Here is a 57671-nt window from a genome sequence, read left to right as displayed (position 1 = left end):
TGATACTGTTGGCTATTTCCAGTCGTTCTTTCCCGATTTAGCTTTCGCAATTGTTGCATTTTCAGTTGAAACAGCAAAAGTTCTTCATAGATCATCCTTCTTTTTGCTTGTTTTACCATTTCAAATTCACTCGGAAAATGTATTTCCTTTATTGCATCACGACGATTCAATAACTTATATTCTGTTAAAAATTCATCTGGAAGTATTTCTACAATGTCAGCATAGTATTGTTCAAGTGCTTGATGAACTGCTTTTTTAAAAGTCGTCGATTTTATTACTTGTTTTAAAGAATATACCGGTTGAATTGGTTCTTCTACATTCGCTTGTCCTTTTTTATAATGAGTGACGGTTATCTGCAACCGATGTTGATCCCATTTTCCAGTTAATGTGACCATTTCTCCAGGTTGCAAATGTTTTTTTGCAAACGCTCGATTAAACATAATTGCTTTTATCACTACCTGTTCAACTTGTACATGAACCGTTAATCGAGATTTTTTTGGACCATAATAAGTTACGATCGGCTCGCCAATAACTTCCCCTTCTATCGTTGCTTTTTCATCATGAATAAGTTCATTAAGTGGCTTAACTTGATAATTATCATACCGAGAAGGAAAGAAAAATAAAAGATCCTCTACAGTAAATATATTTAATGTTTCTAACTGCTCCTGCAGAGCAGGTCCTACACCTTTAATGTTATCAACCGATCGTTCTATCACTTTTCTTACACATCCTCTTCTGAATTACGATAATACTTAGCTGCTATTGCTTTTCCAGTTGGAGTTGCAGCTAATCCTCCTTCCGCTGTTTCCCGCAATGAACTTGGCATTTGTTTTCCAATACGATACATTGCCCCAATTACTTCATCACATGGTATTTTACTTACTACGCCTGCCAATGCCATATCAGCAGACACAATGGCATTTGAAGTACCAATAGCATTTCGTTTTACACAAGGAACTTCTACTAAGCCTGCGACAGGATCACAAACTAACCCTAGCATGTTTTTTAACGTAATCGCAAATGCATCTGCACTTTGTTGTGGAGTGCCTCCTGCCATTTCAACTACTGCTGCAGCAGCCATTGCCGCTGCGGAACCAACCTCCGCTTGACATCCACCTGCCGCTCCAGAAATAAAAGCATTATTCGCAACGACAAATCCAAATGCACCGGCAGTAAACAGAAAATTAATCATCTGCTCTCTCGTTGGGTTTAGCCGCTCTTTCACTGAAAATAAGGCACCTGGGACACAACCAGCACTTCCAGCAGTGGGTGTAGCACAAATAATCCCCATTGCTGCATTTACCTCATTTGTTGCAATAGCTTTACTTACAGCATCTAATAATAATGTACCTGATAATGGTTCATTTGTCTCGAGATATTTTTGCAAAAGTAGTGCATCACCACCAGTTAAACCAGAATGTGATTGCACTCCTTTTAATCCCCGCTCAATTGCTTGCTCCATTACGGATAGATTTTTATCCATACGATTGATGATTTCTTCTTTTGATTGATCATGCAGGTCCATTTCTTGAAAAATCATCACTTCTGCAATCGATTGGTTATCTTTCTTTGTCTTTTCCAATAATTCTGCGACAGTACGAAACATACGCTTCCCTCCACATATATCATTTTCTTTTAAGCATAAAGTGAATTAATCAACAATTTTAGCAATTTTAAGAATATGTTTGGCTTTTCTTAATTCTTTCTCTACTTCTATATCTATTTTTTGATCCATTTCGATAGTCATCAATGCTTCTTTACCTATATCTTTGCGAGCAACTTCCATACGACCAATATTTATTTCATGTTTTGCTAATATCTTTGTCACAGAAGCAATGGCACCAAAACGATCGTTATGCATAATCAATACAGCAGGGTGGTTTCCTGAAAGGTGTAAATTAAAACCATTTAATTCTGTTATCTCTACTTTACCACCACCAACTGAAATACCGACTAGTTCTAAACTTTCCTTTCCGTCACTCACTTTTATTCTAACAGTATTCGGATGATTAACAGCAGTATTCTCTTCAATAAAATGGAACTTCAACCCTTGTTCTTCAGCTAACTGAAAGGCATTAGGAATCCTTTGATCATCTGTGTCAAGATCTAGTAAACCCGCAACAATTGCAACATCAGTTCCATGTCCACGGTAAGTCTTAGCAAAGGATCCATAAAAATGAATGTCTGCAAAAACTGGATTTCCACCAAACAAGTGACGTGCTGCCCTACCGATCTTAACCGCTCCTGCGGTATGTGAACTTGATGGTCCAATCATAACTGGTCCGATAATATCAAATACAGAATTATATTTAACCAAAAAATCACCTCATTATTTTTTTACTTTGGGATCGTTCCCTTTAATATTGTTAGCCAAGGCTACTCTTTCTATCGTTTCATTTTTGTTAATGATAATCAAGCGTTTGAGAAGTTAATATTACAATCTTTTTTAGATAATATTTGAGTTATTTATTCGAACTTTATAAACCTTTTTTTATAAACACTTTCAAGAAAAATTCAGCTTTTCAAAAATTACAGTTGACACAAACAGCGCAGTAAGTGCTCCTATCTCGCTACGTAAACCAAGGCTTTCCCTTTCCACGGGTACGGCTTCAGCTAACTTCTCCAAGAAAAACCACTTGGAGAAGTGGATCTTCAGCTCGTACTGTTCCCGTAGGAGTGTCAAGCCTTTGTTTACTTCGCTAGTTAGTGATAGTGTATAGGCAGACAATCAAATGATGTTGTCTTTGTTTTAATCTACATGCAATTTGTATAGAGAAATTCTTGAGACACTTTTTTATCTATAATCCACCAATCATGCGGTAATTTGATTAAAAACCTTCATCAAGCGTATCAAATAAAATTGGCGACACTCCAGCAGGAAAAGCGAGAGCTTCAGCTAACTCGGAAGTGTATTTCTTCCGAGTTAGCTGAAGCCGCGCCCTGCGGAAAGGGAGTCAATTTCATTTGAGGAGCGGAATAAAAGCTGTCCATTAATGCACAATTTACAGAAACTATTCTTTAACGAGAGTTTTTAAAGAGAGTTTCATTTGATTTGTCATGAAAAATAGCGTCCGTGAGATTTACTCACCGACGCTATTTATTATACAACCTCAATTCTTATTCTAATGAAAATATATAAGAATAAATAGGTTGATTTCCTTTGTGTACTTCTACTTCTATATCTTCGTACTCATTTTCTATATACTCCACTATCCCTGAAGTTTCTTCATCAGATGCATCTTCGCCTTGCAATATTGTGATAATTTCCTCATCGTCCGTAATCAATTCAGCAATTAACTGCTTAGCTACTTGCATTTTATCCGGATCAGTGGCCTTTATTTTACCATCAGCCAGCCCCATGAAATTGCCATTTTCAATCGTTAATCCATCAATCTGAGTATCTCTAACCGCATAGGTGATTTGACCAGTCTTAACAAGACTAGACGCTTCTATCATATTTTCTTTGTTTGTCTGTAACGTCTCTTCAGGACGAAAAGCAAGTAGTGCACTCATCCCTTGAGGAATTGTTTTTGAAGGTACCACAACAACTTCACCTTCACTTAATTCTGCTGCTTGTTCAGCAGCCATTATGATGTTTTTATTATTTGGTAAAATAATCGTCTTTTTAGCATTTGCTTTTTCAATGGCTTTTGTAATGTCTTGAGTGCTTGGATTCATGGTTTGACCACCTTGTAAAACAACAGTGGCACCAAGACTTTTCAGCAATTCTTCAATACCATCTCCCATTGCTACAGAAACAATGGCAAAATCTTGTTTTTCTGCTGGCTTTTTTGGTGACTCATTTTTGTTACCAACGATAGAAGTGTGTTGTTCACGCATGTTTTCTACCTTCAAACTGATAAAACTACCAAAACGTTGACCTAAATTAAGCGCTTGACCAGGATATTCCACGTGTACGTGCACTTTAACCACTTCATCATCAGAAACAACCAACAAAGAATCTCCTAATTCACTCAACTCTTGTCGAAATACCTCTTCATCATATGGATGTTCTTCCAATTTATCTGATTCAAATTTCACCATGAATTCTGTACAATAACCAAATTCAATATCCTCCGTTGACATAAAGTCTTGAGCGGATTTATGATGTTCTGCATTTACCATATCATCCATTTGAACCGTTTCGTTTGATTCCGGTAATGCTTCACCTTTCAAGGATGCTAAGAAACCTTCATATATGATCACTAATCCTTGTCCACCACTATCCACTACTCCAACTTCTTTAAGTACTGGCAATAGTTCAGGTGTGTGTGCTAATGATTTTTTCGATTCAATCACTACTTTTTCCATAAAGTCAACCATATCGTTTGCAGAATTCGCAATTTTTTCTGCTTGATTTGCCGTATCTTTTGCAACAGTTAAAATTGTTCCCTCTACAGGTTTAATAACAGCCTTATAAGCTGTACTAACCCCACCTTGTAGTGCAGCCGCAAATTCAACAGGTCCTATTTCCTTAGCTCCATTCAGACCTTTAGAAAAACCCCGAAACAACTGAGACAAAATAACCCCAGAATTCCCTCTCGCCCCCATAAGTAAACCTTTAGCGAATGCTTCTGCTACTTCACTAACAGTACCTTTTGAAAGATTTTTCACTTCATTTGCTCCTGATGTCATCGACAAATTCATATTTGTACCCGTATCACCATCTGGAACTGGAAATACATTTAATGCATCAATCATGTTTGCATTATTCGTCAGATGATTAGCACCAAGTAAAATCATCTCTGCAAACTTAGTACCTTCTATCTTTGATACTACCACAACAACTTCCTCCCTTATTTCCTCAGCAAAAATCCAAGCAATTTTAGTGGATTAACGTCAATTATTCTGACTGGACACGAACACCTTGGATAAAGATATTTACTGCGTTAATTGGTAACCCCAACGTTTTATCTAGTGTATATTTAACTTGTGATTGGACATTGTGTGCGATCTCCGAAATTTTCGTTCCATAACTAACAATAATATACATATCGATGGTAATCTCGTCACCTTCTTGCTTTACAACAACACCCTTAGCAAAATTTTCTTTACGCAATATTTCTGCTATGCCATCTTTCAGCTGGTTTTTTGAAGCCATACCAACTATTCCATAACATTCAATTGCTGCACCACCAGCAACTGTCGCAATAACTTCATTGGTGATTGTTACTCGTCCATCTTTTGTAGTTAATTCAATTGACATAAATTAACCTCCTTAATTATATCTTCACTTTCATTAATACGTAATTTTCACCGACATAAACATAGTCTTTTCTTTTATGGACGCTATTAAAAAAAGCATGCCCCATTTGCCACTAAATATTTTACAACAATTATTTCATAGAGAAAAGGATATTTATCAATTTATTTGCTTAAAATTGATGGTAAGTTAAATAAGTCCCCTTATACAATGGACGAAAATTTAGTTTCTGTCAAGTGATTGCGCTTTATTATAAGCAATCACTTGTTATCATTCTTCAGGTACACCTTAAGTTTTTCGGTATTTTAAAGTAGTAATTGCAATATCTAATCAACTATGATAAATTAGATAAGTATGAAATGAGATAGATGTATGTGGGAGGGATTAATATGAGTCGTAAATGTGTGATCACTGGACGTAAAACTAGCGCTGGAAACAATCGTTCACATGCTATGAATGCAAATAAACGTCAATGGAAAGCAAATGTTCAAAAAGTACGCATTATGGTAGACGGTAAACCGAAACGTGTTTATGTGTCTGCTCGTGCATTGAAATCTGGTAAAGTTGAACGTGTTTAATTTTCGTTAATTATATACGTTTCAACAAAAAAGCACCTATATTGAATAGGTGCTTTTTTGTTACTTTTTTAAGCAACCCCATCAATCATTTGATTTTGATTGCTTATTAAACGTACCCATCACTACACGTACAAAGCTACCAAGAAACTTTGGGAGTTTAATCGTATAAAACTTCAATAGAACCCCTCCTCTTTAAGCCTATCAAAAATAAACATCTCAGCTTATTCTATGTTGCACTTACAAATTAAGTACATCACGACTCTTTACCACTATTAATATGCCTGTTCGAAAAGAAAAAGTACCTATTTTTGAAATCAAATGATTAGAAAGACAACGCGTAGAGCCCAAGCTTATTCCCTCATCCTGTAGTGGATAATAAAAACCTGTGAGCGTAAGTCCTTCCACTTCTCCACCAAATGGAAGAAAAGATATGGACATATCTTGTTCTTCTCTTTCTATTTGATAAGTGCCAGGCCTATAAAGTGCTAACTGATTTTGTTTATCAATAATCGTAGCCTTAACATTCATTTCTTGAATCTTGTATAGTAATTGTATGTTCCCTAATTCATGATCGATTCTACCACCTGTTGCACCAAACAAATAGATAATAGCTGGCTTTAGCTGAATAGCGTGATCAATTGCTAACTCTAAGTCCGTTTCGTCTTTCTCAAGAGGGAAAATTTCTATTCTATCCGCATAATCTTGCAATTTTTCAATCGATTTATGTGTAGCGGAATCAAAGTCTCCAATAGCTAAATGGATCGGTAACTGATGATCAATCAAACATTCAATCCCCTTATCCGCCGCTATCCATATATCCACTTTGTGTTGGTACTCTTTTAAATTTGGGATGAACTCTCCCGGTCCTCCTGCAACGATGGCAATATTTTTCATCTATTATCCAAACCTCTCTACTTCTTGGATACCGATTGCTTAATTTCATCGATTGCTTTTTTACGATCTTGTTGATTAAAAATGGCACTTCCTGCTACTAGCACATCAACACCTGCATCGACACATAACTTCGCGGTTATCGGATTGATCCCACCATCAACTTCAAATAAAATATCAAGAGCTAGGTCTTTTCTCCATTGATTTACTTTGCGAATTTTGTCTAAGACACGATGAATAAAAGTCTGACCTCCAAAACCAGGATTTACTGTCATGAATAAAATTAGATCAACATCAGGTAAAATGGGATAAAGGGCTTCTGCTGGTGTGGCAGGATTAACTACAACACCAGCTTTCACTCCACGCTCTTTTATCGCAGCTACTGTCCGATGCAAGTGCGGACAAGCCTCTACATGAACAGAAATAATATCTGCTCCAGCATCAGCAAATGCGTCAATATACTGATCTGGATTGGTGATCATTAAATGGACATCTAAAGGAAGGGATGTGACTGGTCGAATTGCTTCTACTACTAATGGACCTATTGTAATGTTCGGAACAAAATGTCCATCCATTACATCTACATGGATATAATCTGCCCCTGCTTGTTCTACTTCAGCAATATCTGCTCCTAATTTTGCAAAATCAGCAGATAAAATCGATGGTGCGATTTTTGTCATTATCTAATACCTCGGCTTTCTACTCTGGATTTCTTGGTAAAATTGCAGGTAGTGCTGATACCGGAAATCAGCTATTTGATCTTCATTTACAGCGTTTTTCACCGCACATTTCGGTTCATTTATATGCATACAACCTCTAAATTTACAATTGGCTTTTCGGCTGAAAAATTCTGGAAAACAGTCTGGAAGCTCTTCTAAGGAGATTTGATCAAATTCAAGAGAACTGAATCCAGGTGTATCAGCAACCAACCCTCCTGCCACTTCAAGTAATTCCACATGACGAGTGGTATGCTTTCCTCGTCCTAAACTATTTGAAATCTCATCTGTTTTAATCTGTAGATCTGAATCTAGTGCATTAAGAAAGGAAGATTTTCCAACCCCTGATTGTCCTGCAATAACAGATATTTTATCCACAAGTATGGGGTGGATCGCTTCATAGTCTAAAGTTTGCTTTGTTGTTAACTTCATTACACGATAACCATTCGAACGATACGTCTTCACCAAGTCATCAATCTCTTCTTCTTCACCAGGATTCAGCAAGTCTATTTTCGTCACAAAAATAACAGGTTCAAGTCCATTGGATGCTACCAATACCAAAAAGCGATCCAATAAAATAGTACTGAAGTTTGGCTCTTTAGCTGAGACAGCGATAATAGCTTGATCAATATTTGCAATTGGAGGCCTTACTAACTCCGTTTTTCGTGGTAAAATTTCGGTAATATAACCCTCTGTTTGATTATCTGCTGTAAAAATAACTTGATCACCTACTAGTGGTGTAAGCTTTTTTTTACGGAATAGCCCTCTTCCTCGACATTGAAATGTGCCTTCTTGATTCTTGACATAATAAAAACCACTTAATGCCTTCATAATTCTGCCTTGAGGCATAATTTATTCACCCTCTATATCTTGATAAGCAATCGTTTCTTGGAGAATTACTTGATCGTCACGTTCGACTTTGTATGTTGCTGTACTTCCTGGAGCAATGACTAATCGAATTCTAAATGTTGTATCTGATTGAATAGATTCTGCTTCATAAAGATCTGTTAACTCATTATTCATATCTTCAATATAGATTCGAACTTCTTGATATGGATTAGGCGCATCTATATCTTCTTCGTCGTCTTCATCGTCATTCCCATTTGATATAGCACCAGTATAAGGTACAGAGAATGACACCGTATGGGTAATCGGCGGTTGCTCTTCTTGTCCCAGTGAAATAACAAGATCAACTACAGCGCCTACCTCGACTTCAGCATTACTACTAGGAGAGTGACGAATTACATACCCTTCCTCAACATCACTGGAATGTTCTTCTGTCACATTAGCCACAAGGTTATTATCTGTTAGATACTCTCTGGCACTGATCTCATCCATACCTGTTAAATCATCCAATGTAACTGATTCAGTCCCTATACTTACCTCAAAGATTACAATAGTATCTGCTGGTACTACCTCTGTACCAGGCTCGGGCTCATTTTGGGCAATAATTTGACCCTCGGGTTGATCTGAGTATTTCCCAACATACTCAACATCCTGGTATCCTCTTTGAAGCAAAAGACGTTCTACTTGTGAATAATTCTGACCAACATAGTCTGGAAACTCCTCCGTTTCTGGACCGCTACTTACATAAACAATTACCGTCGAACCTTCTCTTACTACTGTATTTGCCGTTGGATTTGTTCGAACTACATTTCCTGCGTCTATTTCATCTGAGAATGTATCCTCTCGCACCACATCCAACTCTAGCTCGTTTAATATTTGTTCAGCATCTTCGTATAGCTCATCTGTTAGATCTGGGACAGATACATCATTAGGCTGGAACATATTTGGTAATACAAAAATAGCAAACAAACTAGCACCGATTAAAATAAATAAGACAACAGAAGTCCAGATTAAAATTTTTGCTTTTAAAGATTTTTTCTTCTTTTGTTTCTTTTTGACTTGTGGGTTTTGATTGTTTATTTTATGTGCTTCGTTGCCTTGTTTCGAATGGACAATTGTATCGTCTCCCACTTTTTCTTGTTCGAGACTTTCTTTTGTTAAAACAGGAATCGCTTTTGTTTGCTCCCCTTGATCCTCCGGAGGAATGTATGCCGCTTCGTTTATACGGTTTGAATCCAATGCTGTAACTAAATCATTTTCGAATGATTCTACGGACTCATAACGATGAAACGGATCTTTTGTCGTAGCTTTCAATACCACATTCTCCAAACTCTGTGGTATTTCAGGTATCCATTTTCGTAAAGAAGGGGTATTTGATTGTAAATGCTTTAAAGCAATAGACACAGCTGATTGGCCTGAAAAGGGAATTCTTCCTGTTAACAACTCAAATAACACAATACCTAAGGAATAGATATCTGATTTTTTATTTGCCACACCACCTCGCGCTTGTTCTGGTGACAAATAGTGTACAGAACCTAATACCGAATTCGTTTGTGTTAACGCAGTGGCACTAAGAGCTAGAGCGATTCCAAAATCCGTAACTTTCACTTGTCCATGTGGATCAATTAATATATTTTGCGGTTTAATGTCACGATGAACAATATTATTCGCATGGGCATGAGCAATAGCTGAAGTTATTTGTTCCATTATCGCAACAGAATCTTCTACTTGGATAGGACCATAGAGTTGGATGTATTTTTTTAACGTCATTCCTTCCACGTATTCCATAACCATGTAATAAATTCCGTCTTCATCTCCAACATCAAAGATATTAACGATATTGGGGTGGGACAAGCTTGTGGCAGATTGTGCTTCTCGATGAAATCTAGTAATAAACTCTTCATCGTTCGAATATTCTAAACGTAAGACTTTAATCGCTACTTCACGATCTAAAATAATATCATGACCTAAATAAACATTGGCCATGCCACCTCCACCAATGATTTTTTTAACTTCATATCGATCATTTAATAGGCGTCCCTCTATCATTGTGTTTCACCCGCCTTTTTCTGATCATATTCAGACAATACAAGTGTAATATTGTCTTCCCCACCACGTTCATTAGCAAGACTAACTAGCTCTTGTCCAATAATGTCAAGACAGTCCTCTTTTTCTAGGTACAAGGCAAGTTCCTTATCACTAATTTTGTTTGTTAAGCCGTCTGAACATATTAACAAACGGTCCTTTTCTTCCCATTCTGCTATTAAGATATCTGGCTCTACTGATAAGTCAGTACCTAACGCTTTAATTAACACATTTTTTCGAGGATGGAAGGCTGCGTCTTCTCTTGATATTTGGCCAGTCCGAACAAGTTCATTCACTAGAGAATGATCATCGGTAATTTGTAGTAATTCATGATTATGGAATCGATAACACCTGCTGTCCCCAATATGCGCGATTGCAACAAAATCACTTGCGAACATAACGGCAATAACCGTTGTTCCCATCCCTGAGCACTCAGGGTTGTTCTCTGCATATTGGAATACCTTTTCATTCGCTTCAATAACTACTTCTTTTAACCAAGTTTGTGCATCATCACGTGATAAAATTTGCTTGGTCTTCTCCCATTTTTGAGATAAGTAATCTTTAACCATTTTACTAGCTACATCTCCGGCACGATGGCCGCCCATTCCATCAGCAACGACACTAAGTTCTTGCTGGTCAAGATTTCTAAATACACCTCCAGCATCTTCATTGTGTTGCCTTACCTTACCTTGATCTGTTAAAAAATATTGGTTCATCCTTCTCACCTCATACCTTCCATTCTACATCACTTTTAGGTATTTTATGCAATTACTACCTTTACTTGGTGATTGTTGGCTTACAAAAACTTCAGCAAAATTTTTACCTTATCTTTTTTTGCGCAATCTCGTCAAAAAGAAGCCATCTGTTTGAAAATCATCCGGGAATATTTGTAATCCTAAATCAGTTAGACCTGGTGATTCTTTTAACAAAGTTGGTAATTCATCAATAAAATTAGGATCAATTTCGAAATCTGGGTGACTCGTCAAAAATGTCGAAATGACTCCTTCATTCTCTGCTCGATCAACCGTACAAGTACTATATAAAAGTGTACCATTTTTTTTAAGCAATGGGGAAATATTATCTAATAATTCTAGTTGGATTTTTGCTAAGGTATGAATATCGGATTCTTTCTTAGAATATTTGATATCCGGTTTTCCTCGAATTACACCTAGACCTGAACAAGGGGCATCGATCAAAATACGATCAAAAAAATCCTCAGGGTGTTCTGCTGATAACTTACGGGCATCCATACCTTTTGCAACAACATTTGTCAAACCAAGTGCTTTTGCTTTCTGTGTTACAAGGTTCGCCTTTTTTTCATGTAAATCATAAGCAATGACTTGACCAGAATTTCTTAGTTTCTCAGCTATATGTGTTGCTTTCCCCCCCGGTGCGCTACAAGCATCAAGAACAATTAAATCCTCTGTTAAATTCATCATCTCAGCAACAAGCATCGAACTTTGATCTTGAATCGTAACTAAATTTTCTGCGAACAATTTGCTTTTCAGTATATTTCCTTTTTGGACAATAATACCCTGTTCAGAAAATAAGGAAGGTGTACTTTCATACCCCTCTTCTAAAAGTTGATCAATCGCTTCTTCTCGGGTAATTCGCAATAGATTAATTCGTATACTGATCGGTTTTGTCGTTACATTCGCTTCACAAATTTCCACTGTTTTTTCAAAACCATACGTGTTTATCCAACGTTTGACTAGCCATAGAGGATGGCTTGTAGCAATACTAATTCGTTCTGCTTCATCTTCTATTTCCTCGATGTTTGGAAAACCGTTTCGTTGTGCATTTCGTAACACACCATTTACAAGCTTTGCTATTCCGAGATGACCTCTCTTTTTAGCAATCGAAACTGCTTCATGAATGATGGCGTGATCAGGAACCTTATCTAAATACTGCATCTGATAGAAAGACATATATAAAAGCCATTTCACCCAATCTTCTAACTTATTTGGCTTTGCAACAAATCGCTTTGTAAAATAAGCCAATGTTAACTTTCGTTGTAACGTCCCATAAACAATTTCAGTGAATAAAGCTTGATCTTTCATGGACAATTGATTTTTTTTAATTGTCTGATCGATTATCAGGTGACTGAATGCGCCATTATCACCAATACGGATTAAAACATCTAAAGCACTATTACGTAAAATATGTTTCGTCATATTACTCTCCTAACCGCTCTCCGACTTTTAGTGCTTGGCCACTACCTCTTACATAATCAGAGACAGACATTCTTTTTTTCCCTGCTGGCTGTATTTCCGTTATTTTCACAGCTTTTTCATTTCCACAACAAACAATGATTCCATTCTCATCGATATCAATAATCTCACCTGGTTGCCCTTCACAATTTTTCTCTAGCGCAATTGCCCACCAGATTTTTATATTTTTCCCTTTCAATGTTGAACTAGCAACAGGCCATGGGTGTAACCCACGAATATGATTGTATATCTCATAATTTGAAGATTGCCAATCAATTTTTTCTTGTTCACGTTTTATATTTGGTGCATATGTCGCTAGCTTTTCATCTTGTTCTTCAACTTTTACTGTACCGTCAAGGATAGTTGGAATCGTTTCATGTAATAATTGGGCACCAGTTGTTGCTAACTTATCATGTAATGTTCCTACATGATCATCTTCCTCTATCGTAACTTTCGCTTGTGACAAAATAGCCCCCGCATCCAAAGCTTCTACCATGTACATGATTGTGATACCTGTTTCTTTTTTCCCTTGTAGGATGGAGTAATGGATGGGTGCTCCTCCTCGAAGTTCGGGTAACAGCGAAGCATGAACATTGATACAGCCGTACTCTGGTGCATCTAGTAGTTCTTTAGGAAGAATTTGACCAAAAGCTGCCGTTACAATTAAGTCTGGTTTATATTCCAAAATCTCTTTGTACGTATTTTTTATCTTTTCCGGTTGATATACTGGTAAACCGTGTTTTATTGCTTCTTCCTTTACTGGAGGTGGTGTTAAGACACGTTTTCTACCTTTTGGCCGGTCTGGTTGTGTAACAACTAACACAACCTTATATTCATCGATTAATAATTGTTGTAGTATTGGCACAGCAAAATCTGGAGTACCCATAAATACGACTCGTTTCATCAAATACCTTCTTTCTACATTAGTTGATATGGTTGTAGATCAATCTGGATCAGCAAATCTTCCTTTCGCATCGCACTTTCATAATAGGACAAAATTCGCTCTAATACTTTTTGTTGATTGGGTTCATTTTTGTATTTTATCATGCATTGAAAACGATATCTATCTTTCACTCGGACTAGTGGCGAAGGGGTTGGGCCTAAGATCCTAGCATGGTTTGATAAGTGTTTATATAATAGCTTCCCAATTGTGCGCGTTATTTCCAGTGCTTTCAATTGATTCGGATGGGACACCGTGATTAACGTTAAAAAATAATAAGGTGGATATTGATACGTTTTTCGTAACTCCATCTCTTTTTGAAAAAAACCGAGATAATTATAATTAGCAGCCAACTCGACACTATAATGTTCTGGCATGTATGTTTGAATAATTACTTCTCCTTCTAAGTGGTGACGACCAGCTCTTCCACTCACCTGTGTCAATAATTGAAATGTTTTCTCGGCTGAACGAAAATCAGGTAGGTTTAATAGACTATCAGCAGCCAAGACACCCACTAGTGTTACATTAGCAAAGTCAAGTCCTTTTGCAATCATTTGCGTACCAAGTAATATGTCTGCCTGTTTATTTGCAAACTGGTCTAATAATCTCTCATGCGCGCCTTTTCGTCTTGTTGTGTCTACATCCATTCTTATAACACTTGCCCCAGGTATTAACTCTTGTAGTGTCTCTTCCACCTTTTGAGTTCCCGTACCAAAATAACGAATCGTTTCACTTTGACATTCTGGACAACATGCGGGCATTTTTTCTTCATAACTACAATAATGACATTTTAGGCTTTCTTTATTACGATGATACGTTAAGGAGATATCACAATGTGGACATTCAATAACATGTCCACAATCACGGCACATCACAAAAGTGGAATATCCACGTCGATTAAGAAACAAGACAATTTGTTCCTTCTTTTCCAAACGCTCCTCGATTGCTTCTTTTAGCTGGCGTGAAAACATGGTACGATTTCCTGCATGTAGCTCTTTTCGCATATCTGCAATATGAATCTTAGGCATTTCTCCTTCATTCATACGGTGTGGCATCGATAATAATCGATAAACTCCTTTTTGGGCACGCGCAAATGATTCTAACGTAGGTGTTGCGCTTCCTAAAATAACGGGACAATGATGATTACGAGCTCGTTCAATGGCTACATCTCGAACATGGTAACGCGGATGGTCTTCTTGTTTATAGGTTGTTTCATGTTCTTCATCAATAATGATAAGCCCAATATTTTCGAAGGGCGCAAATATTGCCGAACGTGCTCCTACAACGACCTTTACTTCTTTTCGTTGAACCTTCCGCCATTCATCGAATCGTTCTCCATTGGAAAGCGCACTATGCATTACTGCAACAGCACTACCAAACCTTCCCTTAAATCGTTTTACCATTTGTGGAGTTAAAGAAATTTCTGGTACTAAGACAATCGATTCTTTTCCTTCTATTAAAGTATGGGCAATTGCTTGGAGATATATTTCCGTTTTTCCACTTCCTGTAACCCCATGCAGTAAAAAAACATGATGTTTTTTTTGATCTAGGGCTTCAAGAATGGGTTCTATTGCTTCTTTCTGTTGCTTCATGAGCGGTAACGGTTCGGTACGCACTATTTGATCATCACGATACGGATTTCGATACACTTCCTTCGCCTCAGAAGAAAGAATACCTCCTTCGATAAGTGGTTTTATTGTTTGATCCGTTGTACGAAGCTTTTTCAAAAGTTCTCGCTTCTCAATTGCTGAAGGGTTAGCAATAAAGTATTCTAAGATTTCCTTCTTCTTTTTTGCTTGTGTTGGCAAGTCAGCAATTTGTTCCTCTAATTCGAGTGAAGATAGTTTTGGTAAGATATAGGTCGTCTTTTTAACCGTTTCTTTGCTATTGACCTGGTAAACAAACTCAATATCTCCATCTTCTATTCCTTTTTTTAATTGCTGATGCGAACCGTTTCTCTTGACAAATTCTTGATAGGTAATATAATCTCTATCTGCAAAAATTAATTCTAACTCTTTAGTTAAGCTCGAATCTGTTAAACGATGAATTTCTTTTTGATAGTTCGCTTTTAAAGCTTGTGGTAACATGGCTTGAAATGCAGAAATATAAAAGCTCATCGTATGGTTTGCTAACCATTTTCCAAGGGATAGTAATTCTTCCGTTAGTATCGGTGTGACATCCATCAATTCCTTTATCTCTCTTAACTTCTCCAGATCCGAGTGATTGGTGATCGCTAAGACATAGCCCATAATTGTTCTTGGCCCAAATGGTACAATAACACGCATTCCTTGATCGATCGTACCTATAAATGCATCAGGAATCAAATAATCATAAATTCGATTTGTCTGTGCAACAGGCACATCAACTACTACTTTAGCAATATTCACTTTCCCTGTTCTCCTAAATCTATTGCAACTTCATTTAAAATCTGTTGTGCAATCTGTTTTTTGGAAGCAACGGGAAAAGTGAATTTCTTCTCTGTACGTGTAAGAAGGGTTACTTCATTTGTATCCACTCCAAAACCTGCCCCCGGCTTCGTTAGGTCGTTTATCACAATAGCATCTAAATTTTTCTTCTTTAATTTTTCTGTACCAAACTCAAGAACATCGTGTGTTTCAGCCGCGAAACCAACCAAATATTGATTTGTCTTATGATCACCTAAGCTTTGAAGGATATCGTTTGTTCGTTCCAATGTAATGGACAGCTCTCCATCTTTCTTTTTCATTTTCTGATCAACGGTTTGCTTTGGTCGATAGTCTGCAACAGCCGCAGCCTTTATGATAATCTCACTGTCTTCAAAGTGACTATTAATGACTTGATACATCTCTGCTGCTGTTGTTACATCGATTCGATTCACATTGGGTGGTGTTTCTAACGATACAGGACCACTAACTAAGGTAACTTGAGCACCTAGTTGTGCAGCCACTTCTGCGATTGCATAGCCCATTTTGCCTGAAGAGTGATTCGTAAAATATCGAACTGGATCTATTTTTTCCTGTGTTGGACCTGCAGAGATTAATATTCTTTTTCCTTTTAGCATTTGTTTTTTTGAAAGAGATGATTCTAGTGTAGAAATGATGGTCTCTGGCTCTTCAAGTCTCCCTTTGCCAACGTAACCGCACGCTAAGTACCCTTCGCCTGGTTCAATAAATAAGAAACCCCAGCTAGCTAAAGTGTTAAGGTTCTTTTGGACGGCAGGGTGCTGATACATATGTACATTCATAGCAGGTGCAAGATACACATCTGCTTGTGTAGCCATCAATGTGGTTGATAACATGTCATCTGCAATTCCGTTTGCTATTTTTCCAATTATATTTGCAGTCGCTGGCGCAAGAATAAAGAAGTCTGCCCAGTCTGCTAAATCAATATGTGCGATTCTTTTATCGTCTTTCTCATCAAATGTATCCTCATAGACAGCATTTCTCGAGATTGCTTGAAATGATAATGGAGTAACAAACTTTTTCGCACTTTCCGTCATAATGACTTTTACCTCTGCACCCTTTTGCACTAACTTACTTGTCAATGCAATCGCTTTGTAGGCAGCAATTCCTCCAGTTACACCTAATACAATACGTTTTCCAGCTAACATAATCATTCTCCTCTCTCTACTGGTTGTATTCTTACAAATCTTCACAACATTTAGTTATGTAAAAAATACGTTGAATATAGATAACCTTATTGACCTATTTAAACCATTCCAATCTAATACAAAAAATTCCTTAGTCCATAATATCCATAAACTGTGAGGTAGCGATTCTAAGTGAGCGTTCCTATGAGGTTTGTAGCATTTTTTCGCCCTGAACCTAGGCAAAATTGGGCATCTTGACGAAATTAGCGTTATCTCCTGCCCTCAACCTAGGGGAAAAACCCGCCTTAAAGAAGTTACAGTTCTTTTAATCCTCTACCTTCGCGTGAACATCATTAAAGTGAAAAATATAAATCACCACGCTGTTTGTGTCTATTGAGCTACAATAATATTTGTGCAAGTGTTTAAGAAAAAGGATCTTCTTCCGTCGATGTGAAAGAATCTCAATAGTTTCATGAAGGATATAGAGAAACCCTCGTCTGCACCGTTGCAAACGAGGGATCACCAAACGTGCGACTTGTGTTACTGTCTTTCTTTTACATCAGTCGCGATATACGTTAATTTTTCTGCTTGAATTTCTTCTAAAGCAATACCAACGTTTTTTGCTGACTTTGGATGCTCTAATTGTAATATTTTTTTATCTTGAATTTGTCTCGCACGACGAGCAGATAATGTTACTAAAGTATATTTTGAATTAATTTTTGTTTGTAATTGATCGATAGATGGCTCTAACATGATTAATTACTCACCTCCAACAGTTTTTTGTATTGACTTGCAACACGTTCTTTTTTACAATGCTCGCTTTTTACGATCGCTTGAACTTTCTCTACAGCACGGTCAACTTGATCATTAACAACAACATAATCGTAGTTATCCATCAATTCAATCTCGTCTTTAGCAGCTTTTAATCTATTCATCACTAAAGTTTCTGTTTCAGTGCCACGACTAACAATGCGATTTTTTAGTTCCTCTAAGCTAGGTGGTGATAAGAAAATAAAGACACCTTCAGGAAAGTTTTTCTTCACTTGTAACGCGCCTTGAACCTCTATTTCGAGAAACACGTCATTACCCTTATCCAGTGTTTCTTCTACATACGTACGTGGGGTGCCGTAGTAATTGCCAACATATTGTGCGTGTTCGAGCAACTGGTTATCTTCAATCATTTTTTCGAAGTCTTCTTTCGAACGATAGAAGTAGTCCACCCCTTCTTCTTCTCCTTCTCTCATTGCTCTAGTTGTCATAGATATGGAATACTGTAATGCTGTATCTTTTTCAAATAGTGCTTTTCTCACTGTTCCTTTACCAACACCAGACGGTCCTGATAATACAAATAAAATACCTTTTTCTTCGATCAAAACATTGATCCCCCTGTACCTTAATTTATCGTTAAGCGTTACGCTTTGTTCGTTTTATTCGTCAAGCTCTTCTTCATGACTTAATACGCGTTGCCCAACCGTTTCTGGTTGTACGGCTGATAAAATAACATGATCACTATCTGTCACAATAACTGCTCTCGTTCTTCTTCCGTAAGTTGCATCTACTAATTTATTATTTTCTCTTGCAACCGTAATAATTCTTTTAATTGGCGCTGATTCTGGCGAAACGATAGTAATTATTCGATTAGCAGAAACAACATTACCAAAACCAATATTTATTAAACGTAAACTCATATCTATTTCCCCCTCTTCATACAACAATAGGTTGTATACATACTATACTATTTTTATCCATTGTTATCTATATTATTATAGTATAAACTAGCCTTGATTGAAAATGGTTATTCAATATTTTGAATTTGTTCTTTTATTTTTTCTATTTCTGTCTTCAAATCAACTACCCAATTGCTAATTTGCGGATCATTTGCTTTTGATCCAATTGTATTAGTCTCCCGCAACATTTCTTGTAGAATAAATTCAAGCTTCCTGCCAATCTCTTTAGGAGCTACTTGATTAGCAGTATCTATAAATTGTTCAACATGACTATGTAATCGAGTTATTTCTTCAGAAATATCTCCTTTTTCCGCTAGTAAAGCAACTTCTTGAAAAATTCTAGGGTCACTTGTTTGATTTATTTCTGCAGTATAATTACTTAAACGATCCAAAATTCGTTTGTGATAATCCTTGATAACCGTATCTCGCCGATCGTGTAGTTGATTTGTAATTTTATCGATATTCTTCATTCTCTTTAAAATATCCTCAATTAACATAGAACCTTCTGTTTGCCGCATTTGTTCTGCTTGCTGACAAGCTATGTTGACAGCATCGATGAATGCCTTCTTGATTTGATCTGTTTGTTTTTCTACCTCTGTAACAATAAATATTTCCTCTAAGTTAGGAAGAATGTCGACCGATAAGTCATGTTTATCTAAATATTTCTCTTTTATCACTGTCATATGGTTTATATATTGATCAAGCAATAACCAATCAACATCTACCACTCGTTCCACCAAACCCTGACCTTCTACTGTTACATACACCTCAACCCTACCGCGCCCAAAATAAGATTGTAGTATATTTTTCACCTTAGCTTCTAACACATAAAATGACCGAGGGATTTTTAAGGATAAGTCAAAAAAACGATGATTTACTGTTCTTACTTCAACAGAAATGGACGTTTGATCAACATAGACTGTATGCTGTCCAAAACCCGTCATACTATTTGCCATAAAATCACATCCATAATTTTATTCATATTGTTATTGATTTTATCAAAGAAAAAAGTGTATAGAAGTGAATCGTTCTATACACGATCTTTCTTATTATACGCTTTTTCTTTGCTTTTTGTAAAACCAAATAACACAGTGGGAATAAAACTCAAGGTAACAATTCCGATCCAATCGTTCGTTCTTAAAGGTACTGTTGAAAAAATAGTTTGTAATGGTTCAAAATATATGATCGGTATTAACAGTGCTAAAGAAGAGATAACCGCACCGATTAAATACATATTTTGAAATGGATTACGTGCGAATACGGAATGCTCACTTCGACAATCAAACACATGGATTAACTGTGCGACCACCAAGGTCATAAATGCGATCGTACGAGCATATTCCAAGTGATGTTGCCCGTTTTGGTATGCAGATGCAAAAGCAATAAAAGTTACAATCCCGATTAGTAACCCTCGAGAAATGATTTTAAAACCTAACCCTCTCGCAAAAACACCTTCTTTAACCGGTCTTGGAGGCCTATTCATCAAATCTCCTTCTGGTTGGTCTAAACCTAACGCTAATGCGGGTAGACCATCGGTAACTAAATTAACCCAAAGAATTTGCACAGGTATTAAAGGTAACGGAAAAGCAAATAACATTGCAAATAACATCACAAGTATTTCTCCCACATTCGATGCCAACAAATAACGAATAAACTTTCGGATATTTTCATAAATATTTCTTCCTTCTTCAATCGCCGATTGTATCGTGGTAAAATTATCATCCAATAGAACCAATGCAGAGGCTTCTTTCGCTACATCCGTTCCCGATTGACCCATACTTATACCAATATCACTAGCTTTTAACGCTGGCGCATCGTTCACACCATCACCTGTCATCGCAACAATATGTCCATTGTCTTGTAATGCTTGAACAATTTTCAACTTATGTGCAGGGGTTACCCGAGCGAATACATATGTGTCGTCCACTTGCTCTTGAAGTTCTCTATCGGGCATATTATTCAAATCGTGCCCAGTAAGAATCTTCCCATGTGATGGAATTAGATTCAACTGTTTCGCGATTGCTTTTGCTGTAACGGCGTGGTCACCTGTAATCATCACTGTTTTGATCCCTGCATTTTTACAGGATTTAATCGCTTTTTTTACTTCTTTTCTCGGTGGATCAATCATGCCGATCAGACCAATGAAGGTTAACTGATTTTCAACAGACAAACTACTATCGTCTTGCCCTTGCTTGAGCGGCTTCACACAAATAGCAATCGTTCGCAGTGCTTGTTCTGCCATCTGATACACTTTTCCCTCAATTTCCTTTTGTTCTTTTGTTCCTAAAGTCACTTTTCTTTGTTTATCCATTACTGTAGTAACTCTTGGCAAAAGTACATCTGGTGCGCCTTTTACTATTGCAAAGCGTTCTCTTTTTTCGTTTTCAACAATTACGGTCATTCTTTTTCGATCGGAGTCAAACGGGTATTCCTTGATAATTCTGAACTTGTCCTTATCTTGCTTAGACAAACTTGCTTTATGTGCAGCAACAACGATAGCAGCCTCCGTTGGGTCTCCCTCTACTTGGAAAGTTGATTTAGTCCTCTCAATGGAAGCATGACTACATACCATTCCATATAATAATAAATCACGAACTGAACTCGTACCTATTTCTCTGTTGGCCGACTTAAATGCTCCGGTTAATTGGTGCCCACCTGTCACTTCAATTGACTGTTTATATAAATAAAGTTGTTCAATTGTCATCTTATTCTCAGTCATCGTACCTGTTTTATCTGAGCAAATGACGGTAGTACTACCCAATGTTTCCACAGCCGATAATTTCCGTACAATCGCTTTCTTTTTAATCATACGCTGAACACCCAAAGACAACGCTACGGTTACAATTGCAGGTAACCCTTCTGGTATGGCTGCAACAGCTAATGATACTCCAGCTAGAAACATCTCATAAATCGGGTTTCCTTGCCATACCCCCAAAACAACTACAAAAGAGGTAAGTAAAAGGGCTAGTACAACTAACACTTTTCCTAGTCCCGCTAATCTTCTTTCTAGGGGTGTTTGTTGCGATGGTGTCTGAACAATCAAATCGGCAATCTGCCCAACCATTGTCTCCATTCCTGTAGCAGTTACTATACCTATGCCATGACCATTTGTTACTAATGTTCCCATGAACGCCATGTTGATTTGATCTGGATAATCCAAATCATCTTGGTTTATCGATTCAGAAGACTTGTTAATTGGTACTGATTCTCCTGTTAAGGAAGATTCTTCGATTGCTATACCTGTCTCTTCAATGATTCGCATATCTGCAACAACACGATCTCCACTCGTTAGTTTTAATATATCTCCGACAACTACTTCTTCAGACGGGATTGTAACCCATTGCTTGTCACGAAGAACATGAGCCAACGGAGCAGACAGTGCCTTTAATTTCGCTAACGATTTTTCCGCTTTCTGTTCTTGAAAAAAACCAAGCAAACTATTAATAAAAACAATAATAATAATGACGATTGCATCGATATACTCACCGAGCAAACCAGCTAACAATGTTGCCGCTAATAGCACGATTACCATAAAATCTTGAAACTGTTTAATAAAAAGAAACCATAAACTAGGTTTATCATTTTCCGCTAGTTGATTGGGTCCAGTTTTTTTCAACCGTTCTTCTGCAACTTTTTGTTTCAGACCGCTATTCTGATCAACCGCTAATTTCTTACAAACCTGGTCTGAACTCATTTGATACCATTTCACACTACATCCCTCCATCCACTTTCACTTGTAATGATAAATATGCATGTACCATTTAAAACATGCTATAATGAGGAGAATGAGGTGATAATTATGGGATTTGATGGTGTTGTTACAAGAGCAATAACCAAAGAAATGATCGACGAATTGAGAACAGGACGCATTCTTAAGATCTATCAACCAACAAAAACGGAGTTAGTGTTAACCATTCGAGCGCATGGGAAGAATAAGTCATTACTGTTATCTGCTCATCCAAGTTATGCGCGTGTACATATAACGAAAGATAGCTACCATAACCCTACCGAACCACCAATGTTTTGTATGTTATTACGAAAACATCTGGTTGGTAGTTTTATCGAGTCCATAGAACAATATGAGAATGAGCGAATCATCTCTTTTTCAATTCGCGGGAAAAATGAAATTGGTGACGAAATTCGAAAAACATTGCGGATAGAATTGATGGGTAAACATAGTAATATTTTACTTCTAGATCAAGAGAAGGGCCATATCCTAGACAGTATTAAACATGTTTCACCAAATCAAAATCGACACCGCACCATTTTACCAGGCCAAGATTACGTATACCCGCCTAATCAAAACAAACAAAATCCAATTACTTTAAACAAAGAAGAATTGGAACAATTACTTGATCCAAGTGCAGAGAACCTAGCGCAACAACTCGTCAATAACTTGATGGGTATGTCCCCTTTATTGGCTAATGAAATTATTCACCGTGTTGACAGCGATTCTATCTCTGCTTACGGTGATGTATTCACCGATGTAATGAATCAGATAAAAAATCATCAATACACTCCTATCATTTATATGGGAAATAAAGAAGATTTTTATGTGCTCGAATTACAACAGTATACACAAGCCAGTAAAACTTTTGACACTGTTAGTATTATGCTGGATGCTTTTTATTCAGGAAAAGCAGAACGTGACCGGGTCAAACAACAAGCTGGTGACTTAGCCCGGTTATTGAAAAATGAACTTGAAAAAAACAATCGAAAAATCAAGAAACAACAACAAACGATTAAGAAAGCAGATCGAGCAGATAACTACCAACGAAAAGGGGAATTATTAACTGCTCATCTTCATTTAGTTAACCAAGGGGACTCCTCTGTCGAAGTGATTGATTATTATGATCCAGACCAAAAAACAATGAAAATCGAACTGAATCCAAATAAAACGCCGAGTGAAAATGCCCAAAGCTATTTCAAAACGTACCAAAAATTAAAAACATCGAAAGCAAAACTAGCAATTGAAATAGAAAAAGCGCATTCGGAAATTTGTTACTTAACAGACATCATTCAACAAGTGGAGACAGCACGTGAAGAGGATATTGAAGAAATTAGACAAGAATTACGCGAACAAGGATACTTAAAAACAAAAGGAAAACAGCAAAAGAAGCAAAAGAAACAAGTAAAGCCAAACCCAGAAACTTATTATGGTTCAGACGGAACACCTATTTTAGTAGGACGTAATAACAAACAAAATGAATATTTAACAAATCGTCTTGCTGCGAAAAACGATATTTGGTTACACACGAAAGATATTCCTGGTTCACACGTCATTATCCGGTCTGCCAATCCTAGTGAAGATACTTTGGCAGAAGCGGCACAACTTGCAGCATTGTTTAGTAAAGCAAGTACTTCTTCCTCGGTTCCTGTTGACTATACTGAAGTACGTCATGTAAAAAAACCGAACGGAGCAAAACCTGGGTATGTAACTTATGATCAACAAAAAACAGTATTCGTAACACCTGATCGGAGCTTTTTAGAAACATTAAAAGAAGATCCGCTGAGTAAGGAAAATAAATGATACGAAACAACTTAAGAAGTCGTGAGCCAAATTCATAGCCCACGGCTTTTTTAGATTGTTAGTACATGCTTAGTTATTATTTACTTTGAGACGTTTGTTGTTCTTTATCCATGACACGGACAATTCATTTGTATAAAAACTTACACATCTGACACTAACTATGCATTAAGCAAGTGGGCCTTACCCGCTACGTCAGAAAATGGGCTCCCTTTCCGTGGGCGGGTTCTCAGCTAACTTGGTAAAGAAAAACCCTTTACCAAGTGGATCTTCGACTCCCGCTAATCCCACTGGAGTGTCACCCCTTTTCTGACTTTGCTAAAACAGTAATAATTCTGTGTGAAATCAAGAAATATTTCTTTAGATAATCGAAGAAAGTTAACCTATAAAACCTTCTAATTAGATCTTTTTTTAATCAAATTATCCAATTATCAACAATTTGAACACTTGTTTTTTGCTTAGCACTGAGCGTAGGAAATGAAGGGGCAAGACTCCTGCAGGAACAAATCACTTCGATGGGGCGAGTAATCGCAGCCCCAGCGCGAGCCGAAAATCCACTCGAAAGCACGCTTTTTGCTTTCGAGTTAGTTGAGGCCGTGCCTGCGGAAAGCGTAGGCCCTTCATTTCCGGAGCGACTCCGGAGGAGGTTGCAATTAAAGTTCATAATGCACAGTTTATGGAAATAGAACAATAATAACAGTTCGTGATTATTTGGCCAACGGAAGCGTACACCATGGTTTTTATTGTGAATTTCAATTTGTTTGATATAATAAACTTAACTAAATTATCCAAAAAAAGTTATCTTACTATGTATTAAAAGCTTGAAGAAACGAAATTTAAATTGGGATGGACATTTCTAATTGCCGCTATGGGGGCCATTGTTCCACTAGTTCTCCAATTATTCAAGGTAAGTTGGAACTTTACAGCGGTTGATGTTCATCACTATTATCTACTTGCTATTACTGGTTTTAGTTTCATTTTGGTTTATCAAATTGTTAGAAAAAGGGGATACACATATCTTTAAAAGAGATATCATTGATCCGCTATATTTTAAAAAAGAAAAAAATGTATGCTATTGTCGTGAAAAGTTTAACTAATATCAAATAATTCTCCAAATTTATCATAGGATTTAGTGAAATTAAATACACAATTAACAAATATTTTAAATGGTCACTCTTTAACAAAAGAGAATCTGGTTCATGGTTTCGGAACAAGGAGTAGTGATCGATATGATCTTGAAGATTTACAAGATCTAAAGTTAGGATCAAATTCTTATAGCTCAGATACAGATAACGATGGTATTCCTTATCATCGAGACTCGCATCCACGCACACCAAATAAACCTGTATAATCAATGGAAAGGACGTTATAATCATGCTAAATAAGTTTCAATTAGAAGAATATTTTCAAGATGTCTTAGTGCGTTTAGCGCACCACTCGTCAGCAATCGAGGGGAATACGGTAACATTACCTGATACCGTGTCTATTATTTTACATGATACGTTGCCGGGCGGTTATACTAAACGTGAATTTTTTGAGATAGAAAATCACCGGGATGCTTTTGCTTATGTTATTGATCAGTTGCGAGATAAACAACCGTTAAATCTTTCTATCTTAAAGGATATTCATAAAAAACTTATGGATCGATTATTGGTTGATAAAGGTCAATTCAAAACAAGTGAAAATGCGATTCAGGGTGCTGATTTTCTAACAGGATCTCCACATGAAACCCCGCTGTTAATGAAACAATGGATTGATAATCTAAATTATCAGCTAGAAGGGGCAACTAAAGACATGGACGTTTTAAGAGTGGTTATGGACTTCCACATTCAATTTGAACGTATTCATCCATTTTCAGATGGTAACGGAAGAACTGGTCGGATGTTGATGAATTACTCGTTAATGCAGCATGACTTACCACCATTGATCATTCAAGCAAAAGATAAAGCGACTTATGTTAACTACTTGGCAAAACAAGATGTTGATGGCATCACTAAGTTTTCTTTTGAGTTGATTTGTGATGAAGCTCGAAGGATGCAGCGATTTAATAACAAAGAAAAGTCGCAAATCCAAGAATTTGATGATGAAATAGAAAGATAAGGTGTTCCAATAATATTATTTATATAAAATTGAAGCAAATGCAAAGCCGATTATCGATCAAACAGAATGGCAGACGGTAGATAGTTTAACAAGTGATCGCCATGAATCAGTAGACAATGAAGGTTTAGGGTATGATGAAATTAGAAGCAACAAATATGTTACTCTGTACCAGTAAACAAATAATGAAGTTTAAAACAGACACGCTATCTTTTTTAAATTAAAATAGAAATACATTATTGGACACTAAAATATATCAAAAATGGAGGTAGAAAAAATGACTAATAAGCAAACAAAACGACAGTTGGCCAAATATGGTTAACTGTCGTTTTTAAAAACATCTAGTCCTGATTTTCTTTAACTAAGTGTTAATTGGTCACGCCACGAAAGTAAACTTGTTGCCTCTTCTTCCGTAACACTATCCGCTTGTTTCAATTCATCCACTAATACATCAAAACTTGTTAATGTATGTAACGGAATCTTGGCTTGATGAAAAGCGACAGCTGCCTCTTTCAGTCCATAAGTAAAGATCGCAAATACAGCGACCACTTCTGCACCAGCCGCTTGAATAGCCGCTACAGATTCTAATGCAGAACCACCTGTAGAAATTAAATCTTCAACAACAACGACCTTTTGACCAGCTTCGATCTTACCTTCAATTTGATTACCTTTTCCATGTTCTTTTGGTTTCGAACGTACATAAGCCATCGGAAGGTGAACGAGATCTGCTAACCATGCAGCATGTGGAATTCCTGCTGTGGCACACCCTGCAATTACATCGATATCAACAGATAGTGCGTCTAATTGTTCCGCAAAACCATCTGCTATTTTGGACCGAATTTCCGGGTAAGACATCGTCATTCGGTTATCACAATATATAGGAGATTTAATTCCCGAAGTCCAAGTGAAAGAACGGTCTGGTTTAATTTGGATTGCTTTAATATCATATAAACTATTTACGATTTGTTTATCTAGAGACATGTTTCCACTCCTCGATCGCTTTATTGTACATGGCTTGTGGGTTCGTTGCTTGTGTGATACTTCGACCAATGACAAGCGCATCTGCACCTGCTTGTTTGGCTGCCTTTGGTGTGGCAACTCTTTTTTGATCATCCGTACTCGTATCTGCTAAACGAATTCCCGGAGTTACAGCCAAGAAATCATTACCTAACTGTTGTTTCATCTTTATTACTTCTTGTGCTGAGCAGACGACACCATCCGCACCAGCTCCCTTACCAAGAGCAGCTAAATCAACAACCATTTCTGACAGTGGTTGGTTTACTTGTAATTCATTCATAAGTACATCTTGATCCATCGATGTTAATAAGGTAACCACCAATAACTTGGGGATATTTCCATTCACAGATCCATCTTCTAATCCTTGTTTAGCCGCTTCAATCATCTTACTTCCACCAAAACCGTGTACATTGACAAAAGTAACATCTAGAGAAGCAAGATTGCGCATTGCTTTATAAATAGTTGTCGGGATATCATGGAGTTTTAAATCAAGAAAGATTGGGTGGCCATTGGCACGTAAGCGTTCGATTACGATCGGTCCCTCACGATAAAATAATTCCATACCTACTTTAACCGGAACACCTGTTAGTTTATTTTTCTCCAAAAAATCGTTCGTTTCTTCCCAAGTCGGAAAATCAAGTGCGAGAAAGATGGAGTTTTGCATCTTCATGCCCCTTTCCAATTGCATCAGCTACTGAAGCAAATCCGTATTTTTCTAGAACATGTGGTAAGGCAGTAATAACTTCTGGACAAACAAAGGGGTTTAGAAAATTAGCCGTACCAATAGCGACCGCACTTGCTCCTGCAAGGAGAAATTCAAGTACATCTTCAGCTGTACTAATACCACCCATACCTATAATTGGAATGGATACCTCTTGTCTTACTTGATAAATCATTCGAATTGCTAATGGCTTAATAGCTGGTCCAGACAAACCACCAATGGTATTTGCCAAAACAGGTCGCCTAGTATTTAAATTGATTTGCATCCCTGTTAATGTGTTGATCATCGTTAAACCATCTGCTCCTGCATCTTCTACGGCTTTTGCGATCATTACGATGTTCGTTACATTTGGGGAAAGTTTTACATAGACTGGCACGTTACTCATTGCCTTTACCCGACGCGTTACTTCTGCTGCTAATGCTGGATCTGTTCCGAATTGCACACCACCTTGTTTTACGTTCGGGCAAGAGATGTTTAATTCAATAGCAGCAATATCGTTCGACTTCGACAACGCTTCTGTTACTGCTTCGTATTCTTCAATCGTACTACCAGCAACATTTGCGATGACCGGCACATTATAATTAGCTAAGCGTGGTAACTCTTCGGTAATTATTTTTTCTACGCCCGGATTTTGCAGACCAATAGCATTTAACATACCAGCAGTAGTCTCTGCAACACGAGGGGTTGGATTACCAAAGCGCGCCTGTTCTGTCGCAGCCTTAATAATAATCGCACCTAGTTGACTAAGGTCGTAAAACTTACTATATTCTTGACCAAAACCAAAGCAACCCGATGCAGGCATGATGGGATTTTTCAGCATTAATCCTGGTAACTCAATTGCTAATTGACTCATAAACTCACCTCACTCGCTAGAAATACCGGACCATCTTGACAAATCTTTTTAAAGCCCTTCTCATTCGGTGAAGGAATAACACAGGCATAACAAGCACCCACACCACAACCCATGCGTTCCTCTAAAGATATATAACCTTCACGATCTACCAGACTATTTGTCACTGCTTTTAACATGGATGTCGGACCACAACTAAAAAACGTATCAAAGGTTGGTTGTACTGTTTCAATAACATTGGTTACAAAACCTTGATAACCATAGCTACCGTCATTTGTAACAACATGACAATCGCCTAACGCTTGAAAAGCTTGTTCATAGAAAACATGATCTTTTGTTTGGAATCCTAGAATAGAAGTAACTTCTACCCCTTTATCGACTAATTTTTTCGCCAAATAGTACAAAGGTGGAACGCCAATTCCCCCGCCGATCAATAGTGCTTTTTTCGAGTCAATCTTTTCAATCGGATAGCCATTTCCACAAGGAACCAAGAGATCTAACTGATCTTGCACTCGATATTTTCGAAGTTCTTCTGTACCTGTACCAATCACCTTGAAAATAATCGTTATTTGTTGTTTTTCGTAATCAACGTCTGCGATAGAAATTGGTCGTCTTAATTGATGAGCCACACCAGAACCAATTTGTATATGAACAAATTGGCCAGGTGCGATCGGTGAAAAAGAAGCGAACTCAGGTATCGCTAAATTCATTTCGATCGTATCTAAAGCAATCTCTCTTGATGAAGTAATCGTCGCTAATACCCGTTTGATCATCGAATTACCTCCTGATTACTTACTACTGGCTTAGCAGAAAATGTTGTAGAGTCAATAACATTTAGGATAGCTTCCGCTGTATCTAAGCTAGTGAAACATGCAATTCCATGTTCAACTGCTTCTCGTCTAATTCTAAATCCATCGGAACGAGGTTTTTTTCCAGAAGTTAATGAATTGACAACAAACTGCACTTCATTATTCTCAATGATCGATAAGACATTTTTCTCATCTGTTCCTATTTTTCCAACAGCTTGAACAGGCAATTCGTGTGCTTGTATATATTCTGCTGTACCTTTAGTTGCATACAATTGAAAACCAAGGTCATGGAATCGTTCCGCAATTTTTAATGTCTCTTCTTTATCTTTATCCGCCACGGTTAATAAAACAGCACCTTCTAACGGAATATTTAGTCCTGACGCAACCAATCCTTTATATAACGCTTTTTCTAATGTTTTGTCACGCCCAATTGCTTCACCTGTTGACTTCATCTCAGGCCCTAACATCGTATCGACACTCTTTAATTTTTCAAAAGAGAATACAGGCACTTTGACCGACACATGTTCAGGTTCTGGCAACAAACCACTTGTAAAGCCCATTCCTTGTAAGGATTCACCCATGATTGCTCTTGTCGCTAGGTTTGCCATGGTAACACCGGTAATTTTACTTAAGAACGGAATAGTACGACTTGCTCGAGGATTAACCTCAATGACGAAAACTTCTTCGTGATGAACAACGAATTGGATATTAACTAGACCTTTCACGTTCAATCGTTCAGCAATTTTGATCGTGGTATCAATTAGTTGTTGCTTTGTTTTATCCGTAATTCGTTGTGTTGGATAGACTGCAATCGAATCCCCTGAATGGACACCTGCTCGCTCAATGTGTTCCATAATTCCTGGTATGATCGTTGTTTCCCCATCACTAATTGCATCGACTTCTACTTCAATACCTGTTAAATATTTATCAATCAAAACAGGATGTTTCCGTTTAATGTGTGTTGTCTTCTTCAAATAAGATGCCAATTCACTTTCACTATAGACAATCTCCATTTGACTTCCACCAATTACATAAGATGGTCGAACCAATACAGGATAGCCAATTTCTTCAGCCACTTCTTTTGCTTGCTCAATTTGGCGAACACTTTTACCAAGCGGCTGTGGAATGGAAAGACTTGTTAGCATTTGCTCGAATTTATCACGATCTTCTGCCATGTCAATCGCTTCTAAAGATGTTCCAAGAATTTGTACCCCACGGTGTGCCAAACCTTCTGCTAGGTTGATGGCTGTTTGTCCACCAAATTGGACAATGACACCAAGTGGTTTTTCTAATTCCACCACATGCATTACATCTTCCAATGTTAATGGTTCAAAATATAACTTATCAGAAACACTGAAATCCGTAGAAACAGTTTCTGGATTGTTGTTCATAATAATCGCTTCATAACCAGCTTCTTTTAATGCTAATACAGAGTGTACTGTTGCATAATCAAACTCAATCCCTTGACCAATTCTTATCGGCCCAGATCCTAATACCAGTACTTTCTTTCTTGTGGAAACAATCGATTCTTGTTCTTCTTCATAACTACTATAAAAATATGGTGTCGCTGATTCAAATTCTGCTGCACACGTATCAACCATTTTGTATACTGGTTGAATGTTATTTGTTTTACGGGCTTGATAAATGACATCAACATCTTCTTGCCAAATCCTTGCGATATGTGGATCGGAAAATCCTAAATCTTTCGCACGTTGTAATACTGCTAGATCCAGCTTGTTCTCTACTAATACTTGTTCATAATCAATAATTTTCTTCAATTTGTTTAAGAAGAATAAATCGATTTTTGTTATCTGGTGGATCGATTCTATCGTGTATCCACGTCGAAGTACTTCCGCTAAAACAAACACCCGTTGATCATCTGCTTTTAACAACATTTCCTCAAGTTTTTCATCAGTTTCTGTTTCGAATTGAGCAAGACGAAAATCTTCTCCACTAAAGTCTAAGGAACGAATTCCCTTTAAGAAGGATTCTTCAAATGTACGACCAATTGCCATTACTTCTCCCGTAGCTTTCATTTGTGTTCCTAATGTTCTGTTTCCGCTAGTAAATTTATCAAATGGAAAACGCGGGAATTTTGTTACCACATAATCCAAAGCTGGCTCAAAGGCAGCATAGGTTGTTTGTGTGATTGGATTTTTAATTTCATCCAACGTAAGTCCAACTGCAATCTTTGCTGCGATCTTAGCAATCGGATACCCAGTTGCTTTCGAAGCTAGTGCAGATGAACGACTCACTCGAGGATTCACCTCAATGATATAGTATTCAAAACTATCCGGATCTAAAGCAAGTTGAACATTACATCCACCTTCAATTTTTAGCGCACGAATAATCTTTAATGATGCATTACGAAGCATTTGATATTCACGGTCACTTAACGTCTGGGAAGGAGCTACTACAATAGAATCTCCTGTATGAATACCGACAGGATCAATGTTTTCCATATTACAAACGACGATCGCTTGATCATTGTGATCACGCATTACTTCGTATTCAACTTCTTTAAAGCCAGCAATATTTCGTTCGATTAAACATTGGTTAACTGGGGATAAACTCAAACCACTTCTCGTGATTTCTCGTAGATCTTTTTCGTTATAGCACATTCCCCCACCAGTTCCGCCTAGTGTATACGCTGGACGAACAATTAGTGGATAGCCAATTTCATCAGCAAATGCAAGTGCTTCGTCAACGGTTGTTACGATTGAACTCTCAGGAACCGGTTCGTTTAATTCATGCATCAAATCACGAAACTTCTCACGATCTTCCGCTAATTGAATCGCATCTAGAGATGTTCCTAATAATTCAGTCGGATACTTCTTCAGAATCCCACTGTTCTCTAATTCAATCGCTAAGTTCAATCCTGTTTGTCCACCTAGTGTTGGCAAAATAGCATCTGGCCGTTCTTTGCGAATGATTTTTGCTAAAAATTCAACCGTTAATGGTTCCATATAAACTGTATCTGCAATCGTGTGATCCGTCATAATCGTAGCTGGATTTGAGTTTGCTAAAATTACTGTATAGCCTTCTTCCTTTAGTGCCTGACATGCTTGTGTACCCGAATAATCAAATTCAGCAGCTTGTCCAATGATAATTGGACCTGATCCAATCACCAATATTTTTTTCATATCTGTACGCTTAGGCATGGTTAGTCCTCCTTCACTTGTCTTTTGTGGTCACTTATCTCTGTCATGAATTGATCAAATAAATAACTAGTATCCTCAGGTCCTGGAGAACTTTCTGGATGGTATTGTACAGAGAACGCCGGATACTGACGATGTCTGATTCCTTCAACTGTGCCATCATTAATGGCAACATGTGTTAATACTAAATCGGTGTTTACCAATGATTTTTCTGTAACGGCATAGCCATGGTTCTGTGAGGTAAGGTGTGTTTTGTTTCGTGTTAAATCTTTAACTGGATGATTAGAACCACGATGACCGAATTTCATTTTTTCCGTATCGCCTCCACACGCAAGTGCTAAGAGTTGATGTCCTAAACAGATTCCGAAAATGGGTACCTTCCCAATTAAATCTTTAATCATTTGAATTGCCTCTGGAACATTCTTCGGATCACCAGGTCCGTTCGTTAACATAATTCCATCAGGTTTTAAACGCAGGATCTCATCTGCTTGATAATGATAAGGTACAACAGTCACGTGACATTTTCTTTTCGTTAAATCTCGTAGTATACCATGCTTCATGCCAAAATCAACCAACACGATTCGGTATCCTCGTCCTGGCACCACATAAGGATTGGAAGTGGAGACACGTTCTACTTGATTGGTCATTAAACGTGGCCAATCAGCAGTAATTTCAAGTGTTTCCGTTTGTCTTTCTTCTGTTGCTGCCGTTAAAATACCCTTCATTGTTCCATGTTTACGAATGATTTTTGTTAATTTTCTTGTATCAATTCCTGCTATAGCTGGAATACCTTTTGCTTTCAGATACGTATCTAGTGGTTCTTCATTACGAAAATTAGAAGGTGTATCACACATTTCCTTAACAACCAAACCATGGATCGATGGATCGATTGTCTCAAAATCATCGCGATTAACTCCATAATTACCAATCAGCGGATAAGTCATCGTAACAATTTGACCGCAATAAGATGGATCAGATAAGATTTCCTGATATCCTGTCATTCCTGTATTAAAAACAATTTCCCCACTATTTTCTTTTAAACAACCGTATGCTTCTCCGTTAAATACTGTGCCATCTTCAAGTACGAGCTGTCGCTTCAACATAACCATCCTCCTGAAAAACAATTTTACCGTCAACTAATGTTAATATTGGTAATCCAGTAATTTCCCATTGATCAAAGGGTGTATTTTTCCCTTTTGATTGAAAATTCGTTTTATCGATTTGCCATTCTCTTGTTAAGTCAAGCAAAACAAGATCAGCAGGTGCTCCAACTTCTAGCTTTCCAGCAGGAAGATTAAATACTTGAGCAGGTTTTACAGTCAACCATTCGATTAATTGATCAAGTTGACATATATTTTTTTTCACTAAGTGTGTATATAAGAGACCAAATGCTGTTTCTAACCCTACAATACCAAAGGGTGCCTTTGTGATGTGTTGTGCTTTCTCATCTTCTGTGTGTGGTGCATGATCTGTTGCAATGAAGTCAATCGTGCCATCGATTAGACCTTCCAATAATGCTTCTTGGTCTTCTTTTGAACGTAATGGTGGATTCATCTTGAAGTTTGTATCTGGCTCTTTAATATCCATTTCATTTAACAGCAAATGATGTGGCGATACTTCTGCCGTTACGTTAATTCCTGCCCGTTTTGCATCACGTATTACACGAACTGATTCCTTAGTACTAACATGACAGACATGATAATGACAACCCGCAGCTTCAGCTAACAAAACATCTCGCGCAATTTGAACCGATTCACATACCGATGGAATGCCATTGATTCCAAGTCGTTCACTAACATCCCCTTTATGTACGGCTCCTTGATGAATTAATGAATTATCTTCACAATGTGCAACAATTGCCATATCTATTTTTTTCGCTTGTTCCATTGCTTGTAGCATATGATCTGCCGTCTGAACCCCGACGCCATCATCGGTAAAAGCAAATGCCCCAGCTTTTTTTAATGCAACCATGTCGGTGAGTTTCTCACCTTGTAATCCAACAGTAATGGAAGCATAAGGAAGTACACGAACATGTGCAGTTTGCTCAATTTTCTCCATGATCATTTCCATTGTATCGACGTGATCAGGAACTGGTACGGTATTAGGCATCGAACAAATCGTCGTATAACCACCACGTGCAGCAGCTTTCGTTCCCGTAGCAATGGTTTCCTTTTGTTCTCCACCTGGCTCACGCAAATGAACATGAACATCCACAAAACCTGCTGATAATAAATTCCCTTGGCAGTCGATCACTTGATCATTATCTGAACGGTTAATATTTGGTGATATTTCTTCAATCTTTCCATTACTAATTTTCACTTCATTATTGTCTACTGTTTGTTTAGCGGAAATTTGCTTCAAATTGGTTAAAATGATTGACATGAGTTGTTCCTCCTGATTGAAGTAGTTGTTGAATTACAGCCATTCTCGTTGTTACACCGTTTTTCATTTGAGTGAAAATTCGCGAACGCTCACACTCTACCAGTTGATCTGCGATTTCAATCCCTCGATTTACAGGGGCTGGATGAAGAATGATCGCATGATCTTTCATTTTTCTTTCTCGTTCTATGGTTAAGCCATATTTTGCTAAATAACTGTCTTGATCTAATACTGTATTTTCTTCGTGGCGTTCCAATTGAATACGCAATAACATCACAACGTCACACATTTCAATGGCTTCATCTAGATCAAGGTATGGGAAATCCAATTCTGCATCTTGCCATTGTGGTTTTGATGAGAAATAAACATTTGCACCCAAGGTTTTCAACGCATAGGCGTTTGATCGTGCAACACGACTATGCACTACATCCCCGACAATCAAAACGTTCAAACCTTGAAAACTCTGAAATTCTTGGTACATGGTGTATAAGTCTAACAGGCATTGTGTAGGGTGCTCACCTGCACCATCACCGGCATTAATAACTGGAATCGTAAGTTGCTTTGCTAATTGTTGCACTTGATTTGCCACCGGATGTCGAACGACTAATAAATTTGCACCAATGGATTCTAGCGTTTTCGCAGTATCGTAGACCGATTCTCCCTTTTGCAAGCTTGATGAACCTGCGTCAAAATCCAACACTTCTAAGCCTAGTTTTTTTTCCGCTACAACAAAACTCATTTTTGTTCGTGTACTAGGTTCAAAAAAAAGATTTGCAGCAAACAATTGCTCTGATAATGGTGATACACCATTTCTTTCAATATCCGAAGCAGTTTTCAATAGTTGATGAATTTGGATTGCCGACATTTCTTTCATGGAGACAAAATTATTCATGTTCCCAGCTCCCTTTCCAGTTATTTAGCGAAACAGTTTAATTTTTTAAAAAATGATCATTATTTTCCGACTCTTAAGTACGAAAATTGGCTTTATAAAAGGGACTGTCCAATAATCGATTCGACAGTCCCATTTTGCATTATTCTTTTTCTTCTACTGTCTCTTCCGCAAACATTTGGCCTTCTCCGTAACCAGCTTCTTTCCCTGGTAAAATTAAGTTTAAGATGACACCAACGATTGCAGCTAGAGCCATTCCTGCAATTTCGATATTAACTTCGGCTATGTTAAATCGAATCATCGCTCCACCAATACCGATGACAAGAATGACAGAAGATATAATTAAGTTTCTGTTGTTTCCTAAATCTATCTTATTATCTACTAGCATTCGTAAACCGCTTGAAGCGATGATACCGAACAGTAAGATAGACACACCACCCATAACTGGAGTAGGGATCGAAGCAATTACATCTGAGATAATACCGACGAAGCCGAAAGTGATTGCTAAAACTGCTGCCCCACCAATTACAAACACACTAAACACTCTCGTGATTGCTAGTACACCAATATTTTCACCATACGTTGTATTAGGTGGTCCACCCAAACAAGATGAAATAATCGTAGCCACACCATCACCCATGATTGAGCGATGTAAACCAGGATTTTTAACAAAGTCACGTCCAACAACTTTAGACAAGACCATTTGATCACCAATATGCTCAGCAATGGTCACCACTGCTATCGGTACCATCATCCAGAAAATGCTTAAATTCATTACTTCAAATGGAGAATAATCTTTAAACGGAATAACGAACTCTGGAAGAACAAAGATTGCACCAAAGAATTCTCCTACGGAACCCGCTCCAATGATATTACTCCATGTTGCACTGATTGCCTCTGTATCCACAATACCAAACGCCAAAGAGTAAAGGTAGCCACAAACGATTCCGATTAAGATCGGGATTAAACTGAAAATCCCACGGAAGAACAAGGAACCAATTACCGTAACTAATAAAGTAACCATTGCAGCAGAGAAATACAGCCCACTATATTCACCATCAACATTCATTGCCATATCAATTGCTGTTGGCGCTAAACTTAAACCAATCACAATAATAACTGGTCCTACAACAATTGGTGGTAGTACTTTCATAATCCAATCTAGACCAAAGGCACCAATTAGCAATGCAATAAGACCATAGGAAAGTCCAGCGAAGAAACTACCAACCATCGCCCCAGGGACACCATAATCTCCAACAACCGCAATTATCGGTGGAATAAATGCAAAACTTGAACCGAGATATGCTGGAATTTTCCCTTTTGTGATCAGTAAGTAAGCAAGTGTCCCTGTACCGCTTGATATAAGAGCCACAGCTGGTGGTAGACCTGTTAAGAATGGTACTAAAATAGTTGCGCCAAACATCGCAAATAAGTGCTGTAAACTAAGCATAAACCATTTTGATTTTTTTGGAACATCTCCTACATCCATTACCATATCTAATCTTTCCATCAAAAACATCCTCTCTTCACTTATCTTTTTTGTCATTTAACACAAAAAAACCTCTCTGCAAAGTCGCAAAGAGGTAGACGTGTCGATTGCACACGTATCCCTTAACAACCTTGCAAGCCTCTCAGGACTTGTTTAAAGGTTTACTATTCATTTTCATAAATACTTACTTGGTCATCTCCATCAGTTTCATTTAATGTGACAACAATAACTTCCTCTTGTGAGGTTGGGATGTTTTTCCCAATGTAATCAGCACGTATTGGCAATTCTTTATGCCCACGATCGATTAATACAGCTAGTTGAATTTGTGAAGGTCTTCCTTGATCAATAACCCCATCCATTGCTGCCCGAACCGTTCTACCAGTATAAAGGACATCATCAACAAGAATTACTTTTTTTCCAGTAATATGCGCTTCAATGTTCGTATTGTGAAGTGTAGCTTCTTTGTTCGAAGATACATGGCTTAAATCATCTCGATAAAGGGTAATATCAATTTCACCAATTGGAACATTCACACCTTCAATTTCGAAGATCTTTGTTTGTAATCGTTTGGCTAATGGTACACCTCTCGTTTTAATCCCCACTAGCATTAGATTATCTACACCTTTGTTTCTTTCCAATATTTCATGTGCAATCCGAGTAAGCGCACGATTGATAGCCGATTGATCTAATAGTACCGCTTTTTGCTTCATCTTCACTCACCCCATCTCTAAGTGAATAACCAAAAAATCCCTTTTCTCCACGTGAGAAAAGGGATTTAGATATACCTATCGTATCTAGATCAAAAACCGAATCCTTTTCAGCCTCACGGGACTGTCTTTAAAGGTTATTTAATTACTAACTATTATTCCAAAAAACTCGAATTATGTCAATGCATTTCTCTGATTTTTTTTAAAGCTTCGTTAAATTCTTCTGGTGGTTCAACAGTAAACTGTAACCATTCTTTAGTTGTTGGATGTTCAAACCCCAGTTCTTGAGCATGTAATGCCTGACCATTCATCGAAAGTGACTTTCTTTGTCCATATTTAGGGTCACCAACAAGAGGAAAACCAATATATTTCATATGAACACGAATTTGATGGGTCCTTCCTGTTTCCAATACACACTTTACATAAGTAAAGAGCTGATTAATACGTTCGATCACTTCAAAATGTGTGATCGCATCCCGGCCACCTGTAACAACAGTCATGCTTTGACGATCTTTCGGATCACGAGCAATTGGCGCTTCAATTGTTCCATATTCATGAGGAATTGCACCATGGACAAGTGCGACATAAGAACGCTTTACAGTCTTTGCTTGAAGTTGCTCTGCCAATGCTTGATGCGCTTGATCATTTTTAGCTACCATAAGTAATCCACTCGTATCACGATCAATTCGGTGAACAATTCCAGGTCTGATGACACCATTAATTCCAGATAAGTCATTACAATGATGAAGTAATGCGTTAACTAATGTTTCTGAAGAATGCCCAATAGATGGGTGTACAACCATACCTCTAGGTTTATTTACAACAAGGACATCTTTATCTTCATAAACAATCTCAATTGGAATATCTTCTGCTTTTATTTCCATTTCTTCAGGTTCTGGAATTTCCCAAGAAATCACTGCATCTGGTTCACATTTATAATTGTTCTTTACGGGTGCTTGATTAACCAAAACATGTCCCGATTTAATCCAACTTTGTATTTGAGAGCGAGACACTTCCGGCAACAATTTGGTTAACACCTTATCAATTCGTTGATAAGTTTCTTCCTCAGAAACCCGGTGACTATTTACATTCATCCGTTATTTTCTTCCTTTCTGAAGCTCTTCTTTAAATGTTATGATAAATATAATGATTACACCGATTACCAATGCAGAATCAGCTATATTAAAAATAGGATAATTATAGCTTCCTATGTAGACATTCAGAAAATCAACAACCTCTTGAAAAATTAAGCGGTCAATAAAATTTCCAATCGCTCCTCCTAATACCAACCCCAATGCAATGCCTGTCCAAATATTATCCTTCGCATACTTTTGCATATAGTAAACAATTAGACCAATGACAACTAAAGTAATCACATAAAAAAATGCCATTTGACCTGCTAGAATCCCCCAAGCAGCACCTGGATTGCGGTGTGAAGTAATATAAAAGAAATTTTCAATTACAGGAATACTTTCACGCAGTTCCATGTTTGTAACAACCCACCACTTGGTTAATTGATCAATGATAATGACACCTAATGCGAGTAAGTAATAACGCATGTTACTCCCCCATTCTCTCTTTTCTCTCTAGCATTTTACCACAAACCAAGCGAAAAAGGAAAAATCATTACGAACACCTAGTTTTATGCTAAAGCACTAATTTTACCTATTACAAGGTGGTAAGAACGACTTTTCCCAACCATATGCTTCAAACGCCATTCCCCTCCAATTTTATACACCTGAGACAAACTGTGTGGTAAATAATTTATTTTTTTACCTTTAATGATGTTCACGCGAAGGTAGAGAGGATCAAAGGAACTGTAACTTCTTTAAGGCGGGTTTTTCCCCTAGGTTCATGGCAGGAGATAACGCTAACCTCGTCAAGATTGAAGAACTTGCTTAGGTTGAGGGTAGAAAATGGCACCAACCTCGTCGAAACAGCCTCTTTCGCCTAGGTTAAACCCTAAAAAGAGCTACAACCTCGTCGAAACGACCTCTTTCACTTAGGTTAAGTCCTAAAAAGAGCTACAACCTCGTCGAAACGACCTCTTTCGCCTAGGTTAAACCCTAAAAAGAGCTACAACCTCGTCGAAACGACCTCTTTCGCCTAGGTTAAGACCTAAAAAGAGCTACAACCTCGTCGAAACGACCTCTTTCGCCTAGGTTAAGCCCTAAAAAGAGCTACAACCTCGTCGAAACAGCCTCTTTCGCCTAGGTTAAACCCTAAAAAGAGCTACAGCCTCGTCGAAACGACCTCTTTCACTTAGGTTAAGTCCTAAAAAGAGCTACAACCTCGTCGAAACGACCTCTTTCGCCTAGGTTAAGCCCTAAAAAGAGCTACAACCTCGTCGAAATGACCACATACACTTAGGTGACCCTAAAAAAGGGCTGCAACCTTGCTGAAACGCATAATTAAACCTAGACTCACACCTCACAGTCTATAGATATTATGCTTTAAGTATCGTTTGACTAAGCACGTGTTGATCCAAATTTGTTATAAAGCAGTTCTTGTTTAATTCCCTCTTCTGTAATTTTTTTCAATAAAAAGACTGTCCACCTCACAATTCGGCATCCCATAAACAAAATAAAAACGAAACACTACCACCATAGCTGGCGTGTTTCGTTTTTAAAAGTATTTTAGTAATGTTCTTTTACAATTGCAGCACAACGCGTACATAACGTTTCGTGCTCAGAATCTTCACCAACTGTTTCTGAAGCAATCCAACAACGTTCACACTTCTCAGCATCATATTTTTCAACAACTACAGAAATATGATCATATGTTTTTGCATTCGGTTGTTCTTCAACAACTTCTACATGGGAAACAATAAACAACTGATCTAAATCATCAATCTCAGATAATACCGTTTTCGTTGTTTCATCTTTTGCAACAATCGTTAATTTAGCTTCTAATGATTTACCAATTACCTTCTCAGCACGAGCCTCTTCTAACGCTTTTAGAACATCATCACGAACTGTAATGAAATGATCCCATTTCACTTTCAATTCATCTGCTGCCGGAATTTCTCTTGCGACTGGCATATCGGTCAACTGAACAAACTCTTCCCCAACATTCGGAATATGTCCCCAAATTTCCTCTGCTGTATGAGTTAAGATCGGTGTCATCAATTTAACTAAACTAGTTACTGTTTCATAATAAACCGTTTGAATACTCCTTCTGCGCGAGCTATCTTCTTGATCGATGTATAGAATATCTTTTGCAAAGTCAAGATAGAAGGCACTTAACTCAATGGAGCAGAATTGATGAATCAACTGGTATACCGTTGAAAAATCATAGGAGTCATATGCTTTCGTTACTTTACTTACTACTTCTTGTAACTTCACTAGCATATAGCGATCCACTTCGTGTAAATCTTGATCAGCAACTGTATTTTTCACCACATCAAAATCATTTAAGTTTCCAAGTAAGAATCGGAACGTATTTCGGATTTTACGGTAGCCTTCTGCTGCTTGTTTAATGATTTCATCGGACACACGAACATCCGCTTGATAGTCCACAGAGGCAACCCATAAACGCAAAATGTCAGCACCATATTGCTTAATAATCTTATCAGGAATAACGACATTCCCTACAGACTTACTCATTTTTCGTCCTTTTCCATCTAACGTGAATCCGTGACTGATAACCGTTTCAAATGGTGATTTCCCTGTTACTGCAACAGCTGTAGAAATAGAAGAGTTAAACCATCCACGATATTGATCGGATCCTTCTAAATAGACATCTGCTGGACGTTGTAATTCAGGACGTCCCTCTAAAACACCTTGGTGAGAAGAGCCAGAATCAAACCATACATCCATGATGTCCATCTCTTTTGTGAAGGTACCGTTAGGACTGTGCTCTGATTGGAATCCTTCTGGCAATAAATCACTTGCTTCCCAATCGAACCAAATGTTCGATCCGTGTTCACGGAACAAGTTTGCCACATGCGTAATTGTTTCATCATTGATGATTGGTGTACGATCCTCACCATAAAAAACTGGAATGGGAACTCCCCAAATTCTTTGGCGAGAAATACACCAATCTTCACGATCACGAACCATATTGAAAAGTCGAGTTTCTCCCCATTTAGGAACCCAATTAATCCGTTTGATTTCAGCTAAGATTTCTTCACGGAAATCTTTAATCGATGCAAACCATTGATTAGTAGCACGGAAGATGGTTGGTTTCTTCGTACGCCAGTCATGTGGGTATGAGTGTGTAATGAAATTTAGTGCTAACAATGCTCCATTTTCTGATAACTTTTCCGTAATTTCTTTATTTGCTGCATCATAAAATAACCCTTCGAAGCCAGGAGCTTCATCTGTAAAGACACCTTTTTCATCTACTGGACAAAGGACATCTAAGCCATATTTTTTCCCAATGATAAAGTCATCTTCCCCATGTCCTGGAGCTGTGTGTACTAAACCAGTACCACTTTCTGTTGTTACATGGTCACCTAAGATAATTAATGAATCACGGTCATAAATTGGGTGTTTTGCTACTAAACGTTCTGCTTCTTGTCCCTTGAACGTTTGAACAACCTCCGTTGTATTCCATTCTAAAACTTCGGCAACTTGTGAGATCATCTCTTCTGCAACAATAAATTTCTGATCTTCTACTTTTACGACCGCATACGTTAACTCCGGATGAAGTGCAATCGCTAAGTTAGCTGGGATCGTCCACGGAGTTGTTGTCCAGATAATGAATTGCTCATCACCTTGTAATAACTCACCTGGATCTTTCACTCCAAAACTAACATAAATAGACGCAGAACGTTTATCTTGATACTCGATTTCTGCTTCAGCTAACGCTGATTCTGATGATGGAGACCAATACACTGGCTTTAAGCCTTTGTAGATATAGCCTTTTTTAGCCATTTCTCCAAACACTTCAATTTGAGCTGCTTCATAATCTTTATTTAATGTTAAATAAGGATTTTCCCAATCTCCACGTACTCCGAGTTGCTTAAACTGTGCACGCTGATTATCGACTTGCTTTAATGCATATTCTGCACATTTTTCTCGAAACTCTGATGCAGTCATTTTCTTGCGATTCACTTTCTTTTTTGCTAAAGCAGTTTCGATTGGTAGACCATGCGTATCCCATCCTGGAACATACGGGGCTTGGAAGCCAGTCATCGACTTATATTTGACGATAAAATCTTTTAAAACTTTATTCAACGCATGCCCCATGTGAAGATCGCCATTCGCATACGGTGGTCCGTCATGCAAAACAAATAGCGGGCGACCCTCTGTTCGATTTTGAACTTTTTGATAAAGATTTGCTTGATCCCATTCTTCTTGTAACTTTGGCTCTTTGTTCGGTAAATTTCCACGCATAGGAAACTCTGTCTTCGGCATTAATAATGTTTCTTTATAATCCATTTTATTTCCTCCTATAAGGTGAATCTTCAATCAGTGGGGGTTTTTATTGATTGTTAGTTTTAGCTTTCGGTGCACTATCTTAAATTCACCATGCTTTTATTCTTAAAGCAACAAAAAAAGCCTTCTATATCCCCAAAAGGGACGAGAAGACTCGCGGTACCACCCTTCATAAGTAATTAATTTGAGTTAACCAAATAATTACCCACTCAAGCATCGTAACGTGATGAGGACGTCCAGTTCTACTCACATGTACACTTTCGCACTGGAAGCTTGAGGGTGATTTTCAAATAGATAATCATACTAGGCTCCCACCTTCCCTAGCTCGCTAAAATAATTCTATCCATTTTACTGTCCCTCGCATAGCTGATAACGATGTTTCAATTTGTTCATTTATTTAACATGATAATCGAAAATAAGTGTTTCTGTGAATGAATTATATGTAATAAATCCGAAAACGTCAAGTTTTTCTCGTTAATTATTCATCGTCCGTTGAGTCATTTTCATAATCACGATCTAATGATGTTTGAAATAAATCATCCCAATCATCACTATTTGCTAATTCCAACTGTGCTTCTACGAGCATCTTCAGTCTCGTTCGGAACACTTTTCCTTGTTTCTTTAGTTCTTCTACTTCAATTTCAATTCTACGTGATTTTTCTAATGCTTCATTAATAATTCGATCTGCATTTTTTTCTGCTTCACGAATAATTAATTTCGATTCTTTCGTTGCATTACCTTTCACTTCTTCAGCAGTTGTTTGAGCAATTAAAATTGATTTATTTAACGTCTCTTCAATATTAGAAAAATGACCCAGGCGTTCTTTCATGTCATCAACTTGTCGCTTCAACTCTTTCTTTTCTCGAATTACAATTTCATAATCTTTAATCACTTGATCCAAAAATTCATTCACTTCATCTTGGTCATAGCCTCTTAAGCCACGCGTAAATTCCTTATTATGAATATCTAATGGTGTCAATGGCACAATGGCCACCTCCTCAATATACGTTTTCTTACCTTTTCGACAAAATCATCTTAAATTCCTGCTAAGAAACGACATTAATTTAAGATCTCATAAATTATTTTCCATTTCTCTTTTTTAGAGAGTCCTAACAATTCTGTTAAACGACTTCTCCCTTTCCCACGAAGCGAAAACACATCGCCTTCTTCCACAACAAAAGCTGGATCTTCCACAATCCGAAAATTAACTTTTACGATTCCTTTTTGAATGACTTGTCCAGCCTGTTGACGAGATAAGCCATAGATGTGTTTGATCACAACATCTAGCCTTAAGGAACTAATTGTTGTTTGATAGGACTTCCAGTCTTGTTCCGCGTCCACTGCACCCTGTAAGGGAATTCTTTCTAGTTGTATTGATGCATTCTTAATTGCAGTAAGGTTAAAACAAACAAAATCAGCAACATCTTCAGAAACAATCAATTGTATCTTCCCTTGTTCTTGATCAACCATAATGTCACCAAGCTTTTTCCGCTTCAATCCAAGCGACAAGAATGTTCCCAATACGTCTCGGTGCTCAATCGTGATAAATCTTGTTGGATAACTAGCTGAGAGTATCGCTATTGGAAAATCCGTTTGGCTTATTGATTCATAATATGGCGACAATATTGCTTGCTTGCGTTCCGTATGGGTTGTCCCACCAAAGAATTTCAGCAGAAATTGATCATCATTTCCAATGATGCTTTGAAAAATCTTTTGTTCTCGTGGATCAAGAAAATCTGATGTCCTACGAATGTATTGACGTTCCACTTGATCTTTCCAACTAAACACCTGATCAATAAAAGGTTGTTCTTCTTTTCGAAAGTGCTGATAAATATCCATAAAATACTCCTGTTAACTAAATTCATTACACCTTAAAACATTCCAAATAGAACGTGTAGCCCACTCATAGCTAAACGCAATGTGATAATAGCTACAAGCGCTGAGATGTCGATCATTCCAATTGGGGGGATAATCGAACGAAATGGCTCTAGATACGGCTCTACAATACCTGCAAGAAATCGTCCTATCGAAGAATCACGGGATCCTGGGAACCATGACATTAAAATATAAATAATAATCGCTACACTATACAACTCAGCCAATCTAATGATAATATCTTGCAATGCTCCCATTTACTTTACCACCTTTGTTCAAATTCTTCCTCTTCCACCGTCTGTGTAATATTACCTGACACCTCAACATTATCCGGTGTGCAAAGAAATGTATGAGGACCTAATTTTTGAATTTCTCCTGATACGGCATAAACTGTTCCACTTAAAAAGTCAACAATACGCTTTGCTTGCTGATGGTCAACGCGCTGTAAATTTATTGCAACCGAACGACGGTTCACAATATGATCAGCAATATCTTGTGTTTCTTCATACGAGCGTGGTTCAGCAAGAACAACTTTTGACTGTGCTTGGATCGATTTTAAGCTAACAACATTTTTACCTTCTGCTTTATCGTGTTTCATACTACGTCTTGTCGCTTCTTGTTCCACCGGTTCTTCTTCTACAAATTCATAGTCTTCTTCAGCAAATAACGATTTAAATTTGTTTTTTATGCTCATTTCATTCACCTCAACTCTTTCTGCCCAACTAAATGTGAGCCAATTCGAATATGGGTTGCTCCTTCTTCAATGGCAATTTGATAATCATTACTCATTCCCATCGAAAGATACGAACATGGTGCGTGTATTAGTTTCCTACTCGCTATTCGATCTCGTAATTCTCGCAATTCTCGAAAACAATTTCGAATTGTCGTGTCATCATTCACATGTGGAGCCATAGTCATTAAACCAACTATCTGAATCTGTTCAAACTCTTTAAGTTTCTCGATAAAACTGTCTACTTCTTCTGGTTTTAAACCTTGTTTCGATGTTTCACCACTGACATTGACTTGGACAAAACAGGGAATTTTATTTTGCGCTCGCTTATTTATTTCTTTCGCAAGCGACAATCGATCTAGGGAATGCAAATAATCGACCAGATCAATGACCTTTTTAACCTTTTTCGATTGAAGTGTACCAATAAAATGCCAATTGGGCATTGTATCATTTAGTGCCTCACTTTTTTCATACAAACCTTCCATCCTATTTTCTGCAAGGTTGGTAACCCCAGCTTTTATCACTTCTCTTGCTCGTTCTATTGTAACATATTTCGTCACAGCGATAACGGTAATTTCTTGTGGATCTCTACCGATGCGAGCACAAGTTTCTTGTAAATTTGATTGAATGGTTGCTAGATTCTCTTCTACTGTCATTTCAATGTAATCCCCCTATTACCTCACTACTTTCTACCAATAAACCCTAACATTCTCCCTGTTTTTTGTTGATCTTTTCGGTGAGAAAAAAATATTGGATCGCGGTAAGTACAATAATTTGTTCGAAGGATACGTGCTTCATCTACTCCTTCTTCTTGCAAAATCAATTCATTTAAGCGCGGTAAATCGATCAAATAATTCTGTTCTCCATCTTTTTCCACTACTTCTCCGCGCCATTTCTTCGGTACTTGTTCATATACTTTTTGATCCACTTGATAATTTTCTTTACAGATTGAGGGTCCAATTGCAACATGTAGATTTGCTATATTGACGTTCTCTTGTTTAAAGGTATCAACCATAGCACTTGCCATTTTATTCACCGTACCACGCCAACCAGCATGAGCAATACCAATCCAATCAGATGTCGGATCCCAAAAAAACAAAGGAACGCAATCAGCAAAAAAAGCTGCTAATAGAATATTTTTTTCTTTAGTAATTAAGCCATCTACCCCACTGATCGGATTCGTGTTGATTGTTGAACCAGCGCCAATAACTCCTGATTTGTCCTCTACAATAAACACGTTGGTATTATGCACCTGTTCCCCTAATACCCACTGATCAAGAGGAAAATTCAAGTCTTCTGCGATTAACTGTCGATTTTTTAACACATGATTCGGATCATCTGAAACATGAAAACCTGTGTTTAATGTATGATAAGGTGATTCACTAACTCCACCATTTCGCGTTGTCATACCTGCAACAATATTTGTGGTCATCCATTTTTCAATAAATAACACTCGTTCATTATTATAGCAAAATGGTTCCATTAGACATCCCCCTTTTAGATTATTTTATCATAATTGATCAATGATTTCTCATATTACTATTCTTTGGATTGCTCACTGCTTGTCTTTATCCCCTTAACTAAAATAACATCCTGTCCAAAGGTAACAATGTTATTCCAGGGAATACTAAGTTCTTCTTGTTTTTGAAAGAAACCAGAAAAACCATTTTTGGACCCAATAACGATATCCGTAATCCGTCCCCGGTCCACATCTATTTCTAAATCTAGCACATTTCCCAATCTTTCTCCTGTTTCTAATGAGATAATCTCCTTTTCTTGCATCGTAGTTAGTGTTAACATTTCTAAACCTCCCGCCTTTTTTAATACTATATGCAGATGTTAAGGCATTTACGATGTTAAATAGACAATCAAATAAAGTGAAACTTCAATCAGTGGGGGGTTTTAGGTATTCCCGCACTGATTGTTAGTTGAACCATTCGGGGTGCTAGCGTCCGTTACTCCCACTTAAACAACTTGGTATTCTCGTTGTTTTGAAGTGGGAGTCTTACGGACGGTTGCTCCGGGATAAAGTGAAGCTTCTATCGGTGGAAGGTTTCTAATTTTTCCTATTGATAGTTGTCCCTATATGAGGAGTAAAGAACCTCAAAGGCTTAAGGGTAATAGTGTCCTTTGTTTTGGGATAAAATGAAATAAAATGTATTCGTCACATCCCTTATCAAAACGGAAATCCTACTATTAATAACTCTCTACTTGAAAATTTCCACTTGATTTATCTATGAAGATAAACCGGGAAAACCAGCCGATCTTTTTTTAAAAAATTAAGAAGCTATATTTTGTAAGGCGCGGATGGTGACAAGCTATAGCGAGACACTTTCCAACAAGTAACCAACGGAAAATGGTTGCATTTATATTAGAGATTAAACACCTATAGTTATCGCATAACTTTCTTGTCTTGCAAAAAAGGCCCACTATCCAAAGATAGTAGACCTTTTTATTACTGTGTTAAATCACTTAAACTTGTCTATTTAGTTTATTCAAACATTTCTTTATTCATTTCCTGAATAGCAGCCTTCTCAAGTCTGGACACTTGCGCTTGTGATATACCTATCTCTTGAGCAACTTCCATTTGCGTTAACCCTTGAAAGAATCGCTTAGATAGGATCATTTTTTCTCGTTCATTTAAACGGTGCATACCTTCTCGCAATGATAACTGATCAAGCCAATTATCTTCTTTATCGCGGTCATCACTTAATTGATCCAATACAAAAATCGGATCCCCACCATCATTATAAATTGGCTCAAAGAGAGAAACAGGATCTTGGATAGCGTCCATCGCAAAAACGATATCGCTTTGCTCGATTCCCATTTCATCTGCAATTTCTTTTGCAGTTGGTTCTTTTGATGATTTACTCATTAATTTCTCTCTTACTTGCAACGCTTTATAAGCGGTATCACGTAAAGAACGAGATACACGAATGGGATTATTATCACGTAGATACCTGCGTATCTCTCCAATAATCATTGGTACAGCATACGTGGAGAAACGAACATTTTGCCCTAGATCGAAATTGTCAATTGATTTCATTAATCCAATACAACCTACTTGAAACAGATCATCTCCGTATTCTCCTCGATTCTGAAATCGTTGGATAATACTAAGTACTAAGCGAAGGTTTCCATTCACTAATGTCTCACGTGCACTTGAATCACCATCCTGCATTTGCTTAAAAAGCTTCCTCATCTCATCATTCTTAAGTACTGGTAATGTTGAAGTGTCAACACCACAAATTTCCACCTTATGTCTGACCATATGTTAACCTCCCATGTGGAGCTGTACTACATGGATCAGTATCACCAGCCAGCATGTCTTTTATGCAGGTAATAATTACCGAATAATGAGAAAAGAGACGATTTCCCTTGAGCCTGTAAAGCTAAACCATTTTTTCAAATTCTTTTTGTAAACGACGAATTATTTTCTTCTCTAATCGAGAAATATATGATTGCGAGATCCCTAACATATCTGCAACATCTTTTTGTGTTTTTTCTTCATTTCCAATCAACCCAAAGCGCAATTCCATAATTTGTTTTTCGCGCCCATTTAATTGTGTAAGAGCACTTTGTAATAATTTTTTATCGACATTTGCCTCAATATCCTTCTCAATAATATCTTCATCTGTTCCTAAAATATCAGATAAGAGTAACTCGTTCCCATCCCAATCAATGTTTAACGGTTCATCAAATGAAACTTCAGATTTTAATTTGTTATTTTTTCTTAAATACATCAAAATTTCATTTTCGATACATCGTGATGCATAGGTTGCTAATTTAATTTTTTTCTCTAAATTAAAAGTATTGATTGCTTTAATCAATCCTATTGTTCCTATACTAATAAGATCTTCAATATTTATTCCTGTATTCTCAAATTTACGTGCGATATATACTACTAGACGTAAATTACGCTCAATCAACATGGCTTTTGCTGCCTTATCACCTTCTGGTAACTTTTTCAACAATACCAATTCTTCATCCTTTGTCAACGGAGGTGGTAATGCCTCACTACCACCTATATAATAAATTTCACTAGCTTTAAAACCTAATTTCAAACGAATTTTATACCAAAATAATTTTAGGTTGATCATCCATTTTTTCATATTAGATACACTCCTTCTTTATGCTGATTGTAATGATAGCTCTTTAAATATTTGAGGGTTTAACAAACAATGATACGTCTCATCAGGTGTCAGATGATCAAATTGTAATCCAATAAGTACTTTTGTACAGGTATACATTTCCTCTTGATCAAATAGAATAAATTGATTCGGTTTAATAACTAACAATAGTCTTTGCCCTGCGGTTAAACCCTGGTATGGAACAAAATGGACTTGATCAACCAAATGTTGATCCAATGAAGTTACATCAAGTGTCTCTTGTACATTCTTTAACTGCTCAATTTCTGAATCTGTAAACATTTGTTCAATGACTGTTTGATCACAAATGACAACCGGTTTTTTACTCATTGGATCAATTAAATGATTTGCGGTATCCAAATAAGAAGATGTTACCACTTGTTTATGATTCATAGTTATCATTACTTTGAACTGCTGATCTTGACGGTAATTGGTAAGACTTTGCTTGTCCATGGTACTTCTTGTGAATAACCAAACAATAGGAAATCCTAAGATTACAAACAGCCAACTTACCGGATCTCCATAACCACTATTCCATGTAATTAGGTTTCCATTTGAAAGATATACTGAGCGACTAAACATAAAATAAATCCCTGTTAAACCACCACCAATTCCAAATGATACAAAATAAAATGTGAACCAAATATGCATAAATCTTCGGATATTTTTCCAACCAAATCCGACCCAAATAATAAGCATCGAATAGATCACCTTCCCTATTGGATGAACGAATACACTGTCTGGAAAGTAAATGGAAAAAGGTACGATTGCCGAGGCTACCACAGCTGCCATTAACATGGCTACTGGTCGAATATTGGTTTTCGTTAACCTTGCCGTTAACCGAAGAATCATGAAATCTAGTAACAAGTTTAATAGCCATACCGCATCTAAATAAATGGTCACAATCAATATCCTTTCAAATGTTCACTATTTATAAGAAAGTATAACGATATAGTTTATAGAAGTCTGTCAAAGCTTGACAATAGAAAAACTGTTTTTTTCACTATAATTCAATCAAATTGTCAAAAATCATAAAGTGAAAGTTCAATAAGCGGAGGAATTAGGTCTTAATGATTCATTGATTGTTCGCCTTCTATACTCCTACTTAAACAACTATAAACTTCTTGTTGTTTTGAAGATGTGTGTTTGTACCATTTCAGTAAAAAGAGAATTAAAAATTCCATGAAACACTAAAATTATATAGCACCTCAAATGAATATTTTTTTGTTGATTATTGTATATCACTTAATCTATACGAATCTAAATCAAAGCGGACGCTACGACGAGGTTTGATACATTTTTCGTCTTAAACCTAAGGAAGATCGGCTATCTTGACGAGGTTAGTGCCATTTTTCTCCCTCAACCTAAGCAAGAGCATACCTTATAACGAAGTAACAGTACTTTTTGAGCCTCCACCCTCATGTGAACCTCATTAAAAACGTTCAACTGGAGTGAATCAATCGAGTGAAACGAATGATTCTGGCTAAGTTTCATAACTGATGATAACTTAAGACGTGACTTGCTTGGTGGACTCACCTAGTATTTGGCACTACGAGCTGAACGTGGCTATATCTGATCTGAATATAAGTCACAATTCAAAATGTTATCGTTTCCTTAGCAAAAAAATAAGCAAGAAGACTATCAATGAATAATAGTCTTCTTGCTTATTAAACTCTTTATATATCTTGATCGTTCAATTCAATAAAATAATTCGTTAACGTCTTCTGTTTCTATTGCGTAAGAAAGTAGGAATATCTAAGGTATCCTCTTCTTGACGTATACCGGGTTGCTCGTGTACCTCTGGGGTTGTTTGGTCGCGTCTGGTATCTACAGCTGATGCCACAGGTTGTTGTACTCCCGGTCGTTTTCGTCCGCCTTGAGGAGCTCCTACTTTAGCGTCATCAAAACCAGTTGCAATCACAGTAACAACAATTTCCTCTTTAAGATTTTCATTAATAACTGAACCAAAAATAACATTAACTTCTTGATCTGCGGCTGATGTAACGATATCAGCTGCTTCCTGTACTTCATATAAACTTAAATTGTTTCCACCAGTAATGTTCATTAACACGCCATGAGCACCGTCAATGGATGTTTCCAACAATGGAGAAGAAATTGCTTTTTTCGCAGCTTCTGTTGCCCGATTCTCTCCTGTTGCAATACCAATTCCCATTAATGCTGATCCTTTATCTGACATAATTGTCTTCACATCAGCAAAGTCGACATTAATTAAACCTGGTGTAGCAATTAAGTCAGAAATACCTTGAACACCTTGGCGTAACACATTATCCGCTTCACGGAACGCTTCTAGCATCGGTGTATTTTTGTCAATAATTTCTAATAAACGATCATTCGGGATTACTATAAGTGTGTCTACACTTGATTTTAATCCATCAATACCCGTAATTGCTTGTGTTGATCGTTTACGTCCTTCAAAAGTAAACGGTCTAGTAACAACTCCAACCGTAAGAGCCCCTATTTCTTTGGCAACTTGTGCAATAACTGGAGCAGCTCCTGTACCAGTTCCACCACCCATACCTGCCGTAACAAATATCATATCTGCACCTTGAAGAGCTTCTTCTAATTGCTCCTTACTCTCTTCTGCAGCTTTGCGACCTACTTCAGGGTTTGCACCTGCTCCTAGACCTCTTGTTAATTTTGTACCTAATTGTATTTTCACTTCAGCTTTTGATAAATTTAACGCTTGTGCGTCTGTATTTACAGCAATAAATTCAACACCTTGCACACCGTGCTCGATCATACGGTTAACGGCATTGTTTCCACCGCCACCTACTCCAATAACTTTTATTGTGGCAAGCTGATCCATCTCCGTGTCAAACTCTAACATATTGGTTCCTCCTATATATAAGATTACAGTTGTATATTTGTGAATTAATCTTAATTACCTTAAATAATTAATCAAAGAAATATTTAAAAAGATTGGCAACCCCTGATTCTTTTTTCTGTTTACTAGTCCCTGTTGAACTACGTTGATCCTGTGTTTTAGGTTGTTTCTTCTTCTTTGGTTTTTCGATTGCATGTTGTATTGGTGTTACAGACCTAGTTAAAGTTTTTCCTTGAATCTTGGCATTACGGTGGGCAAATTTCAAAATCCCTACCCCTGAAGTAAATTGAGGTTCACGAACACCAATATAATCTGGAATGGCTATACGTACATTTGCATGAAACAAATCTTGCGCCAATTCGATCGCACCAGGCATTTGCATACATCCACCTGTTAATACAAAACCACCAGGCAATTCAGCGTAACCCATTTTTTTAATTTCTCTCGCCGCAAAGGTGAAAATTTCTTCCAGCCTAGCTTCGATCATATCCGTTATCTCTAATTGATTAAAGGTCTGTTTTTGATCACTACCAATTGTTGTCGCCTGAAAAGTCTCTTCTTCCCTTGCATCTGGATAAAAAGCATGTCCATGCTTAACTTTAATCTCTTCAGCTACCTCAGAACTTGTTCTAAGGCCGATGGAAATATCCTTCGTAATATTATCTCCACCAAGGGGAAGTACATGTGTTGCGATCAGATGATCATCCTCAAACACAGATACAGTCGTACTTCCACCGCCTACATCTATGAGAGATACACCTAAGTTCTTCTCATCATTCGACAATGCAATTGCACCACTCGCAAGCGGTTGTAAACAAATATCAATCACTTCAAGATTCGCTCTCTCTACGCATTTCAGTATGTTATGTAACATCGTTCTTGCACAGGTAATAATTGTTCCTTCCATTTCAAGACGAACACCAATCATGCCTCTCGGGTCAGTAATCTCATCTAAACCGTCTACAATAAATTGCTTAGGAATAACATCAATGATCTCACGTTCTGGAGGAATAGAAATAACTTGAGCAGCATCTATTACTCTTTTTACATCTTCGTTACCAATCTCACGATTTTCACTAGCCACAGCAACAATCCCGTGGCACGGTTGTAGTTGAATATGATTACCATTTATACCTACAATAACGCGATCAATATTCATATCTACCATACGTTCGGCCTGTTCTATAGCTGTTCGAATTGATTGCACCGTTTGATCGATATCAACAATCGCACCTTTTTTCATTCCATTTGACTTAGCTGATCCAACGCCAATGATGTTTAGCGAATCGCTTAATACTTCTCCAATTATTACTTTAATTTTTGATGTACCTATATCTAGGCTAACTAAAATTTCACTGTTGCTCAACTGTATGGCACCTCCCAATCTAACGCGTCTGAATAGTAAAAATACTATCGAATAATAGCTAAAATTACAATCCATATAGCACAATTATTTAAAAATTAAATACACAACATTTATTATAACATTTTATTGCTAGTCTATTAATACTATATTTGCAATTGCCTATCTTTACATTATTCTACAGAATACGACTATTTCCCTTTTAAAAAGGAAACTTTTTTTGATTTATTTGTTTTCTATATTGAAAAATATGTCGGCGAATCGTTGCGATATTTTGAAAAACTCGCAAACCTAAGGCAAAAACTGCAGCGAGATATAAGTCTACACCCAATTGAACCCCTATAAACGTCAGGATAACAGCTAACGTTATATTAAAAAAGAAGCCTGAGATGAAGATCATTTGATCAAAGGTTTTTTCAAAATGGGCACGGATTCCTCCAAAAAGCGTATCAAAAGCAGCTAAAATAGCAATAGATAAATACTTAGTGTATTGTTCTGCTATTGTAAAATCCGTTAAAAAACCAAGAGCAATCCCAACCACCAAAAATAATACTGGGAGCCACATTTATGAGTCACCTGCTTCTGTACCTTGATTATATTGTAGCAAATCCAACCTAATATCACTATGATAAGATGGGATCGTTACTTCTTCAACTCTCACATTAAACTCCATATTGTTCATGCGAAATTCATCCCTTGATTGACTTACTTCCAAGTAATTCATTAATCGTTCTGGATTTTCACTAAGAATTTTTATTTCAATCGGAAGACTAGGTAATGGACGACTATTCATGTATGTTTTCCCTGAAACGTACCTAATCGGTGTATGATTGATTAATCGTTCATTTTCAACAGATATATCTGTAGCTCCATATGTGTTAAGTTCATTAATTAATCGATTTAGTAATTCGGGGGTTAATTCTGGATGTTCTCTTGCTTCAGCCACTAACCGATTATTTGGTTTTAATTCGATTACAACACCTTCGTCTGTTAATTCTGTTAAACCGGATTTTCTTTCTAACTCCTCAATAGAGTCGTTTAGCGTTTGTATCTGTTCTTGTTCAGTACTTTCATGATAATTATTTTCAATATTTATCAATGTGTTTAATTCGTATTGCAACTGTTGTAATCGCTCCTGCTCTGCTTGTAGTTGTGTACGGATCTCCCACATATCCCTAGTCTCGCGAAACTCTCTGGGAGATTGAATCGAACGTATTTGTATCACTATCATAAAGCCAATAATCATCAAAACAATAGAGAAAATAAATGTATTTTTATATGTCATCCTAATCACCAAGCCTATCCAATTCTAGCACCCATTTCAATTGTTTGTTTTTTCCCAACCTCAACTTCAATTTGATCATTCAGCAAAATATCAATAACCCCACTAGGCATTTCAAGACTTTCCTGCAATGTATCCGGATCGCCAATCGCCTCAATCGTAAACGGCGCAGGATATTGAATACCATCCACTGAAATCACTGGTCCTACACAGTAAACATAACTATCGGAAAAAATCCGTTGACCATTTATAGCGATAGCTTCTGCTCCTGCACTATACATTTCATTAATAATTAACTGAATGTGACGGTCATGAACAATATATTGATTAACATTTTCCTCAGAAGGGATATATTCACTATCTCTAACCGTGACAAATAGACCAGGACCTTGTATTGGTAACTCACCAGTTATTAATTGTAATTTTGTTTTTTTATCAACCGCTATCTCAATTTCTTCAGCTTCTGCAGACAGTTGCCTTTCTAAGCGAAGAATATCTTGTCTTTTTTGATCTATTTCACGCTGCAACTGATTATTTTTATCTTCAAATTGAATAAGCTGTTGTCGATAAAAAAAATCTCTTTCCCACTCTTGTTCATCAAGTTCATTTGGTTGAGTAAAATTCTTCGTTTGTTGGTAACTAAAAGTTATTAAAAAACCAAAAACAAATAACACAAGGGAGAAAATTACGTGTCTACCCCTCAATTTCATCTTCATTCTCCTCATTCATTACATCATGTCCTTCGTGTTCCTGGTACTCTTCATACACTTCGGTAACTTCATCCGTTTCAGGTCGATATGATTGAAATACAGCTCCGCCCTCTCCAATTCTAATGACACCCAATTGATTGTCATCTAATTGACTTGCAATCGAAGGATACGAACTCAAATAATTTGCAAAGTTGCGGATCGTTGTCTCAACTTGATGACCATCTATCATATATAACAATACCTGATGAGGGTTAGATTCACTGGGTTCCCAATAGATCTCAGAAATAAGTGCGTGGATAGATGGTGATAATTCCTTCAATTCACTAGCTAATGCTATTAGATACTCATTATCTGTAAAGTTATATAATATTGGAGCATCTCCCTGTATATTAACAATGCGAAGCGCATCTAATTTTTTCCCATTCTCAAGCAGTGGATGGAAATTATCTCCATTATTTAAGTAGGCTATTTTATCTAATTCGCTCACATGAATTTCTATAGTATTTGGAAATACCCTTGAGACCTCTACTTCATTTAATTCTCTATGTTGACTAATACGTTCAGAAACTTCCTCCGTACTAACTCCCCATATATTTGTTTCTGAAGAAAGTTTACTATATTTTATAATTTCTTCAGCAGAAACATATCGATTACCTATGATTTCAATATTACCTACATAACTTAACGGTGATTGTAAATAAATCACAATCGAAATTAAGCTAAAAAATAAAAACACATAAAATATTAAACGTCGGTTGGTTTTCTTCTTTCTTGCCTCTTTTAATTTTGGGATACGATCCTCTATGGAGATTACATTTCTTTTATTTTCAGACATTTTGTCATTCTTCCTTTATCATAGAAACATATAATATATACACTAATCAAAGTATATCACAGATAGAGGAAAAAAGCGGTTAGATTATCTGAGTC

General features: G+C 37.2%; 53 protein-coding genes and 1 other annotated feature (1 of these 54 running past the window's edge). Of the genes, 4 read left to right on the top strand and 49 right to left on the bottom strand.

Annotated elements, in window-relative coordinates; genetic code table 11:
* The 5 genes from recG to OWO01_RS09180 form a co-directional block, all read right to left on the bottom strand.
* Window positions 1-716: the beginning of an ATP-dependent DNA helicase RecG gene (gene recG, locus OWO01_RS09200; protein WP_268780163.1), read on the bottom strand. Its footprint begins 1321 nt before the window's first position; the window shows 716 of its 2037 coding nt (coding positions 1-716); its start codon is at window positions 714-716; its stop codon lies off the left edge, out of view.
* A gap of 5 nt (window positions 717-721) precedes the next feature.
* Window positions 722-1606: an L-serine ammonia-lyase, iron-sulfur-dependent, subunit alpha gene (gene sdaAA, locus OWO01_RS09195; protein WP_268780162.1), complete on the bottom strand. Its 885-nt coding sequence runs from the start codon at window positions 1604-1606 to the stop codon at window positions 722-724.
* A gap of 45 nt (window positions 1607-1651) precedes the next feature.
* On the bottom strand, window positions 1652-2317 hold the full coding sequence (sdaAB, locus tag OWO01_RS09190) for an L-serine ammonia-lyase, iron-sulfur-dependent subunit beta (RefSeq protein WP_268780161.1): 666 nt from the start codon (window positions 2315-2317) through the stop codon (window positions 1652-1654).
* 800 nt (window positions 2318-3117) lie between these two features.
* Entirely contained in the window at window positions 3118-4782 is a 1665-nt protein-coding gene (locus OWO01_RS09185) for a DAK2 domain-containing protein (RefSeq protein ID WP_268780160.1), read from the bottom strand.
* A 61-nt stretch (window positions 4783-4843) separates the two neighbouring features.
* Window positions 4844-5206, bottom strand: a complete 363-nt coding sequence (locus OWO01_RS09180; protein ID WP_268780159.1) for an Asp23/Gls24 family envelope stress response protein — start codon at window positions 5204-5206, stop codon at window positions 4844-4846.
* A gap of 386 nt (window positions 5207-5592) precedes the next feature.
* Between OWO01_RS09180 and rpmB the strand changes: the two genes are divergently transcribed.
* Entirely contained in the window at window positions 5593-5781 is a 189-nt protein-coding gene (rpmB, locus tag OWO01_RS09175) for a 50S ribosomal protein L28 (protein ID WP_268780158.1), read from the top strand.
* 81 nt (window positions 5782-5862) lie between these two features.
* Here the strand turns inward: rpmB and spoVM are convergent, their stop codons facing one another.
* The 15 genes from spoVM to OWO01_RS09100 all read right to left on the bottom strand — a co-directional run bounded on the left by spoVM (window position 5863) and on the right by OWO01_RS09100 (window position 22473).
* The gene (gene spoVM, locus OWO01_RS09170) at window positions 5863-5958 is read right to left on the bottom strand and encodes a stage V sporulation protein SpoVM (protein ID WP_268780157.1); all 96 of its coding nucleotides are present in this window, start codon (window positions 5956-5958) and stop codon (window positions 5863-5865) included.
* 60 nt (window positions 5959-6018) lie between these two features.
* Complete coding sequence (locus tag OWO01_RS09165; protein ID WP_268780156.1) at window positions 6019-6675, bottom strand: thiamine diphosphokinase; 657 nt, start codon at window positions 6673-6675, stop codon at window positions 6019-6021.
* A 17-nt stretch (window positions 6676-6692) separates the two neighbouring features.
* Window positions 6693-7352: a ribulose-phosphate 3-epimerase gene (gene rpe / locus OWO01_RS09160; protein ID WP_268780155.1), complete on the bottom strand. Its 660-nt coding sequence runs from the start codon at window positions 7350-7352 to the stop codon at window positions 6693-6695.
* 3 nt (window positions 7353-7355) lie between these two features.
* Entirely contained in the window at window positions 7356-8237 is an 882-nt protein-coding gene (rsgA, locus tag OWO01_RS09155) for a ribosome small subunit-dependent GTPase A (RefSeq protein ID WP_268780154.1), read from the bottom strand.
* Between the two features lie 3 nt (window positions 8238-8240).
* A complete protein-coding gene (pknB, locus tag OWO01_RS09150) occupies window positions 8241-10283 on the bottom strand; it encodes a Stk1 family PASTA domain-containing Ser/Thr kinase (RefSeq protein ID WP_268780153.1) in 2043 nt (680 codons plus the stop codon).
* Window positions 10280-11035 carry a Stp1/IreP family PP2C-type Ser/Thr phosphatase gene (locus tag OWO01_RS09145; RefSeq protein ID WP_268780152.1) on the bottom strand — a complete coding sequence of 252 codons (756 nt, stop codon included), beginning with the start codon at window positions 11033-11035 and terminating at the stop codon, window positions 10280-10282. The genes pknB and OWO01_RS09145 overlap by 4 nt, the downstream gene beginning before the upstream one ends.
* A gap of 108 nt (window positions 11036-11143) precedes the next feature.
* Window positions 11144-12493, bottom strand: a complete 1350-nt coding sequence (rsmB, locus tag OWO01_RS09140; protein WP_268780151.1) for a 16S rRNA (cytosine(967)-C(5))-methyltransferase RsmB — start codon at window positions 12491-12493, stop codon at window positions 11144-11146.
* A gap of 1 nt (window position 12494) precedes the next feature.
* A complete protein-coding gene (fmt, locus tag OWO01_RS09135) occupies window positions 12495-13433 on the bottom strand; it encodes a methionyl-tRNA formyltransferase (protein ID WP_268780150.1) in 939 nt (312 codons plus the stop codon).
* A 14-nt stretch (window positions 13434-13447) separates the two neighbouring features.
* The gene (gene priA / locus OWO01_RS09130; protein ID WP_268780149.1) at window positions 13448-15856 is read right to left on the bottom strand and encodes a primosomal protein N'; all 2409 of its coding nucleotides are present in this window, start codon (window positions 15854-15856) and stop codon (window positions 13448-13450) included.
* Window positions 15853-17058: a bifunctional phosphopantothenoylcysteine decarboxylase/phosphopantothenate--cysteine ligase CoaBC gene (coaBC, locus tag OWO01_RS09125; RefSeq protein WP_268780148.1), complete on the bottom strand. Its 1206-nt coding sequence runs from the start codon at window positions 17056-17058 to the stop codon at window positions 15853-15855. The genes priA and coaBC overlap by 4 nt, the downstream gene beginning before the upstream one ends.
* 519 nt (window positions 17059-17577) lie before the next feature.
* Window positions 17578-17790 (bottom strand): DNA-directed RNA polymerase subunit omega, encoded by a 213-nt coding sequence (gene rpoZ, locus OWO01_RS09120; protein WP_268780147.1) that lies wholly within the window; start codon window positions 17788-17790, stop codon window positions 17578-17580.
* Window positions 17791-17792: 2 nt separating this feature from the next.
* Entirely contained in the window at window positions 17793-18410 is a 618-nt protein-coding gene (gene gmk / locus OWO01_RS09115) for a guanylate kinase (RefSeq protein ID WP_268780146.1), read from the bottom strand.
* A gap of 54 nt (window positions 18411-18464) precedes the next feature.
* Window positions 18465-18725, bottom strand: coding sequence for an extracellular matrix/biofilm regulator RemA (gene remA, locus OWO01_RS09110; protein ID WP_268780145.1), 261 nt, complete (start codon window positions 18723-18725; stop codon window positions 18465-18467).
* 107 nt (window positions 18726-18832) lie between these two features.
* A complete protein-coding gene (locus OWO01_RS09105) occupies window positions 18833-19720 on the bottom strand; it encodes a YicC/YloC family endoribonuclease (RefSeq protein WP_268780144.1) in 888 nt (295 codons plus the stop codon).
* Window positions 19721-19794: 74 nt separating this feature from the next.
* Window positions 19795-22473, bottom strand: a complete 2679-nt coding sequence (locus tag OWO01_RS09100) for a calcium-translocating P-type ATPase, SERCA-type (RefSeq protein WP_268780143.1) — start codon at window positions 22471-22473, stop codon at window positions 19795-19797.
* Between the two features lie 90 nt (window positions 22474-22563).
* Here OWO01_RS09100 and OWO01_RS09095 point away from each other — a divergent pair, with 90 nt between their 5' ends.
* From OWO01_RS09095 to OWO01_RS09085, 3 genes are all read left to right on the top strand, one after another.
* Window positions 22564-24294: an Rqc2 family fibronectin-binding protein gene (locus OWO01_RS09095; RefSeq protein WP_268780142.1), complete on the top strand. Its 1731-nt coding sequence runs from the start codon at window positions 22564-22566 to the stop codon at window positions 24292-24294.
* 1129 nt (window positions 24295-25423) lie between these two features.
* Window positions 25424-25642, top strand: a complete 219-nt coding sequence (locus OWO01_RS09090; protein WP_268780141.1) for a hypothetical protein — start codon at window positions 25424-25426, stop codon at window positions 25640-25642.
* A gap of 23 nt (window positions 25643-25665) precedes the next feature.
* Window positions 25666-26391, top strand: a complete 726-nt coding sequence (locus OWO01_RS09085) for a Fic family protein (protein ID WP_268780140.1) — start codon at window positions 25666-25668, stop codon at window positions 26389-26391.
* A 354-nt stretch (window positions 26392-26745) separates the two neighbouring features.
* On the opposite strand, the gene pyrE is transcribed toward OWO01_RS09085, so the two are convergent.
* The 29 genes from pyrE to OWO01_RS08940 all read right to left on the bottom strand — a co-directional run bounded on the left by pyrE (window position 26746) and on the right by OWO01_RS08940 (window position 57576).
* Window positions 26746-27369 carry an orotate phosphoribosyltransferase gene (pyrE, locus tag OWO01_RS09080; RefSeq protein WP_268780139.1) on the bottom strand — a complete coding sequence of 208 codons (624 nt, stop codon included), beginning with the start codon at window positions 27367-27369 and terminating at the stop codon, window positions 26746-26748.
* Window positions 27356-28069 (bottom strand): orotidine-5'-phosphate decarboxylase, encoded by a 714-nt coding sequence (gene pyrF, locus OWO01_RS09075; protein WP_268780138.1) that lies wholly within the window; start codon window positions 28067-28069, stop codon window positions 27356-27358. The genes pyrE and pyrF overlap by 14 nt, the downstream gene beginning before the upstream one ends.
* Window positions 28041-28979 (bottom strand): dihydroorotate dehydrogenase, encoded by a 939-nt coding sequence (locus OWO01_RS09070; protein ID WP_268780137.1) that lies wholly within the window; start codon window positions 28977-28979, stop codon window positions 28041-28043. The genes pyrF and OWO01_RS09070 overlap by 29 nt, the downstream gene beginning before the upstream one ends.
* Entirely contained in the window at window positions 28976-29749 is a 774-nt protein-coding gene (locus OWO01_RS09065; RefSeq protein WP_268780136.1) for a dihydroorotate dehydrogenase electron transfer subunit, read from the bottom strand. Before OWO01_RS09065 ends, OWO01_RS09070 begins: the two co-directional genes overlap by 4 nt.
* The gene (gene carB, locus OWO01_RS09060) at window positions 29746-32946 is read right to left on the bottom strand and encodes a carbamoyl-phosphate synthase large subunit (RefSeq protein ID WP_268780135.1); all 3201 of its coding nucleotides are present in this window, start codon (window positions 32944-32946) and stop codon (window positions 29746-29748) included. The genes OWO01_RS09065 and carB overlap by 4 nt, the downstream gene beginning before the upstream one ends.
* Window positions 32947-32948: 2 nt before the next feature.
* On the bottom strand, window positions 32949-34046 hold the full coding sequence (gene carA / locus OWO01_RS09055) for a glutamine-hydrolyzing carbamoyl-phosphate synthase small subunit (RefSeq protein ID WP_268780134.1): 1098 nt from the start codon (window positions 34044-34046) through the stop codon (window positions 32949-32951).
* Window positions 34021-35325: a dihydroorotase gene (locus OWO01_RS09050; RefSeq protein WP_268780133.1), complete on the bottom strand. Its 1305-nt coding sequence runs from the start codon at window positions 35323-35325 to the stop codon at window positions 34021-34023. Before OWO01_RS09050 ends, carA begins: the two co-directional genes overlap by 26 nt.
* Window positions 35285-36214 (bottom strand): aspartate carbamoyltransferase catalytic subunit, encoded by a 930-nt coding sequence (locus tag OWO01_RS09045; protein WP_268780132.1) that lies wholly within the window; start codon window positions 36212-36214, stop codon window positions 35285-35287. The genes OWO01_RS09050 and OWO01_RS09045 overlap by 41 nt, the downstream gene beginning before the upstream one ends.
* Before the next feature lie 139 nt (window positions 36215-36353).
* Window positions 36354-37721, bottom strand: coding sequence for a solute carrier family 23 protein (locus OWO01_RS09040; RefSeq protein ID WP_268780131.1), 1368 nt, complete (start codon window positions 37719-37721; stop codon window positions 36354-36356).
* A gap of 143 nt (window positions 37722-37864) precedes the next feature.
* Complete coding sequence (pyrR, locus tag OWO01_RS09035) at window positions 37865-38410, bottom strand: bifunctional pyr operon transcriptional regulator/uracil phosphoribosyltransferase PyrR (protein ID WP_268780130.1); 546 nt, start codon at window positions 38408-38410, stop codon at window positions 37865-37867.
* Window positions 38411-38586: 176 nt separating this feature from the next.
* Complete coding sequence (locus OWO01_RS09030; protein WP_268780129.1) at window positions 38587-39501, bottom strand: RluA family pseudouridine synthase; 915 nt, start codon at window positions 39499-39501, stop codon at window positions 38587-38589.
* 3 nt (window positions 39502-39504) lie between these two features.
* The gene (lspA, locus tag OWO01_RS09025) at window positions 39505-39966 is read right to left on the bottom strand and encodes a signal peptidase II (RefSeq protein WP_268780128.1); all 462 of its coding nucleotides are present in this window, start codon (window positions 39964-39966) and stop codon (window positions 39505-39507) included.
* A gap of 1077 nt (window positions 39967-41043) precedes the next feature.
* Window positions 41044-43791: an isoleucine--tRNA ligase gene (gene ileS / locus OWO01_RS09020; protein ID WP_268780127.1), complete on the bottom strand. Its 2748-nt coding sequence runs from the start codon at window positions 43789-43791 to the stop codon at window positions 41044-41046.
* A gap of 134 nt (window positions 43792-43925) precedes the next feature.
* Window positions 43926-44161 (bottom strand) — a binding site (T-box leader).
* Window positions 44162-44266: 105 nt separating this feature from the next.
* Window positions 44267-44773 (bottom strand): DivIVA domain-containing protein, encoded by a 507-nt coding sequence (locus OWO01_RS09015; RefSeq protein WP_268780126.1) that lies wholly within the window; start codon window positions 44771-44773, stop codon window positions 44267-44269.
* Between the two features lie 74 nt (window positions 44774-44847).
* The gene (locus OWO01_RS09010) at window positions 44848-45627 is read right to left on the bottom strand and encodes a YlmH family RNA-binding protein (protein ID WP_268780125.1); all 780 of its coding nucleotides are present in this window, start codon (window positions 45625-45627) and stop codon (window positions 44848-44850) included.
* 32 nt (window positions 45628-45659) lie between these two features.
* Window positions 45660-45920 (bottom strand): YggT family protein, encoded by a 261-nt coding sequence (locus OWO01_RS09005; RefSeq protein ID WP_268780124.1) that lies wholly within the window; start codon window positions 45918-45920, stop codon window positions 45660-45662.
* Window positions 45921-45925: 5 nt separating this feature from the next.
* Window positions 45926-46357 carry a cell division protein SepF gene (locus OWO01_RS09000; protein ID WP_268780123.1) on the bottom strand — a complete coding sequence of 144 codons (432 nt, stop codon included), beginning with the start codon at window positions 46355-46357 and terminating at the stop codon, window positions 45926-45928.
* Between the two features lie 5 nt (window positions 46358-46362).
* Window positions 46363-47049: a YggS family pyridoxal phosphate-dependent enzyme gene (locus OWO01_RS08995; protein WP_268780122.1), complete on the bottom strand. Its 687-nt coding sequence runs from the start codon at window positions 47047-47049 to the stop codon at window positions 46363-46365.
* Between the two features lie 26 nt (window positions 47050-47075).
* The gene (gene pgeF / locus OWO01_RS08990) at window positions 47076-47876 is read right to left on the bottom strand and encodes a peptidoglycan editing factor PgeF (protein ID WP_268780121.1); all 801 of its coding nucleotides are present in this window, start codon (window positions 47874-47876) and stop codon (window positions 47076-47078) included.
* Window positions 47877-47932: 56 nt separating this feature from the next.
* Window positions 47933-48193 (bottom strand): YlmC/YmxH family sporulation protein, encoded by a 261-nt coding sequence (locus OWO01_RS08985; RefSeq protein ID WP_268780120.1) that lies wholly within the window; start codon window positions 48191-48193, stop codon window positions 47933-47935.
* 691 nt (window positions 48194-48884) lie between these two features.
* On the bottom strand, window positions 48885-49664 hold the full coding sequence (gene sigG, locus OWO01_RS08980) for an RNA polymerase sporulation sigma factor SigG (RefSeq protein WP_268780119.1): 780 nt from the start codon (window positions 49662-49664) through the stop codon (window positions 48885-48887).
* A 121-nt stretch (window positions 49665-49785) separates the two neighbouring features.
* Entirely contained in the window at window positions 49786-50505 is a 720-nt protein-coding gene (gene sigE, locus OWO01_RS08975) for an RNA polymerase sporulation sigma factor SigE (RefSeq protein ID WP_268780118.1), read from the bottom strand.
* Window positions 50506-50523: 18 nt separating this feature from the next.
* Entirely contained in the window at window positions 50524-51444 is a 921-nt protein-coding gene (gene spoIIGA, locus OWO01_RS08970) for a sigma-E processing peptidase SpoIIGA (RefSeq protein WP_268780117.1), read from the bottom strand.
* A gap of 811 nt (window positions 51445-52255) precedes the next feature.
* Window positions 52256-53389, bottom strand: coding sequence for a cell division protein FtsZ (gene ftsZ, locus OWO01_RS08965; RefSeq protein WP_268780116.1), 1134 nt, complete (start codon window positions 53387-53389; stop codon window positions 52256-52258).
* Between the two features lie 67 nt (window positions 53390-53456).
* Entirely contained in the window at window positions 53457-54752 is a 1296-nt protein-coding gene (ftsA, locus tag OWO01_RS08960) for a cell division protein FtsA (protein ID WP_268780115.1), read from the bottom strand.
* Between the two features lie 199 nt (window positions 54753-54951).
* A complete protein-coding gene (locus OWO01_RS08955; protein ID WP_268780114.1) occupies window positions 54952-55314 on the bottom strand; it encodes a small basic family protein in 363 nt (120 codons plus the stop codon).
* Window positions 55315-56034, bottom strand: coding sequence for a DUF881 domain-containing protein (locus tag OWO01_RS08950; RefSeq protein ID WP_268780113.1), 720 nt, complete (start codon window positions 56032-56034; stop codon window positions 55315-55317).
* A 14-nt stretch (window positions 56035-56048) separates the two neighbouring features.
* On the bottom strand, window positions 56049-56741 hold the full coding sequence (locus OWO01_RS08945) for a DUF881 domain-containing protein (protein ID WP_268780112.1): 693 nt from the start codon (window positions 56739-56741) through the stop codon (window positions 56049-56051).
* Window positions 56725-57576 (bottom strand): cell division protein FtsQ/DivIB, encoded by an 852-nt coding sequence (locus tag OWO01_RS08940; RefSeq protein WP_268780111.1) that lies wholly within the window; start codon window positions 57574-57576, stop codon window positions 56725-56727. The genes OWO01_RS08945 and OWO01_RS08940 overlap by 17 nt, the downstream gene beginning before the upstream one ends.
* Window positions 57577-57671: the final 95 nt, after the last annotated feature.

Origin of the sequence: Natronobacillus azotifigens (assembly GCF_026805325.1) — a bacterium.
GTDB classification, from domain to species: domain Bacteria; phylum Bacillota; class Bacilli; order Bacillales; family Amphibacillaceae; genus Natronobacillus; species Natronobacillus azotifigens.
Note: the sequence above shows the minus strand (reverse complement) of the source record. Positions and strands in the feature narration are given on the sequence as shown.

Excerpts from the sequence above, each read along its gene's own strand:
- sdaAA (WP_268780162.1), bottom strand. The coding sequence starts at position 1,606 with ATGTTTCGTACTGTCGCAGAATTATTGGAAAAGACAAAGAAAGATAAC.
- OWO01_RS09180 (WP_268780159.1), bottom strand. The coding sequence starts at position 5,206 with ATGTCAATTGAATTAACTACAAAAGATGGACGAGTAACAATCACCAAT.
- rpmB (WP_268780158.1), top strand. The coding sequence starts at position 5,593 with ATGAGTCGTAAATGTGTGATCACTGGACGTAAAACTAGCGCTGGAAAC.
- OWO01_RS09165 (WP_268780156.1), bottom strand. The coding sequence starts at position 6,675 with ATGAAAAATATTGCCATCGTTGCAGGAGGACCGGGAGAGTTCATCCCA.
- rpe (WP_268780155.1), bottom strand. The coding sequence starts at position 7,352 with ATGACAAAAATCGCACCATCGATTTTATCTGCTGATTTTGCAAAATTA.
- rsgA (WP_268780154.1), bottom strand. The coding sequence starts at position 8,237 with ATGCCTCAAGGCAGAATTATGAAGGCATTAAGTGGTTTTTATTATGTC.
- pknB (WP_268780153.1), bottom strand. The coding sequence starts at position 10,283 with ATGATAGAGGGACGCCTATTAAATGATCGATATGAAGTTAAAAAAATC.
- OWO01_RS09145 (WP_268780152.1), bottom strand. The coding sequence starts at position 11,035 with ATGAACCAATATTTTTTAACAGATCAAGGTAAGGTAAGGCAACACAAT.
- rsmB (WP_268780151.1), bottom strand. The coding sequence starts at position 12,493 with ATGACGAAACATATTTTACGTAATAGTGCTTTAGATGTTTTAATCCGT.
- fmt (WP_268780150.1), bottom strand. The coding sequence starts at position 13,433 with ATGAAACGAGTCGTATTTATGGGTACTCCAGATTTTGCTGTGCCAATA.
- coaBC (WP_268780148.1), bottom strand. The coding sequence starts at position 17,058 with ATGTTAGCTGGAAAACGTATTGTATTAGGTGTAACTGGAGGAATTGCT.
- rpoZ (WP_268780147.1), bottom strand. The coding sequence starts at position 17,790 with ATGTTAGAGCCATCTATCGATCAATTACAAACAAAAATTAATTCAAAA.
- remA (WP_268780145.1), bottom strand. The coding sequence starts at position 18,725 with ATGAGTTTACGTTTAATAAATATTGGTTTTGGTAATGTTGTTTCTGCT.
- OWO01_RS09105 (WP_268780144.1), bottom strand. The coding sequence starts at position 19,720 with ATGGCAAATAGTATGACGGGTTTTGGACAGCATACAGTCTATGTTGAT.
- OWO01_RS09095 (WP_268780142.1), top strand. The coding sequence starts at position 22,564 with ATGGGATTTGATGGTGTTGTTACAAGAGCAATAACCAAAGAAATGATC.
- OWO01_RS09085 (WP_268780140.1), top strand. The coding sequence starts at position 25,666 with ATGCTAAATAAGTTTCAATTAGAAGAATATTTTCAAGATGTCTTAGTG.
- pyrE (WP_268780139.1), bottom strand. The coding sequence starts at position 27,369 with ATGTCTCTAGATAAACAAATCGTAAATAGTTTATATGATATTAAAGCA.
- pyrF (WP_268780138.1), bottom strand. The coding sequence starts at position 28,069 with ATGCAAAACTCCATCTTTCTCGCACTTGATTTTCCGACTTGGGAAGAA.
- OWO01_RS09070 (WP_268780137.1), bottom strand. The coding sequence starts at position 28,979 with ATGAGTCAATTAGCAATTGAGTTACCAGGATTAATGCTGAAAAATCCC.
- OWO01_RS09065 (WP_268780136.1), bottom strand. The coding sequence starts at position 29,749 with ATGATCAAACGGGTATTAGCGACGATTACTTCATCAAGAGAGATTGCT.
- carB (WP_268780135.1), bottom strand. The coding sequence starts at position 32,946 with ATGCCTAAGCGTACAGATATGAAAAAAATATTGGTGATTGGATCAGGT.
- carA (WP_268780134.1), bottom strand. The coding sequence starts at position 34,046 with ATGTTGAAGCGACAGCTCGTACTTGAAGATGGCACAGTATTTAACGGA.
- OWO01_RS09050 (WP_268780133.1), bottom strand. The coding sequence starts at position 35,325 with ATGTCAATCATTTTAACCAATTTGAAGCAAATTTCCGCTAAACAAACA.
- OWO01_RS09045 (WP_268780132.1), bottom strand. The coding sequence starts at position 36,214 with ATGAATAATTTTGTCTCCATGAAAGAAATGTCGGCAATCCAAATTCAT.
- OWO01_RS09040 (WP_268780131.1), bottom strand. The coding sequence starts at position 37,721 with ATGGAAAGATTAGATATGGTAATGGATGTAGGAGATGTTCCAAAAAAA.
- pyrR (WP_268780130.1), bottom strand. The coding sequence starts at position 38,410 with ATGAAGCAAAAAGCGGTACTATTAGATCAATCGGCTATCAATCGTGCG.
- OWO01_RS09030 (WP_268780129.1), bottom strand. The coding sequence starts at position 39,501 with ATGAATGTAAATAGTCACCGGGTTTCTGAGGAAGAAACTTATCAACGA.
- lspA (WP_268780128.1), bottom strand. The coding sequence starts at position 39,966 with ATGCGTTATTACTTACTCGCATTAGGTGTCATTATCATTGATCAATTA.
- ileS (WP_268780127.1), bottom strand. The coding sequence starts at position 43,791 with ATGGATTATAAAGAAACATTATTAATGCCGAAGACAGAGTTTCCTATG.
- OWO01_RS09010 (WP_268780125.1), bottom strand. The coding sequence starts at position 45,627 with ATGGATATTTATCAGCACTTTCGAAAAGAAGAACAACCTTTTATTGAT.
- OWO01_RS09005 (WP_268780124.1), bottom strand. The coding sequence starts at position 45,920 with ATGGGAGCATTGCAAGATATTATCATTAGATTGGCTGAGTTGTATAGT.
- OWO01_RS09000 (WP_268780123.1), bottom strand. The coding sequence starts at position 46,357 with ATGAGCATAAAAAACAAATTTAAATCGTTATTTGCTGAAGAAGACTAT.
- OWO01_RS08995 (WP_268780122.1), bottom strand. The coding sequence starts at position 47,049 with ATGACAGTAGAAGAGAATCTAGCAACCATTCAATCAAATTTACAAGAA.
- pgeF (WP_268780121.1), bottom strand. The coding sequence starts at position 47,876 with ATGGAACCATTTTGCTATAATAATGAACGAGTGTTATTTATTGAAAAA.
- OWO01_RS08985 (WP_268780120.1), bottom strand. The coding sequence starts at position 48,193 with ATGTTAACACTAACTACGATGCAAGAAAAGGAGATTATCTCATTAGAA.
- sigG (WP_268780119.1), bottom strand. The coding sequence starts at position 49,664 with ATGGTCAGACATAAGGTGGAAATTTGTGGTGTTGACACTTCAACATTA.
- sigE (WP_268780118.1), bottom strand. The coding sequence starts at position 50,505 with ATGAAAAAATGGATGATCAACCTAAAATTATTTTGGTATAAAATTCGT.
- ftsZ (WP_268780116.1), bottom strand. The coding sequence starts at position 53,389 with ATGTTAGAGTTTGACACGGAGATGGATCAGCTTGCCACAATAAAAGTT.
- OWO01_RS08955 (WP_268780114.1), bottom strand. The coding sequence starts at position 55,314 with ATGTGGCTCCCAGTATTATTTTTGGTGGTTGGGATTGCTCTTGGTTTT.
- OWO01_RS08950 (WP_268780113.1), bottom strand. The coding sequence starts at position 56,034 with ATGACATATAAAAATACATTTATTTTCTCTATTGTTTTGATGATTATT.
- OWO01_RS08945 (WP_268780112.1), bottom strand. The coding sequence starts at position 56,741 with ATGAAATTGAGGGGTAGACACGTAATTTTCTCCCTTGTGTTATTTGTT.
- OWO01_RS08940 (WP_268780111.1), bottom strand. The coding sequence starts at position 57,576 with ATGTCTGAAAATAAAAGAAATGTAATCTCCATAGAGGATCGTATCCCA.